Genomic DNA, 56,972 nt, shown 5'->3' on the forward strand with positions numbered 1-56,972 from the left:
ATGGGTTGACCCCTTACCGGTTACGACTATGGGCGCCCTCCCCGTCGGGGAGGGCGCCCTTCGTCGTACCGCACTACTGTGCGCCGGGGCGCACCAGCCCGCTCTCGTAGGCGTACACCGCCGCCTGCACCCGGTCGCGCAGCCCCAGCTTGGTCAGCACATGGCCGACGTGCGTCTTGACGGTGGTCTCGCTGACGAACAGGTCGGCGGCGATCTCCGCGTTGGACAGCCCGCGCGCCACCAGCTTCAGCACCTCGACCTCACGCTCGGTCAGTGTGTGCAGCGTGTCCGGCACCGGCTCGTCACCGGACGGCAGATGCGTGGCGTACTTGTCCAGCAGCCGGCGCGTGATGCTCGGCGCGAGCATCGCCTCCCCGGCGGCCACCACACGGATCGCCTGCACCAGCTCGTTGGCCGGGGCGTCCTTCAGCAGGAAGCCGCTGGCCCCCGCCTTCAGCGCCTCCACCACGTACTCGTCGAGATCGAACGTCGTCAGCACCAGCACCTTCGCCGGCCCGTCCCGCTCGGGCCCGGTGATCTGCCGGGTCGCCTCCACCCCGTCCATCCGCGGCATGCGGATGTCCATCAGCACCACATCGGGCTGCAGCGCCCGCACCTGGTCCAGGGCCTGGAGGCCGTCTCCGGCCTCGCCGACGACCGCGATGTCCTGCTCGGCCTCCAGAATCATCCGGAACCCGGTGCGCAACAGCGGCTGGTCGTCGACCAGTAGGACGCGGATGGCCACGTAAGTCTCCTTCGCTAGTCCGGCCCCATTCTGCCCTGTTGGGCCCCGCCGGACTCGGGCGCCCTCACCGGCAGGGGGTACGGCGGGGGAGTGCCGCCGAACTCCGGGCAGTGCGCCTGGTGGTCGCACCAGCCGCACAGCTTCGTGGGACGCGGGCGCCAGACACCCGTCTCGGTCGCCAGCCGGATCGCGTCCCACAGCGCGAGCAGCTTGCGCTCCACCCGCTCCAGATCCGCGAGCACGGGATCGTAGGTCACCACGTCACCACTGCCGAGGTACACCAGCTGGAGCCGGCGGGGGACCACCTTCTTCAGCCGCCACACCACCAGGGCGTAGAACTTCATCTGGAACAGCGCGCCCTCGGCGTACTCCGGCCGGGGCGCCTTGCCCGTCTTGTAGTCGACGATCCGCACCTCGCCGGTGGGCGCGACGTCCACCCGGTCGATGATGCCGCGCAGTCTCAGCCCGGAGTCCAGCTCCGCCTCGACGAACAGCTCCCGCTCGGCGGGCTCCAGCCGGCTCGGGTCCTCCAGCGAGAACCACCGCTCGACCAGTCTCTCCGCCTCCGCCAGCCAGCGCGCCAGCCGCTCGCCCTCCGGATCGTCGGCGAACAGCTCCATGACCTCCGGCCTGGTCTCGCGCAGCCGGTCCCACTGACCCGGGACCAGCGACTTCGCCCGGGGCGCTGTGCGGTCGGCGGCCGGGGCGTCGAAGAGGCGCTCCAGCACCGCGTGCACCAGCGTGCCCCTGGTCGCGGCCTCGCTCGGCTTCTCCGGCAGCCGGTCGATGACCCGGAACCGGTACAGCAGCGGGCACTGCATGAAGTCGCTCGCACGCGAGGGGGACAGCGACGCGGGCGGTATGGCGGCGGCCGTGTCCGCCCGTACGCCCACGGTGCCCGGGCCGCCGCCGTCGGCCCGCTCCTCGCCCTCGATGCTCGTCTCCATGCCCACAGACCTTACGGCCCGCCACTGACAGCGCGTACGCCGCCGACGGGGAGAAGGGGACGGGGCGGGGGCGGCCGGCGCGTCCGCGCCCCTCCAGCCGGCCCGATCGCGCAGGTCCGAGGACGGACACCCCCGACCCGGCCCCGCCCCACCCACCGCGGGCGCCGCGCGTGACGGCGGGGAGGGAAGGGGAAGGAGGGGAAGAGACAGGGTGCCGGGGCGGAACGCGCGGCGCAGGCCGCATACCATCGACACGAGACCCTCCCGTCCGGCAGGCACGGGAGACGCAGCGAACGAGGGGACACCGGTGGACGTAAGCGGCGGGCGCGGACAGCCGCGACCCGGCAACGACGAGTCGCCCGACCACACGGGCCCTCGCCCTCCGACCCCCGACCCCTCCGTCCACGGGCCCGAGCACCCCCGACACCCGGCCGCGGACCCCACGCCCGCGAACCGGCCCACCGACGAACACCCCGGGGGCACCGCATCCGGCGAACCCCCCGCGCCCGCGGACGGCCCCGCCGACGAACAGCCCGGCCGCCGCCCCGACACCCGTACCGGATCCCGGACACCGGCCGACGACCGCGCGGGGCCGAGGCCCCCGGGCGCCGGGACCGGCGAGTCCCCGGCGTCCGCGGGCGGGCCCGGTGACGAGCGCGGTGGAAAACGATCGCCGGCTCACTCCGGTGCGGGGCAGGCGTCGGCGCCGCAGCGGCCGCAGGAGAAGCAGCGGGGCGGGCTGCTGATGGGGCGCCCGTTCGGGGTGCCCGTGTACGTGGCACCCAGCTGGTTCCTCGTCGCCATCCTCATCACCTGGGTGTTCGGCGGACAGATCGACCGCGTGCTGCCCGAGCTCGGCGCCGCCAGCTACCTCGTCTCCCTGTTCTTCGCGGTCGCCTTCTACGCCTCCGTCCTGGTCCACGAGCTCGCCCACACCCTCGCCGCCCTCCGCTTCGAGCTCCCGGTGCGCCGCATCCAGCTCCAGTTCTTCGGCGGCGTCTCCGAGATCGAGAAGGAGGCCGAGACCCCCGGCCGCGAGTTCGTGCTGGCCTTCGTCGGCCCCCTGCTCTCCCTCGTCCTGTCCGGCCTCTTCTACCTCGGGCTGCTGGCCGTCGACCCCAGCAGCGTCCCCGGCGTCCTGCTGGCCGGCCTGATGGTCTCCAACCTCATCGTGGCCGTCTTCAACCTCCTGCCCGGCCTCCCCCTGGACGGCGGCCGCATGCTCCGCGCCGTCGTCTGGGCGATCAGCGGCAAACCCATGACCGGCACCATCGCCGCCGCCTGGGTCGGCCGCGCCCTCGCCGTCGCCGTCCTGATCGGCCTCCCGCTGCTCACCCAGTCCGGCGCCCTCGGCTCCGACGCCGTGGACAACGTGGGCATGGACACCGTCCTGGACGCCCTGCTCGCCGCCATCCTCGCCGCGATCATCTGGACCGGCGCCGGCAACAGCCTGCGCATGGCCCGGCTGCGCGAACACCTCCCCGAACTGCGCGCCCGCAACCTCACCCGCCGCGCGGTGCCCGTCGAGACCGACACACCCCTCTCCGAGGCCCTGCGCCGGGCCAACGCCGCCGGCGCCCGCGCCCTGGTCGTCGTCGACCCCGACGGCGTCCCCCTCTCCCTGGTCCGCGAGGCCGCCATCGTCGGCGTACCCGAACACCGCCGTCCCTGGGTACCGGTCGGCGGACTCGCCCAGGACCTCACCGACGGCATGCACGTCTCCGCCGAGCTCGCCGGAGAGGACCTCCTGGACGCCCTGCGCGCCACCCCGGCCACCGAGTACCTGGTGGTCGAGGACAGCGGAGAGATCTACGGCGTCCTGTCCGCGGCCGACGTCGAGCGGGCCTTCGTGAAGGCGATGGCGCGGCCCAGCTGAACCCCCTGCCCGCACCGGCGGTGGTCGGCGCCTCCTCCCGGGACGGGTAGGCTGTTCACATGTCCGAACCGACCGGTGCCGCCCGCAGGCGCGGGCCCTTCAAGGTCGGGGACCAGGTTCAGCTGACCGACCCCAAGGGCCGCCACTACACGTTCACGCTCGAGGCCGGGAAGAACTTCCACACCCACAAGGGTTCCTTCCCCCACGACGAACTGATCGGCGCTCCCGAGGGCAGCGTTGTCCGCACCACCGGGAACGTCGCCTACCTCGCGCTGCGCCCCCTGCTCCCCGACTACGTCCTGTCCATGCCCCGCGGGGCAGCCGTCGTCTACCCCAAGGACGCGGGGCAGATCCTCGCCTTCGCCGACATCTTCCCCGGCGCGCGCGTCGTCGAGGCCGGCGTCGGCTCCGGCTCGCTCAGCAGCTTCCTGCTGCGCGCCATCGGCGACCAGGGCATGCTGCACTCCTACGAGCGCCGCGAGGACTTCGCCGACATCGCCCGGCAGAACGTCGAGCGCTACTTCGGCGGCCCGCACCCCGCCTGGCAGCTCACCGTCGGAGACCTCCAGGACAACCTGTCCGACACCGACGTCGACCGCGTCATCCTCGACATGCTCGCCCCCTGGGAGTGCCTGGAGGCCGTCTCCAAGGCGCTCGTCCCCGGCGGCATCCTGTGCTGCTACGTCGCCACCACCACCCAGCTCGCCCGGACCGTCGAGTCCATCCGCGAGATCGGCTGCTTCAACGAGCCGACCTCCTGGGAGACGATGATCCGCAACTGGCACATCGAGGGCCTGGCCGTCCGCCCGGACCACCGGATGATCGGCCACACCGGCTTCCTGCTCACCGCCCGTCGCCTCGCCGACGGTGTCGAGCCGCCCATGCGCCGTCGCCGCCCCGCCAAGGGCGCCTACGGCGAGGACTACGCGGGCCCCAACGCCGACGGAGGCGCCGCCCGCTGACGCGGCCCGCCCCCTCCCCACAACGAACAGGCGCCGTGGCGCAGTTCCCGGCAACCACCGGGAACTGCGCCACGGCGTCCTCACGTTGACCCGACGACCCGGCCGACGGCGCGGAGAGCGAAACCCCTTCCGGTTCCCCCGCACCGGAACCGCACACCCCCGCCGTTCCCTCCGTACTGTGACGTGTGGCACGATGCTGGCCACCCCCCCACCGGCACAGCCCTCACAGGAGACACTCCTAGTGCAGCCATCCGCCGTCCCGGAGCTCGCCCACACGCACACCCGGCCCATCCACTGGGTCGCCACCGCCACGGCTCTCGCCGGTGTCGTGGCCCTCTCCCCGGTCCTGGGGCCCGACGCCGCCACCGCGGCCCCGACGCCCGGCCCGCACACGAAGAGCGCCCCGGCGCACATCGTCCCGCCCGACCCCGCGGCCGCCGAGTTCCCCCTCGACTGCGGCAGGGTGAAGGCCGTGGTGAAGAAGAAGGCGTCCGGCGACCTCGACGGCGACGGCCGCCCGGAGACGGTGGCCGTGGTCCACTGCGACTCCCCGATGGGCACCCCGCCCGACGGCGTGTACGTCCTCACCCGGAGCGCGGGCAGTACGGCACCGCGCGTGGTCGCCACCCTCGCCGACCCCGAGGACCGCACCAACATCGGCGACTTCGCCGTACGTGACGGCGAGGTCACCGCCGTGCTCTTCGGCTACTCCTCCGCCGACGTGCCCAGTTGCTGCCCCGATGTGCGCGAGAACGTGAAATGGCGGTGGGAGAACGGCGCGTTCGTGCGGTCCGCCCCGTCCGGCGCCAGGAGTGTGTGACCCGCGCGCGGGCGTACGGCTGGGCGCGCGCCCCGGCATGTGATAAATCAGACAATCGTGACGCGCTGTGCCAAATCGATCACCCGGCGTCCGGCCCGTACACCTCGACGCTGTCCGAAACCCGACGGACGTGAATGCACTCGCCCGGACACTCCTTCGCCGAGTCGACCACATCCGCGAGGAGCGGCAGCGGCACGGGCGTTGTCGCCCCCTTGTCCTGCAACAACTCGTCCTGCGGGCTCTTCACATAGGCCAGACCGTCGATGTCCAGCTCGAACACCTCGGGCGCGTACTGGGCGCAGATGCCGTCACCGGTACACAGGTCCTGGTCGATCCAGACCTCCAGGGCCTCGCCACCGACTCCGGTCTCCTGCCGCACGCTCATCTCTCCTGCCGTTTCCTGCGTCGAACCGAACGGGAATCCGGCCAGCTCTGACGGGTGTTGAACACTTCGACCCTACCTTCGCCTGGGTTCCAATCATCTTCGGTGGGTATTCCCCTGGCGTGAGGGAGAGCGCAAGGGTGAAGATCGGACACACCCCGACCGTCTTTGTGATCTAGGGGTTTCAATCGACACCCGCCCAGGTAGGGTCTGGAAGCGTCCAGCTCCCCTTGGAGGAGGTGAGGACCGTGGCAGCCCACGACGACGACATGAACCGCGGCATCCGCCCAGGACGCGGGTCCGACGACCCGGCCGGGCAGATTGCCTACCTTGAGCAGGAGATCGCCGTCCTGCGACGCAAGCTCGCCGACTCTCCGCGACACACGAGGATTCTCGAAGAGCGGATCGTCGAGCTGCAGACCAACCTGGCCGGCGTGTCCGCCCAGAACGAACGACTCGCCGGCACGCTCCGTGAGGCCCGCGACCAGATCGTGGCCCTCAAGGAGGAGGTCGACCGGCTCGCACAGCCCCCGGCCGGCTTCGGGGTCTTCCTCACGGCGAACGAGGACGGAACGGCCGACATCTTCACCGGCGGCCGCAAGCTCCGGGTGAACGTCAGCCCCGGCGTCGAGCTGGAAGACCTCCGGCGCGGCCAGGAGGTGATGCTCAACGAAGCGCTCAACGTGGTCGAGGCCATGCAGTTCGAGCGCGTCGGCGACATCGTCACCCTCAAGGAGATCCTCGAGGACGGCGAGCGGGCCCTTGTGCTCGGGCACACCGACGAGGAACGGGTGGTGCGGCTCGCCGAGCCGCTGCTGGACGTCACCATCCGCCCCGGCGACGCCCTGCTCATGGAGCCCCGCTCCGGATACGTCTACGAGGTCGTCCCCAAGAGCGAGGTCGAGGAACTCGTCCTCGAGGAAGTCCCCGACATCGGCTACGAGCAGATCGGCGGCCTCGGCGGCCAGATCGAGGCCATCCGCGACGCGGTCGAGCTGCCGTACCTCTACCCGGACCTGTTCAAGGAGCACGAACTGCGGCCGCCCAAGGGCGTGCTGCTCTACGGGCCCCCCGGATGCGGCAAGACGCTCATCGCCAAGGCCGTCGCCAACTCGCTGGCCAAGAAGGTCGCCGAGGTCACCGGCCAGGCCGCCGGCAAGAGCTTCTTCCTCAACATCAAGGGCCCCGAGCTGCTGAACAAGTACGTCGGCGAGACCGAGCGGCAGATCCGCCTGGTCTTCCAGCGGGCCCGGGAGAAGGCCAGCGAGGGCACCCCCGTCATCGTCTTCTTCGACGAGATGGAGTCCCTCTTCCGCACCCGCGGCTCCGGTGTCAGCTCGGACGTGGAGAACACCATCGTCCCGCAGCTGCTCGCCGAGATCGACGGCGTGGAAGGCCTGCAGAACGTGGTCGTGATCGGCGCCTCCAACCGTGAGGACATGATCGACCCCGCCATCCTGCGGCCCGGCCGGCTGGACGTGAAGATCAAGATCGAGCGTCCGGACGCCGAGGCGGCCCAGGACATCTTCGGCAAGTACCTCACCGAGCGCCTCCCGCTGCACGGCGACGACCTCACCGAGCACGGCGGCGACAAGGCCATGACGGTCCAGAGCATGATCCAGACCGCCGTGGAACAGATGTACGCCGAATCCGAGGAGAACCGCTTCCTGGAAGTCACCTACGCCAACGGCGACAAGGAAGTCCTCTACTTCAAGGACTTCAATTCCGGCGCCATGATCGAGAACATCGTGGGCCGCGCCAAGAAGATGGCGATCAAGGACTTCCTGGAGAAGAACCAGAAGGGCCTCCGGGTCTCCCACCTGCTCCAGGCCTGCGTGGACGAGTTCAAGGAGAACGAGGACCTGCCCAACACCACCAACCCGGACGACTGGGCCCGCATCTCCGGAAAGAAGGGCGAGCGGATCGTTTACATCCGTACCCTCATCACCGGAAAGCAGGGCGCGGACACCGGACGCTCCATCGACACGGTGGCGAACACCGGTCAGTACCTGTAAAAGCCAGGGCGGCTGCGGGTGCCCTCGACGGGTACCCGCAGCCGACTGCTTTTCGGGCCACGGCTGGAGCACAGCAATGACGCAAATGATCTCCCCACCAGCGCAAAGGCGTTCTAGGCTCTTCCGTACCGCCGAGTCGCGCAGTGCGGGGACGGGCACCGCACACGCACCGGAGCGCCGGCGGTACAGCAGCGCCCCCGACCGGGGACGCCGCCGGGCAAGGAGGGCCGCATGACCGTACGGCGAGTAATGGGCATCGAGACGGAGTACGGCATCTCCGTCCCCGGCCACCCCAACGCCAATGCCATGCTCACCTCGTCCCAGATCGTGAACGCCTACGCGGCGGCGATGCACCGGGCCCGCCGGGCCCGCTGGGACTTCGAGGAGGAGAACCCGCTGCGCGACGCACGAGGCTTCGACCTCGCCCGTGAGACCGCCGACGCCAGCCAGCTCACCGACGAGGACATCGGCCTGGCCAACGTCATCCTCACCAACGGCGCGCGGCTCTACGTCGACCACGCCCATCCGGAGTACAGCGCCCCCGAGGTCACCAACCCGCGCGACGCCGTGCTCTGGGACAAGGCCGGCGAGCGGATCATGGCCGAGGCGGCGGAACGCGCCGGACAGCTTCCCGGCGCCCAGCCGATCCACCTGTACAAGAACAACACCGACAACAAGGGCGCGTCCTACGGCACGCACGAGAACTACCTGATGAAGCGGGAGACCCCCTTCTCGGACATCGTGCGCCACCTGACGCCGTTCTTCGTCTCCCGCCAGGTCTTCACCGGCGCCGGCCGCGTCGGCATCGGCCAGGACGGCCACGAACACGGGTTCCAGCTCAGCCAGCGGGCGGACTACTTCGAGGTCGAGGTGGGCCTGGAGACGACCCTCAAACGGCCCATCATCAACACGCGCGACGAACCGCACGCCGACGCCGAGAAGTACCGGCGACTGCATGTGATCATCGGCGACGCGAATCTGTCCGAGATCTCGACGTATCTGAAGCTGGGTACGACGGCGCTGGTCCTGTCCATGATCGAGGACGGGTTCATCGCGGTGGACCTGGCGGTCGACCAGCCGGTACGGACGCTGCACCAGGTGTCGCACGATCCGTCCCTGAAGCGGCTGGTCACGCTGCGCAGCGGGCGGACGCTGACCGCCGTACAACTCCAGATGGAGTATTTCGAGCTGGCTCGCAAGTACGTGGAGGAGCGGTTCGGGGCGGACGCCGACGACCAGACCAAGGACGTGCTGGCCCGCTGGGAGGACACGCTCACGCGGCTGGAGAACGACCCGATGAGCCTGGCCGGCGAGCTGGACTGGGTCGCCAAGCGGGAGCTCATGGAGGGCTACCGGCGCAGGGACGGCCTGGACTGGGACGCCGCCCGGCTGCACCTGGTGGACCTGCAGTACGCCGACGTACGCCCCGAGAAGGGCCTCTACAACCGTCTGGTGGCCCGGGGACGGATGAAGCGGCTGCTGGACGAGGGAGAGGTCGAGCGGGCCCGTACGAAGCCTCCGGAGGACACCCGCGCGTACTTCCGCGGGCGCTGTCTGGAGCAGTACGCGGACGATGTCGCGGCGGCCTCCTGGGACTCGGTGATCTTCGATCTGCCGGGCCGGGACTCGCTCCAGCGGGTCCCAACCCTGGAACCGCTTCGCGGAACGCGTAATCACGTCAAGGAGCTCCTGGACCGCTGCCGTACGGCAGAAGACCTGGTCAGGGTGTTGTCGGGAAACTGAGCGGGTACCGGGGGTACCCGGGAAGGGCCGGCCGGACAGGGTGGAAAACGCCGGGTCCGGGAATCATCGGGATGGTCCCCGTACGTTGGAGCAACTGCGGGGGCATTGTCGGACCCGGCGAGTAGGGTCTGATCTTGACCGAGCAAGTGTGTCGGGCGAACCGAGCGGGGTGAGGGTGATGGCGACCAAGGACACCGGCGGCGGACAGCAGAAGGCCACCCGGTCCACGGAGGAGGTCGAGGAGCAGGCGTCGGAAGCGCAGGCTTCGGAGGACCTCAAGGAGCGTCAGGAAAAGCTGAGCGAGGACGTGGACGACGTTCTCGACGAGATCGACGACGTGCTCGAGGCCAACGCCGAGGACTTCGTTCGAAGCTTCGTGCAAAAGGGCGGCCAGTAGCCTTCGTATCGAAGGTTGCGGGGGTGTCCGGGGTGAGAGTCGAAGGTGGCGTGAGACGCTGTCCGTGGCGCGGGATGGACCGGCCGCGGGCAGCGTCCGCGCTGCGGGAGCTGCCCGAAAGCCTCCGCCGTACATGTGGATCATTGCCGCAGGACGGGTAGGGTCCGTGGCGTACTGTGCTTCAACTGCAATTCGGCCATCGGCAAGTTGGGAGATGATCCCGACGCTGTTCGTCGGGCAGCCGCCTACCTGGAAGGAACTTCGTGGAAGCGAACACTCGTAGCACCGGGCGTCTGCCGGCCGCCTTCCTGACGCCCGGGTCGTCCTCCTTCATGGACTTCCTCTCCGAGCACCAGCCGGAACTGCTGCCGGGCAAGAGGTCGTTGCCGCCCGTGAAGGGTGTGATCGAGGCGCCGCACGGGACGACGATCGTGGCGGTGACTTTCCCCGGCGGCGTCGTGCTCGCCGGTGACCGGCGGGCCACCATGGGGAACGTCATCGCGCAGCGGGACATCGAGAAGGTGTTCCCGGCCGACGAGTACTCGGCGGTGGGGATCGCCGGTACGGCCGGTCTCGCCGTGGAGATGGTGAAGCTGTTCCAGCTGGAGCTGGAGCACTTCGAGAAGGTCGAGGGCGCGCAGCTGTCGCTGGAGGGCAAGGCGAACCGGCTGTCGACGATGATCCGTTCGAATCTGGGCATGGCGATGCAGGGCCTCGCCGTGGTTCCGCTGTTCGCCGGGTACGACGTGGACCGGGAGAAGGGGCGGATCTTCTCCTACGACGTCACGGGCGGACGTTCCGAGGAGCAGGGGTACGCCGCGACCGGTTCCGGGTCGATCTTCGCGCGCGGTGCGATGAAGAAGCTGTTCCGGGACGACCTGAGTGAGGCCGAGGCCACCACGCTGGTGGTGCAGGCGCTGTATGACGCGGCAGACGACGACTCGGCGACCGGTGGTCCCGATGTCGCCCGCCGGATCTACCCGATCGTCACCGTGATCACCGATGACGGCTTCCGCCGGCTCACCGAGGACGAGGCGTCCGACATCGCCCGGTCGGTGCTGGAGCGGCGGCTGGAGCAGCCGGACGGGCCGCGGGCCTCGCTGCTGTAGGCCGCGCGGGAGGGTTGTTCGGTTGTTTGGTGGTCCAGTGACTTTGACAGAAAGGGACGGATAACCGGTGTCGACGCCGTTCTATGTCTCACCCCAGCAGGCGATGGCGGACCGGGCGGAGTACGCCCGTAAGGGCATCGCCCGTGGTCGCAGCCTTGTTGTGCTGCAGTATGCCGACGGGATCGTGTTCGTCGGTGAGAACCCGTCCCGTGCGCTGCACAAGTTCAGCGAGATCTACGACCGGATCGGGTTCGCCGCGGCCGGTAAGTACAACGAGTACGAGAATCTGCGGATCGGGGGCGTGCGGTACGCCGATCTGCGGGGTTACACCTACGACCGGGACGATGTGACGGCCCGGGGCCTGGCGAACGTGTACGCGCAGACGCTGGGGACGATCTTCTCGAGTGTGGGGGAGAAGCCGTACGAGGTGGAGCTGGTGGTGGCCGAGGTCGGGGAGACCCCGGAGTTCGACCAGATCTACCGGTTGCCGCACGACGGCTCCATCGTGGACGAGCACGGCTCGGTGGCGGTGGGGGGCAACGCGGAGCAGATCAGCGGGTACCTGGATCAGCGGCACCGGGACGGGATGACGCTGGCGGAGGCGCTGCGGCTGGCGGTGCAGGCGTTGTCGCGGGACACCAACGGCAGTGAGCGGGAGATTCCGGCGGAGCGGCTGGAGGTGGCGGTGCTGGACCGTACACGGCCGCAGAAGCGGAAGTTCAAGCGGATCGGGGGGCGTCAGCTGTCCCGTCTGCTGGAAGCGGGCGGTGCGGAGACGGCCTCCGAGGCGGAGGCCGAGACGGACTCCGGCGGAGACGTCGAGTAGTGGGCGCGCGCGTCTGACGCCTGCGGCGCCGCTTTCGCCCCGGCGGGGGCACGGGTCTTGTGCCTGCGGCGCCGCTGCGGTCCCGGCGGGGGCTTGGGTGGCGCCGGGCCGCGCGACCCACCCCGGCCCGCACCGACCGCCGGGGCACCCCGCACGGTGCCGGGCCGCGCGAACCCGTCCCGGCCGACGCCGGCGCGGAGCACCCCGTAAGCCGCCGGGCTGTGAGCCCACCCCCGCTCAGCACCGACACCGAGGGCTGCCGAAGCCCTCAGCGGGGCGCCGGGGCCGTGGACTCCCGGACCACCAGCTCGACCGGGATGTCGCCCGCATCGGGGGCGTGGCCCTCCAGGACCGCCAGCAGCGCCTCCATCCCCCGCTCACCGAAAAGCTCCGCGTCCAACCGCACCGTGGTCAGCTCCGGATCGATCGCGCTCGCGAGGGCCAGATCGTCCAGTCCGGTGACGGACAGGTCCTCGGGAACACGCAACCCCAGACGCCGCGCGGCCTTGTACGTGCCGGCCGCCAGATGGTCGTCGTCGCAGACCACGGCGGTGGGCCGGTCCGGCGCCGCCGCCCCGCGGAGCGCGGCCTCCGCCGACACCTCCGCCCCTTTGATCGAGATCGGCGCCCGCGCCGTACTCAGCGATGTCCCCGGCACGGCCTCGAGCCGCGCCGCCAGCTCCCGCGCACGCACCTCGAAGGTCCAGGACGGCACATCCGCCGCCAGGTGCAGGAAGCGGCGGTGGCCCAGTGCCAGGAGGTGGTCGGTGACCTGACGGACGCCGTCGGCGATGTCGAGGTTGACCGTGGCCGCGCCCACACTGCCCTCGGGGTCGCTGTCCAGCATCACCAGCGGCAGCGCCTCGCCGCGGATCGCGGTGAGGGCCTCCGCGGCCATGGAGGAGGCGATGACGCCGTCCAGGGCCGCCTGCGCGGACGCGAAGGGGTCGCGGGCGGGGCCGATGCCCTCGGGGGAGGGGTAGAGGACCACGCCGAAGCCGTGCCGGGAGGCCACCCGGGCGGCCCCGGTGTAGACACCGGCGAAGAACTCCGTGGTGAGGGCGGGGACGACCAGGAGGACCGTACGGGTGCGGCCCAGCCGGAGGTTGCGGGCGGCCAGGTTGGGGCGGTAGCCCAGGGTGCGCGCGGCCTCGCGGACGCGTTCCGCCGTGGCCTCGGAGACCCGGCCGCGCCACTTGTCGCCGAGGACCAGGGAGACCGCGGCCTGGGAGACGCCGGCGGCCCGGGCGACGTCCCGGCTCGTGGGGCGGGTGCCGGCTCGGGGCATCGTCGGGCCGCTCCTTCGTCTGGACTGGTGAACAGCGGACATGGTACGTATGGAGTGCTTAGTTATACGTAAAACTTCCAGTGAAGGGGCCCGCATGGCCACGGGATACCTGGAGATCCTCCGGGCACGGCACGCCACCCGGCTGCTCGTGGGCACGCTCGTGGGACGGCTGCCCAACGCGACCGCCGCCATCGCGATCGTGCTGTTCGTGCGCGCGGAGGGCGGTACGTACAGCCTGGCCGGCGCGCTGGCGGCGGTGTACGGCGTCGCCAATGCCGTGGGGCAGCCGGTGCTGGGGCGGCTGGTGGATCTGCGCGGACAGCCGCGGGTGCAGTTGCCGGCCGCGGTGCTGTCGGCGCTGGCGATGGCCGTGTTCGCCTTCGCGGGGACCGGGTCGTCGACGGTGGCGTACGGCGCGGTGGCCGCGGCGGGGCTCTTCACTCCGCCCCTGGAGGGCGGGCTGCGGGCCCTGTGGTCCTCCGTGCTGCCCGAGGAGGACCACGTCCACCGGGCGTACGCCATGGACGCCGTGGCGCAGGAGGTGATGTTCACCGTCGGACCGCTGCTGGTGACGGTGTGCGCCTCGTTGTGGTCGGCGCAGGCCGCGCTGCTCGTACTGAACGTCATCGGGGTGCTGGGCGCCCTCTCCGTGGTCGTCTCGCCGCCCTCGCGGGCCTGGCGGTCGGCGCCGCGCGAGGCGCACTGGCTGGGCGCGCTGCGCTCGCCGGGGCTGCTCGCGCTGCTGGGTGCCTTCCTGGCCGTGGGGATGGCGCTGGGGTCCATCACCGTGGCGGCGGTGTCGTACGCGGACGAGCACGGCGGCGACCAGGTGTACGGCTGGCTGATGGCCGGGATCGGGCTGGGTGCGCTCATCGGCGGCATGGCGTACGGGGCGCGGCAGTGGGCCGGTGAGCCCGCGCGGCGACTCCAGGGGCTGGTGGCCCTTCTGGCGGTGTGTTACCTGCCGCTGATGCTGATGCCGGGCGCGGTGGCCATGACGTTGCTCATGGTGGTCGCCGGGATCTTCCTGGCACCGGCCATCGCTTGTGCCTTTGTGCTCGTGGACCGGCACGCGCCGCGCGGGACCGTCACGGAGGCGTTCTCCTGGCTGGTGACCACCTTCACCGTCGGCGCGTCGGTCGGAACGGGCCTCACCGGTCCGGTCGTCGAGGCGGGCGGGGCGCTGTGGGGGTTCGCCGTGCCGGGGGTCGCGGGTGGCGTGTCGCTGCTGGTTTTGGTCGCCACGGGACGGGTACTGGCAGTTCCCGCCGGGAGAGCGGTGGTCGCGGCCCGTTCGGAAAATGATCCAAATCGTGCCGTCGAACCTCGTTTCAGGTCGGGGGATCGGGCGTAATGTTCCCTCATGGACCGCCGCATTTTCGGGCTGGAGAACGAGTACGGCGTCACGTGCACGTTCAGGGGACAGCGCCGCCTGTCGCCTGACGAGGTGGCGCGGTACCTCTTCCGCCGTGTCGTGTCATGGGGCCGAAGCAGCAATGTCTTTCTGCGGAACGGCGCCCGCCTCTATCTCGACGTGGGATCACATCCGGAATACGCAACGCCGGAATGTGACAACGTGACCGAACTGGTCACCCACGACAAGGCAGGCGAGCGCATTCTCGAGGGACTCCTGGTGGACGCCGAACGACGCCTGCACGAGGAGGGAATCGCGGGCGACGTCTACCTCTTCAAGAACAACACCGACTCCGCAGGCAACTCCTACGGCTGCCACGAGAATTACCTGGTGGCCCGGCACGGGGAGTTCTCGCGGCTCGCGGACATCCTCATTCCGTTCCTGGTGACCAGGCAGTTGCTGTGCGGCGCAGGCAAGGTGCTGCAGACGCCGCGCGGCGCCGTGTACTGCGTCAGCCAGCGGGCCGAGCACATCTGGGAGGGCGTCTCCTCGGCGACGACCCGCTCGCGGCCCATCATCAACACGCGCGACGAGCCGCACGCGGACGCCGAGCGCTACCGGCGCCTGCACGTCATCGTGGGCGACTCGAACATGTCCGAGACGACCATGCTGCTCAAGGTCGGAGCCACCGACCTGGTGCTGCGCATGATCGAGGCGGGCACCGTGATGCGCGACCTCACCCTGGAGAACCCGATCCGGGCGATCCGCGAGGTCAGTCACGACATCACGGGCCGGCGCAAGGTGCGCCTGGCCAGCGGCCGGGAGGCCTCCGCGCTGGAGGTGCAGCGCGAGTACTACGAGAAGGCGCTGGACTTCTGCGAGCGCCGGGGCATCCGCACCGGCACCGTGGAGCAGGTGCTGGAGCTGTGGGGCCGTACGCTGGACGCGATCGAGGCCGAGGACCTCGACCGTATCGGCACCGAGATCGACTGGGTCATGAAGTACAAGCTCCTGGAGCGGTACCGGGCCAAGCACAACATGACGATGTCGCACCCGAGGGTCGCGCAGATAGACCTCGCCTACCACGACATCCACCGTCGGCGGGGTCTGTACTACCTGCTGGAGAAAAAGGGACAAGCGGCCCGGATCTGCAACGATTTGAAGATCTTCGAGGGCAAGTCCGTTCCGCCGCAGACCACTCGGGCCCGGCTGCGGGGCGACTTCATCCGGCGGGCCCAGGAACAGCGCCGCGACTTCACCGTCGACTGGGTGCACCTCAAGCTCAACGACCAGGCCCAGCGCACGGTGTTGTGCAAGGACCCGTTCCGCTCGGTGGACGAACGGGTGGAGAAGCTGATCGCCGGAATGTGAGAGACGCGTTCCACCGGGGGATCCCGAAATTCCCGGAACGTCACACGGGCGCCGTACGTTACACCGTGCGGCGCCCTTCTCACGCCGTAGAGTTGCGCGGACGCCATCCACAAGATCGATGATTACGAGGCCCCCACCGTGCGCCGACGCTCACTACTCATTGCCGTTCCCGCTGGACTGGTGACCCTCGCCGCGTGCGGCGACGACAAGTCCGACTCGGGCAACGCCAGCGACAGCGCCTCGCCCTCGGCGCCCCAGACGTCCGCGGCGCCGTCGCCGAAGATCGTCGACGGGCCGCTGCCGGCGATCACCGCGGGTACGGAGTTCGGGGAGAAGCCGACGGTCGCCAAGGGCAGCGGCGACCCGTCCAAGGACCTCGCGGTCAAGACGGTCATCGCGGGCGGCGGCAAGACGGTCGCGGAGAACGACTTCGTCGTGGCCCACTACCTGGGCCAGGTGTGGAGCACCGCGAAGGTGTTCGACAACTCCTACGACCGCAAGACCCCGCTGGCCATCCAGCTCGCCCAGGGCACCATCATCGACGGCTGGCGGTACGCGCTGGCCGGCAAGAAGGCCGGCAGCCGCGTCCAGATGGCCGTCCCGCCCACCTGGGGCTACGGCGAGCAGGGCAATGAGCAGGCCGGCATCAAGGGCACCGACACGCTGGTGTTCGTGGTCGACATCCAGGACTCGTTCAACGCCAAGAGCTCCGCCAAGGGCACCGAGGTGGCGCAGGACGACAAGGACCTGCCCAAGGTCGGCACCAACACCGACGGCAAGGCCCCCTCCATCGAGGTGCCCGACGCGGACGCCCCGAAGAAGCTCGTGTCGAGCTATGTCATCGAGGGCGACGGCGAGGAGGTCGGCGCCGAGAACAGCGTCCTGGTGCAGTACAAGGGCGTGCTGTGGGACGGCGGCGAGGAGTTCGACTCCACGTACGGCCGCGGGCAGCTCACGTCGTTCTCGCTGCAGCAGGTCGTCAAGGGCTGGGCGCAGGGGCTGACCGGCAAGAAGGTCGGCAGCCGGGTCCTCATCGTCATCCCGCCGGAGCTGGGTTACGGCGACAATCCGCCGGAGGGCAGCGGCATCAAGAAGGACTCGACGCTGGTCTTCTCGGTGGACATCCTCGCGAAGCTGTGACGCCGTGGGGATGTAAGACTGTGCGTGTTCGCCTTTCCGCAGACAAGCAGGAGCGTTAGACGTGAGCATCGACAAGCCCGAGATCGACTTCCCGGGCGGCGAGCCCCCGGCGGACCTCGAGATCAAGGACATCTGGGAGGGCGACGGCGAGGTGGCGCAGGCGGGCCAGACCGTCACCGTGCACTACGTCGGCGTGGCCTTCAGCACGGGCGAGGAGTTCGACGCCAGCTGGAACCGCGGCACCCCCTTCCGCTTCCCGCTGGGCGGCGGCCGGGTCATCAAGGGCTGGGACCAGGGCGTGCAGGGCATGAAGGTCGGCGGCCGTCGTCAGCTGACCATCCCCGCCCACCTCGCCTACGGCAACCAGAGCCCCACCCCGGCGATCAAGCCCGGTGAGACCCTGATCTTCGTGGTCGACCTGCTCGGCGTCTGATCCGACCGAGGCCGATCATCCGGGGCCCATGCCTGTCCGGGCATGGGCCCTCGGCTTTTACCGCGCCACCTCGGGGCGGTACGGTCATCGGTCGTAAGCACCATAGGGAGGCGAAGCGGGTCGATGGCCATTGCCAAGGCCGAGCGGCTGATGAATCTGGCGCTGTGTCTGCTCGGGACGCGCCGGCCCCTCAGCAAGCGTGAGCTGCGCGAGTCGATCGAGGCCTATCTCGAAGCGGGCTCCGACGACTCCTTCAACCGCATGTTCGAGCGCGACAAGGACGACCTGCGCGAACTCGGACTGGTCATCGAGACCGTGGAGAACCTCGACGGCGAGGTCGGCTATCTGGCCCGCCGCGACAGCAACCGGCTGCCGCCCATCACCCTCGACGCCGAGGAGGCCGCCGCCCTCGGGCTCGCCGCCAAGGTGTGGCAGCAGGCCCGGCTCGCCGGAGCGGCCAGCGGCGCCCTGCAGAAGCTGCGTGCGGCCGGCCTCCCCGAGGACGTCGACCCGTACGGCGCCCATGGCGCGCTGGAGCCGCGCATCCCGGTGCACGAGGCCGCGTTCGAGCCGCTGATGCTGGCCTGCCGCGACCGCCGGCCGGTCGTCTTCGACTACCGCAAGGCCAACGCCGCCCAGCCCGGACAGCGGCACGTCGAACCATGGGCGCTGGAGTGCTGGCGCGGCCACTGGTACCTGGCCGGCTGGGACCGCGACCGGGGCGCCGAGCGGGTCTTCCGGCTCTCCCGGATCACCGGGAAGGTGCGCTCGCGCAGCGGCCGGTTCACCGTCCCGGTGCCGGACGTCGTCACCGTGCGGGAGACCGTGGCGAGCTGGGCCGGGGAGACCGCCGACCGCTCGGCGCGGATCCGGCTGCGCTCCGACGCCGGTTACCCCCTTCGGGCGAAGGCCACCGTGGTGCGGGAACTCGGCGACGGCTGGGACGAGTTGGAGATTCCGTACGGGCACGGCCTGGACGCCTGGCTGGTGGAGTTCGGACCGGACGTGGTGGTCCTGGAGCCCGCCGAGCTGCGGGCCGACGTGATGGACCGGCTGCGTGCCGTGGCCAAGGGCTGAGGGGGAGCGGACAAGAACGTGGCAGGCAAACCGGTCAGGCCCGTGAACGCCATCGACCAGACCCGGCGGATGCTCTCCCTGGTGACGTATCTGCGGGAGCGTCCCGGCGCGCGGATCGAGGACGTGGCGCGCGCCTTCGGGATCACCGAGGACGAGCTGGTCTCCGACCTCGATGTGCTGCCCATGTGCGGCACCAGCTTCCGCGGCGGCGATCTGCTGGACATCGACACCGACGGCGAGCGCATCTGGTGGCACAACCCGGCCGCCCTCGGCGCGGAGGCGGCCGAGCCGCTGCGGCTCGCCGCCGACGAGGCCACCGCGCTGCTGGTCGCCGCCCGTGCCGTGGCCACGCTGCCGGGGCTGCGCGAGGGTGACCGGCAGGCGCTGCTGCGGGCCACCGCGAAGGTGGAGACCGCGGCCGGCGAGGCGGCCGGCGCCAGCGCCCGGCTGTCGGTGACCTTCGAGTCCGAGGGCGGCGTCTTCGCGGACGTCGACCGGGCCATCGCCGAGCGCCGCAGACTGTGGATCCGCTACTACTCGCCCGCGCGCGACGAGGTCACCGAGCGGGAGATCGACCCCATCCGCCTGGTCAGCGTCGGGCACACGTATGTCGAGGCCTGGTGCCGGCGCTCCGAGGCGCGCCGCACCTTCCGGCTCGACCGGGTCGCCGAGATCCGCATCCTCGACGAGCCGTCCGCACCGCCCGAGGTCGAGCTGCGGGACCTGTCGGAGGCGCTGGTGCAGCCGGCGGCCGAGGACCCCGAGGTCGTGGTCGAGGTCGGGCCGGGCGGTCGCTGGGTCGCCGAGTACTACCCGCACGACAGCGCGGACGAGCTTCCCGACGGCGGGCTGCGTATCACTCTGCGCACGCCCGACCCGGCCTCGCTCAGACGGCTGGCCCTGCGGCTCGGCCGCGACGGCCGCATCGTCGAGCCGCACGCGCTGGCCGACAGCGCCCGGCAGGCTGCCCGTGAGGCGCTCGCGGCGTACGACGGGGTCGAGGCGGCCGGACGACCGGGGCCGCACGGACAGGACGACAGGCAGGAGCGAGGGCTTTGAGCGAGTCGGCGACGTCCGGTGCGCGGACCATGACGGCGGCGTCCGCGTTCGCGGGGATGAGAAGCGTGGCCCCGGTGAGGTTCCGGGCGGGCTGCCCGGACTGCCGGGAGCGCTTCGAGCTGGCCGCGAGCGCGCTGCGCCTGGCCATCGGCGCCAGCAGCCGTACCACGTTCTACTCCTTCACCTGCCCCGAGTGCGGGGCGGCCGTCCGCAAGCCGGCGGGGGAGCGGATCGTGGAGCTGCTCACCGGTGGCGGGGTCCGGACGCTGCGGCTCCACTCGACCGTCTAGGCTCGCCCTCATGTTCTGGCCGATGTTCGCGATTGCCGTGGGGTTCCTGGGTCTACTGGTGCTCGGGGTGCTCGCCGTCAAGGTCTTCGTCGAGGCGGAACGGCTCGGCAGGCAGGTCACGGACTCGGCCCGCCGCATCAGCCGCGCCGCGGAGGACCTGGAACACGCGGCGACCAGCACGGCCCGCTCCGCCGAGGCCCTCTGACGCCACTGGGTGTGCCGACACGGCCGGCACGGTCGTCCCCCGGGCACCCCGAAGCCCGGCCTCCCGTCGCGTCTCCGTCGGCAGGAGACCCGCGGTGCCTGGCGCCTGGCCGCCGGGGAGGGCTGCGGTCCGTGGCGTGCCCGGCTGTCGGGGCTTGACGGTCCTTCGTGTCTCCGTCGGCAGGAGGCTCGCGGAACCTGGCGCCCGGCTGCTGGGGCGTTGTGGTCCGTGGCGTATCCGTCGGCAGGAGGCCCGCGGTGCCTCGCCGTGGGCTTCGGGTCCTCGGGTGACCGTCGGCCGGAGGGCTGCGAGCCGTCGTGCGCCTGTTCGCCGGAGTGTTGTGTTCCGGCGGGTGGAGGGATGTGAATCGTCGCGTGCCCGACTGTCGGCGGGCTGTGGTTCCTTCGTGGGACCGGTCGGCCCCAGGGGTGTGGCCCCGTGCCGCCGGGCCCGCCGGAGGGGCTTCGGCTGCGGCGTCTCCGGGTTTCAGGTGAATCGTTTCGGTGGTTGGCGGCGGGCAGGCCCTGGCCGGGCAGGTCCTGGATGTGCGGGTCCGGGGTGTGGCACGGCGGCGGTCGCGTCCGGTTCGCCCTGTCACCGTGCGGGTCCCGGCAGGTACGCTGCTGATCGCGGCCCGGAGAACGAGGCCCGGACCGCGGACGGGAGTACGCACGGGGATTGCCGGACGTTTACCCCTGAGCGTTACGATCGCTGTCAGCACCGTCGTTCGGACGCATGTCCGACCGGTCGGACAGCCACCCACCCACCCGCCTCGGTGAGAAGGTAAAGACTTATGGGACGGCTCGGACCCACCGAGATCATTCTGATCCTCGTCGTCATCATCCTGCTGTTCGGCGCGAAGAAGCTCCCGGACATGGCGCGGTCGCTCGGCAAGTCCGCCCGCATCCTCAAGAGCGAGGCCAAGGCGATGAAGGACGACAACAAGTCCGCCGCCCCCGCCGACCCGCCGGCCACCGACGAGCAGCCCCCGGCGCAGCGCACCATCCAGGCCGCTCCCGGCGACGTGACCAGCTCCCGCCCGGTCACGGAGCCGACGGACACGACCAAGCGCTGACGCAGGGCCGGTGAAACCCGGCCCGCCGCACGAGATGGGAACGTGGGTTGCTCAAGTCTGCCCGCAAGCAGGAGAGGGATCCCGAGGGGCGGATGCCCCTCGTGGAACACCTGCGTGAGTTGCGCAACCGGCTCGCCAAGGCCGTCGTCGCGATCGTCGTGGTGATGATCGTGGCCGCGTTCTACAGCGAGCAGCTCATGCAGTTCCTCGCGGAGCCGGTGCCCAAATGCGAGGACCTGGCGAACAGCGACGGTGGTAACTGCGCCATCGTCTCCTTCAACACGCTGACGTCGCCGTTCACTACGACGATCAAGGTGAGCCTCATGGCCGGCCTGATCGTCTCCAGCCCTGTGTGGCTCTACCAGCTCTGGGCCTTCATCGCTCCCGGGCTGCACAAGCACGAGAAGAAGTACACCTACTACTTCGTCTCGGCCGCGGTTCCGTTGTTCGTCGGCGGCGCCTACCTGTCGTACGTCATCCTCCCCGTCAGCATCAAGGTGCTGCTCAGCCTCACCCCCGGGGGATCGGCCAACATCCTCTCGCTCGACGAGGTCCTCGACTTCACCATCAGGATGGTGCTGGTCTTCGGCCTGGCCTTCGAGCTCCCCCTGCTGCTCATCATGCTGAACCTGGTCGGCATCGTCTCCGGCCGTCGCATGGCCGGCTGGTGGCGCGGTGTCGTCATGGGCGTCTTCGTCTTCGGCGCGGTCGCGACGCCCACCACCGACCCGGTGGGGATGATCGCGCTCTCCGGACCCATCGTCGTCCTCTACTTCGTCGCTGTGGCGCTCTCGCTGCTCAACGACAAACGGCGGGCCCGCAAGGAGTCCGACGGCCCCGCCGACGACGAGGCCTCCGAGCTGGACCTCACCCCGGAGTCCATCGATCCGGTGGAGCCCGTGGCCGCCCTGCCCGAGCAGGCGTCCAAGGACCGGGTCAACGGTTATGACGACGTGACCTGAGGAGCGCCTCGCAGCTCATAGGGTCATCCCCGTGACCAGCGAGATCACCCTCTTCGTCAACCCCACCGCGGGCCGCGGCCGGGGCGCCCGCGCGGCGCGGCCGGCCGCTTCCGCGTTCCGGGACGCCGGTTTCTCGGTGCGGACCGTGCTCGGCGACGACCCGCGGGACGCCCTGGACCGGGCGCGCGCCGCCGTCGAGGAGGGCACCGGCGCCCTGATCGCCGTCGGCGGCGACGGCATGGCGAACCTCGCCCTGCAGGCCGTCGTCGGCACCGGCACCCCCTTCGGCCTGGTCGCCGCGGGAACCGGCAACGACTTCGCCCGCGCCCTCGGCATGCCCCTGCGGGAACCGGCCGCGGCCGGCCGGATGATCGCCGACGCCCTCAAGTGCGGCCGGGTCCGCGACATCGACCTCGGCCGGATCGGCGACCGCTGGTTCGGCGCCGTACTCGCCTCCGGCTTCGACTCCCGGGTCAACGACCGCGGCAACCGGATGCGGCTGCCCCTGGGACGCCTGAAGTACGACGTCGCGATGGTCGCCGAGCTGGCCGCCTTCCGCCCGCTGCCCTACCGGATCACCCTCGACGGCGGCGAGGTCCGCGAGGTCGAGGCGACACTGGTGGCCGTCGGCAACGGGCCGTCGTACGGCGGCGGCATGCGGATCTGCCCCGGAGCGGACCTCACCGACGGGCTGTTCGACATCACGGTGGTCGGCGAGTGCAGCCGGGCCACGCTGCTGCGTGTGTTCCCGAGGGTGTACCGGGGGACGCACGTCGGCCATCCCGCGATCACCGTGCTGCGGGCGGCGAGCGTGGAGCTGGCCGCCGAGGAGGTCACCGGGTACGCGGACGGGGAGCCGGTGGGGCCGCTGCCGCTCACCGCGCGCTGTGTGCCGGGCGCGTTGCGGGTCGTGGGCCCCTGAACGGATAATGATCGTCCTGTTGTCGGTGCGGCCCGGTACGCTCGAAAGCACGATGACAGAGGACCTCTCACCGGCCGAGCGGTACGCGGCGGCACGCAGGCGCGTCGCCGAGCAGGCCACCTCGCTCGCCTCCTTCCGCGAGATGTACGACTTCGGCCTCGACCCCTTCCAGATCGAGGCCTGCCAGGCGCTCGAAGCGGGGAAGGGCGTGCTGGTCGCCGCGCCCACCGGCTCCGGCAAGACGATCGTCGGCGAGTTCGCCGTCCACCTCGCCCTCCAGCAGGGCAAGAAGTGCTTCTACACGACACCCATCAAGGCCCTGTCGAACCAGAAGTACGCCGACCTGTGCCGCCGCTACGGCACGGAGAAGGTGGGCCTGCTCACCGGCGACAACAGCGTCAACTCCGACGCCCCGGTGGTCGTGATGACCACCGAGGTGCTGCGGAACATGCTGTACGCCGGGTCGCAGACCCTCCTCGGCCTCGGCTACGTGGTGATGGACGAGGTGCACTACCTCTCCGACCGCTTCCGCGGCGCCGTCTGGGAGGAAGTGATCATCCACCTCCCCGAGTCGGTGACCCTGGTGTCACTCTCGGCGACGGTGTCGAACGCGGAGGAGTTCGGCGACTGGCTGGACACCGTCCGCGGCGACACCCAGGTGATCGTCTCCGAGCACCGGCCCGTGCCGCTGTTCCAGCACGTGCTGGCGGGCCGTCGGATATACGACCTGTTCGAGGAGGGGGAGGGCCGCAAGAAGGCCGTCAACCCGGACCTCACGCGCATGGCCCGCCTGGAGGCGAGCCGCCCGTCCTGGGGCGACCGCAAGCGCGGGCGGGGCAACATGCGCGAGGCCGACCGGGAGCGGGAACGCAGACAGCGCTCGCGCGTGTGGACGCCGAGCCGGCCGGAGGTCATAGAGCGGCTCGACGCCGAGGGCCTGCTGCCCGCCATCACCTTCATCTTCAGCCGCGCCGCCTGCGAGGCCGCCGTCCAGCAGTGCCTGTACGCGGGCCTCAGGCTCAACGACGAGGAGGCGCGGGCCGCGGTCCGCTCCCTGGTCGAGGAGCGCACGGCCTCCATCCCGGCCGAGGACCTGCACGTCCTGGGCTACTACGAGTGGCTGGAGGGCCTGGAGCGCGGCATCGCGGCCCATCACGCGGGCATGCTGCCGACGTTCAAGGAGGTCGTCGAGGAGCTGTTCGTGCGCGGTCTGGTGAAGGCCGTGTTCGCGACCGAGACCCTCGCGCTGGGCATCAACATGCCCGCCCGCTCGGTGGTCCTGGAGAAGCTCGTCAAGTGGAACGGCGAGCAGCACGCCGACATCACCCCCGGTGAGTACACCCAGCTGACCGGCCGGGCCGGCCGGCGCGGCATCGACGTCGAGGGCCACGCGGTCGTGCTGTGGCAGCGCGCCATGAACCCCGACCACCTGGCGGGACTGGCCGGCACGCGCACGTATCCGCTGCGGTCCAGCTTCAGGCCGTCGTACAACATGGCGGTCAACCTGGTCGAGCAGTTCGGCCGGCACCGCTCGCGCGAGCTGCTCGAGACGTCCTTCGCGCAGTTCCAGGCGGACAAGTCGGTCGTGGGCATCTCCCGGCAGGTGCAGCGCAACGAGGAGGGTCTCGAGGGCTACAAGGAGTCCATGACCTGCCACCTCGGCGACTTCGACGAGTACGCGCGGCTGCGCCGGGAGCTGAAGGACCGCGAGAACGAGCTGGCCCGGCAGGGCGCCTCCCAGCGCCGTGCGGAGGCCGCCGTCGCGCTGGAGAAGCTCAAGCCCGGTGACATCATCCACGTACCCACCGGAAAGTACGCGGGGCTGGCGCTGGTCCTCGACCCGGGACTGCCGGCGGGCCGTTCCAACGGCCACCGCGGTCACGAGTACGCCGACGGCCCGCGCCCGCTGGTGCTGACCGCGGAGCGGCAGGTGAAGCGGCTGGCGTCGATCGACTTCCCGGTGCCGGTGGAGGCGCTGGAGCGGATGCGGATCCCCAAGTCCTTCAACGCCCGTTCCCCGCAGTCCCGCCGGGACCTCGCCTCCGCGCTGCGTACCAAGGCCGGGCACATCACCCCGGACCGGCACCGCAAGAAGCGCTCCCAGGCGGCCGACGACCGGGAGATCGCGCGGCTGCGCAAGGCGCTGCGGGCGCACCCGTGCCACGGCTGCCAGGACCGTGAGGACCACGCCCGCTGGGCCGAGCGCTACCACCGGCTGCTGCGCGACACCTCGCAGCTGGAGCGCCGCATCGAGGGCCGGACGAACACCATCGCCCGCACCTTCGACCGGATCGTCGCGCTGCTGACCGAGATGGACTACCTGCGCGGCGACGAGGTCACCGAGCACGGCAAGCGGCTGGCCCGGCTGTACGGCGAACTGGACCTGCTGGCCAGCGAATGCCTGCGCGAGGGCGTCTGGGAGGGGCTCGCCCCCGCCGAACTCGCCGCGTGCGTGTCGGCGTTGGTGTACGAGGCCCGGGTCGCCGACGACGCGATGGCGCCCAAACTGCCGTCGGGCAGGGCGAAGGCGGCGCTCGGCGAGATGGTCCGCATCTGGGGCCGGCTGGACGCCCTGGAGGAGGACTTCCGGATCAGCCAGACGGAGGGCGTGGGCCAGCGCGAGCCCGACCTCGGCTTCGCCTGGGCCGCCTACATGTGGGCGTCCGGCAAGGGCCTGGACGAGGTGCTGCGCGAGGCGGAGATGCCGGCCGGTGACTTCGTGCGCTGGTGCAAGCAGGTCATCGACGTGCTCGGCCAGATCTCGGCCGCCGCGCCGGCCGCCGAGGGTTCGACGGTCGCCAGGAACGCCCGCAAGGCGGTCGACGGACTGCTGCGCGGCGTGGTCGCCTACTCGTCCGTGGGCTGAACCGCCCGGCCCAGGGCATCGCGGAAGCCCGGTGCGCCCCGTGCGCGCCGGGCTTCCGCCTTCCGTGCGCCTTCATCGGGGTGCGTCACCGCCAGGTTCCGTGGACAGGATCAAGGAGCCCGGGGCGCTCCCTCACTCGTGACGGTGAGTGGTTTTCGTACGCCTGAGCACGGTGACGTACTGTGTTCGAACAGCCGCGCAGCGTGTAAACGACCCGAGCGTACTCCTGTCCCAGGGGTCATTTCCGGCACTCGCCGAATATGACATGGCGATGATCCTGTCGGGCTAAGCTCGCCCGCAGCGCACCGGGTTGAGATGAATTCGTGCGCTTGTTCCCTTATGTGTACGTTCCCCGACCGTCAGTCGATTCGTTTCAGAGGGCTCACATGGCGAGTGTCCAACTTCCCTACACGCGTGTGCTGTTGTTGCCGGCCATAGTGATGGCCGCGGCGACCGGAGCCGCCGTCGCCCTGGTGACGGAGCCCGCCCGGATCGCCGTCGGCGTGTGCGGCGCCGTCGCGACCCTGCTGGTGACCGCCGCCGCGGCCGAGGCGGTGCGCCGCGGCCGGATCCTGCGCGAGGCGCGGGCCGAGCACGACCGTCACCGTGCGTACCTGGAGTCCCGGATCGCCGCCCACGACACGGAGACGGACCACTTCATCCGCCAGGTCGTCCCCGCGGCCCTGAACCACCTGCACAGCGGGAACGACCCCCATGAGGTGCTGCGCGACCTGCCCCGGCTCAACCCGGCCTGGCGCGACCTGCCGGAGTACCAGCTCCAGATGCTGCGGACGATGCTCAAGATCATCGACGACGAGGAGAAGCTGCGCGACTCCGCCCAGCGCTCCTTCGTCAGCATCGCCCGCCGCGTCCAGGCGATCGTCCACCAGCAGGCCAAGGAACTCCGCGAGATGGAGGAGGACCACGGCCGCAACCCCGAGGTCTTCGACGACCTGCTGCGCATCGACCACGGCACCGCGCTGATCGGCCGCCTCGCCGACTCCATCTCCGTCCTCGGCGGCGGCCGTCCCGGACGCCAGTGGCCCAAGCCCGTCGCGCTCTACAGCGTGCTGCGCGGCGCCATGTCCCGCATCCTCGAGTACCGCCGCATCGACCTGAAGTCGATCGCCAAGATCAACATCAAGGGCATCCACGTCGAGCCGGTCATCCACGCCGCCGCCGAGATCCTCGACAACGCCACCCGCTACTCGCCGCCGACCTCCAAGGTGAGCGTCACCGCCACCGAGGTGCAGACCGGCGTCGCCATCGAGATCGAGGACGCCGGCGTCAGCCTCGACGAGCAGGCCCGCGCCCGCATCGAGGGCATCCTCGAACAGGCCCAGAAGGGCACCGACCTCCAGGAGATCGGCGGCAACCCGCGCCTCGGCCTCGCCGTCGTCGGCCGCCTCTGCACCGCGTTCAACATGCAGGTCTCGCTGCGCGCCTCCGCCTACGGCGGCGTCCGCGCCGTCCTCGTCGTACCCAGCGAGATGATCACCGACGAGCCCGGCGTGGGCCTCGCCCACGGCATCGGGGCGACCTCCGTGCCCCGCCCGGTCGACGCCCTGCCCGGCCCCGAGCGCACCCCCAAGAAGCGCCGCCCCACCAGCCCCCGCATCCCCGCCACCGTCTCCATGGAGGACGACGTCCCGGAGGTCACCGAGTGGACCGCGGGCGGACTGCCGCAGCGCCGCAGCCGGGTGAAGACCCCGATCACCCAGCGGTACGCCGAGCAGGCGGCCGCCGAACGGGCCGAGCGGGAGGCCAAGGAGCGGGGCGAGGAGTACCACGACATCTGGGCCAGGCCCGAGCCCGAGAAGAAGCAGGACGGCCGCGAACCCGGGCTGTGGGTCGACGCCTTCTGGGAGGGCATGCGCAAGGGCCTCGACCCAGGTGTCCCCACCACCGACTTCACCCGGAACCCGACCGCCTACCTGCATCTCATCAACGAACCGGCCCGCACCGAGGCCGATGACGAGGGGGACCTCAAGTGATCCAGCAACGAGCCAACTTCGACTGGATGCTCAAGGAGCTCGCCGACGGCGTACCCGGCGTCGAGATGATCGTGGTGCTCTCCGCCGACGGCCTGCGCATCGCCCGCTACGGCGGCGAGCCGGACGCCGCCGACCGGGTCGCCGCGGCCTGTGCGGGCGTACAGAGCCTCGCCGGGGCCGTCGCCCAGGAACTCCCTTACGGCAACGGTGAGATGAAGATGGTGCTCATCGAGATCGACGAGGGCTACTTCTATCTGATGGCGGCCGGCGCCAACGCCTATCTCGCGGTGCTCTCCGACATGACCTGCGAGCCGGGCCGCATGGGCGGCATGATGCGCGACCTCGTCGTCCGCATCGGCGCCCATCTGACCAGTCCGCCCCGACGGAACGGGCAGACCGTATGACTCCTCCGCAACGCCAGAGGCGCTTCCCCCAGGACAGCCCTCCTCCGCAGCCGGCCGGACCGGCCGGGAAGGAGGGCGAGGGCGGCAACCCGGAGCGGCTGTACGTCGTCACCGGACCGGACGGTGAACGTGCCGACATCGATCTCGTCACGCTGATCGTGGCCGGCTCCCCGGACCCCCCGCCCTCCGCCACCCCCGAGCAGGCGGCGCTGCTCCGGCTCTGTGCCGCCCCCCTGTCCGTGGCCGAACTGTCGGCCTATCTCAACCTGCCGTTCAGCGTGGTGACCAGGCTGCTCACCGAGATGCTGGCGGCGGAACTGGTCCAGGCGCGCTTCCCGATCGTCCGCAAGGCGCTGCCCGACCGTTCCCTTCTCGAAGCGGTGATGCATGGACTTCAAAGGCTCTGAGACCATCCCGGGCCCCCGCGCCGAGGACCAGTTGCCGCACACGGCACAGGCCGCGGTGAAGATCGTGATCGTGGGCGGATTCGGGGTCGGCAAGACGACCATGGTCGGCTCGGTCAGTGAGATCAAACCGCTGACCACCGAGGAGACCATGACGCAGGCCGGCATCGGGGTCGACGACAACTTCGGTTCCGCGTCCAAGACGGCCACCACGGTCGCCATGGACTTCGGCCGCATCAAGATCACGGACCAGCTGGTGCTGTACCTGTTCGGCACCCCCGGCCAGGAGCGCTTCTGGTTCCTGTGGAACGGGCTGTTCGAGGGGGCGCTCGGCGCGGTCGTACTGGTCGACACCCGCCGCCTCGAAGTCAGCTTCGACGTCATGGGACGGCTGGAGGAGCGCGGTGTGCCGTTCGTCGTCGCGGTCAACTCCTTCCCGGACGCACCGCGTTACCCCGTCGCGGACCTGCGGTCCGCCCTCGACCTGTCCGAGCAGATCCCGATCATGGAGTGCGATGTACGACGCCGCGCCTCCAGCCGCGACGTGCTGATGACCCTGATGCGGTTCCTGCACTCGCTCGCCATGACGGGCTCGCTCACCTGACCCCCGGGATCCCTCCCGCACCGGAACCCGTTTCCCCCTTCGGAGCGACCACTGTGACGCCTGAACCCACCTCCCTGACGGGAGACTCCCCGACCGGAACGGACGCCCCCCGGCCCGGCCCGCCCCCCGGCTGCCCCGCGCACGGCAAGGGCCCCGGCGGACTGAGCCGGCTGCACGAGTCGGAGGACCTGAAGAAGCTGTACGAGGAAATGCGGGCCGAACACGGTCCGGTGGCGCCCGCGCTGATCCACGACGACGTACCGGTGTGGGTGGTCCTCGGCCACGCCGAGAGCCAGCAACTGGTGCGCACCCCCGCGCAGTACTGCAAGGACAGCCGTATCTGGTCCGCGCTCGCGGAAGGACTGGTCAAGCCCGACCATCCGCTGATGCCGCACATCGCCTGGCAGCCGATGTGCGCCCACGCCGAGGGCGACGAACACCGGCGGCTGCGCGGAGCCATCGACGCCGCCGTGGCGGCCACCGACTTCCGCGGTCTGCGTCGGCACGTCAACCGCAGCGTCCAGCGCGTCGTCAACCGGTTCTGCGAGGCGGGCGAGGCCGAGCTGGTCGGCCAGTACGCCGAACACCTGCCGATGGCCGTGATGTGCCAGGTCCTCGGCATGCCCGACGAGTACGACGACCGGATGGTCGAGGCCGCCCGCGACATGATCAGGGGCACCGAGACCGCGATCGCCAGCAACGCCTACGTCATGGAGGCCCTGGAACGCCTCACGGCCCGCAGCCGGGCCCAGCCGCTGGACGACTTCACCGGCCACCTCGTCAAACACCCGGCCGGACTGACCGACGAGGAGGTCGCCCAGCACCTCCGGGTGGTGCTCATCGCCGCCTACGAGGCCATCGCCAACCTCCTCGCCAACGTGCTGCGCCAGGTGCTGATCGACCCGCGCTTCCGCTCCCAGCTCAACGGCGGCCAGATGACCGTGCCCCAGGCGGTGGAGCAACTGCTCTGGGACGAACCGCCGTTCAGCACCATCTTCGCCTACTTCGCCAAGCAGGACACGGAGCTCGGCGGGCAACGCATCCGCAAGGGTGACGGACTGATCTTCGCGCCCGCGCCGGCCAACGTCGACCCCCGCGTGCGCCCCGACCCGACCGCCGACATGCAGGGCAACCGCTCGCACCTCGCCTTCGGCGGCGGCACACACGAGTGCCCCGGCCAGGACATCGGCCGCGTGGTCGCCGAAGTCGGCGTCGACGCGCTGCTCATGCGGCTGCCCGACGTCGAACTGAGCATCCCTGAGGAGCAGTTGGCCTTCACCGAGTCCATCGCCTCGCGGCATCTCGTGGAGCTGCCCGTCCACTTCACGCCCCGGCCGCAGCAGGACGTGCTGCTGCGGCCCAGCCATGAGAACGACGTACCCCCGCAGCAGGACTGGCACATCGGCGTGAACCGGCCGGCGGCCCCCGTGTCCTCTGTGTCTCCGCTGGCGCCCGAGCCGAGCGTCGAGCCGCCCGTGCCGCATCCCGTGCCGGTGCCGCCGCCGGTGACCGAAACCGCCCCGCCGCGGGGCGCCTGGCAGCGCTTCCTGCGCTGGTGGCGCGGTTACTGACCGGCCGCCCAGTCCTCGTACGAGGACCATGCCGCGAGCGTCCGGCCGCTGGTGAACCGGTGCTCCACGCCCGTCATCGGATCGGTGAACTCCAGCTTCCGTGCCAGCAGTTGCAGCGGACGCCGGAAGTCACCGGCCGGGACGGGGGCGGCCACCTCGGGATACAGCGGATCGCCGAGGATCGGCACGCCCAGGGCGTTCATGTGCACCCGCAGCTGATGGGTCTGTCCGGTGCCGGGCACCAGCCGGTACCGGCCGAGGCCGTCGGCCCGGTGGGCGGCGAGTTCGACGCGGGTGACCGCGTTCGGCTCGCCCTCGACCTCTTCGGCGGTCAGTACCCCGCGCTCCTTCACGATCCGGCTGCGTACGGTCCGGGGCAGGTCCAGTGCCGGGTCGTACGGGGCGACGGCCTCGTACTCCTTGTGCACCAGCCGGTCGCGGAACAGCGTCTGGTAGGCCCCGCGCTCCTCGGGCCGTACCGTGAACAGCACCAGGCCCGCGGTGAGCCGGTCCAGGCGGTGCGCGGCGCCCAGCTCCGGGACGCCCAGCTCACGGCGGAGCCGGGCGAGCGCGGTCTGGGCGACGTGGCTGCCGCGCGGGGTGGTGGCCAGGAAGTGGGGCTTGTCGACGACGACGATGTGCTCGTCCCGGTGGACGACCTCCAGTGGGAACGGCACCGGTACCTCGGCGGGCAGCTCACGGTGGAACCACACGAACATGCCGGGTGCGTACGGGGTGTCCGCCGGTACGGACCGTCCGTCCGCCCCGACGATCAGGCCCGCGGCGAACATCCCGTCCACGACTCCGGGGCCGGCGGCCGAGAGCCGCTGCGCCAGGTGCTCCCGTACCGTGGCCCACTGTTCCCCGGCGGGCAGCCGGATCCGTACCGGGTCCACACCGTCGCGCTGCGGCAGGGGGGAGGGCGGGATCGGCCGTCTGCGTCTCACACCGGGCAAGCGTACGGGGCCGCTCAGTCGTGGTTTCCGGTCGCCCGTTTCAGCTCCGCCTCGATCTCGTGCAGCGGTCGGCCCTCGGTCCGGGCGTACTCGGTCACCGCGAGGCGGACGTCACGGGCGAGGTCGCGCCAGGCCCGCCAGGCGGTCTCCCAGGTGGCGGTCTGGCGCCCGCTCCACTTGGTCCGGGTGGGTGGGCCGTAGGCGTCCCGCAGTTGCCGGACCCGGGAGTGTGCCTCGTCTGCCGCGCGCTGCTTGGCCACGAGCTCGTCGAAGGTGTGTGCCACGCGGCCGGATCCTGGGGCAGTGCCGCGCCTTCGGCCGGCTCGCCACGCCGCCGGTCCCGGTCCGACGGGCCACGGTTCACCTGATCAGCCCGCCTGGGCGGGGGCGTCCCGGTGCTTTGTGGGGTGCCCCGCGTCGGTGGGGTTGCGCGGCCCGGTGCGCTTTCCGGGGGCCCCGGCGTGGGTGTGGGCAGGGGTGCTTCACAGCCTGGCACTTCATGGGGTGCCCGGCGTTGGTGTGGGCCGGGGGTGGGGTTGCGCGACCCGGCGCTTGCGGGGTGCCTCCCCCACTCTCGGCTTCGCTCGAGCGGGAGGTACCCCCACCGCCCACCCGTGCCGCCCTGGGGGTACCTCCCAGGCCCTTAAGGCACTGGGGGAGGCACGACTGCCCGCGGAGGGCGGGGTGTGCGGCATGACTGCCCGCGGAGGGCGGGGCGTGCGGCACGGCTGTCCGCGGAAGACGGCGGAAGCGGCGGTGGGCAGCCGCGTACGGCGGGGAGGGGACGGGGCGGGGGTGGCCGCCCGCGGTGGCCGGCGCGTCCGCGCCCCGTGCCCCTCCGAGAAACGTGATCCGCGCCGGTCCGAGGACGGACACCCCCGGCGCGGCCCCGACCCACCCACCGGCCGTAGGCGCTGCACACGCCCCCACAGGGCCGGCACTGCGGGCGCGGAGAGGTCAGGCGGAGGTCTCCGTGCCTTCCTGCTCGGCCTCGACGCGGGCGTTCCAGTCGCGCTTGGAGGCCTGCCAGCCGTCCTCGTTGTGGCCGAGGCGCCAGTAACCGGAGATCGACAGGTCCTCACGCGGAATGCCGCGCTCGACCCGCAGCAGACGGCGCAGCTCCTTCACGAAGTGGGCCTCGCCGTGGACGAAGGCGTGCACCCGGCCCTCCGGGAAGTCGAGGCCCCGGACCGCCTCCACCAGGGCCTCGCCGACGGGCCGGCCGCCGCGGTGCAGCCAGCGGACCTCCACATCGGAGTCGATCTTCTGCTCCTCGTCGGGGTCGGAGATCTCCACGAAGGCGAACGCCCTGGCGCCGTGCGGCAGCGCCTCGAGCGAGCGGGCGATCGCGGGCAGCGCGCTCTCGTCACCGACGAGCAGATGCCAGTCGGCGGCCGGGTCGGGCGCGTAGGCGCCGCCGGGACCCATGAACCGGACGACCTCGCCCGGCCGGACGTTCGCCGCCCAGGGGCCGGCCAGGCCCTCGTCGCCGTGGACCACGAAGTCCAGGGTCAGCTCACGGTGCTCGGCGTCCCACTGGCGCACCGTGTACGTCCGGGTCACCGGCCACTGCTCGCGCGGGAACTCCTCACGGATGCGCTGGAGGTCGAAGGGCTCCGGGTACGCCGCCCCCGCGGCCGGGAACAGCAGCTTGACGTAGTGATCGGTGCAGGTGTCCGCCGAGAAATCGGAGAGCCCCTCACCACCGAGCACCACACGCTGCATGTGCGGGGTCAGCCGCTCGGTGCGGACGACCTCGGCGGTGTGCGGCGCGCGTGGTGCGCGTACCGGTCGCTCTGCCATGAGGAGCCTCCCAGCTGTCACAGTTAGGGTTACCTAAGTTAGCACCTCGATCCCGGCCGACGCCTCGTCGGCGGACACCCCGTCCGGTTCAGCGATGTGTGCGGCTCACGCCGAGAGGGTCGTCAGCAGGCGCTGCAGCGAGCCGCCCAGACCCCAGCGGGCGGCCAGGGACTCCACCCCGGCCGGGTCGCGCGGCCCGTGCGGCAGCGCCGTGTCGACGTCCGGGAGCGGAACGTCGTCCGCGACCCGGACGACCTTGGGGGCGACCGCGAGATACGGCCGCGCCTCGTCCAGACGCTTGCGCTGCGACGGCGTGAGCTTGGCCCGCGGGTCGTCCACGGCCGCCAGGATGCCGGCCAGGTCGCCGAACCCGTCCAGCAGCTTGGCCGCCGTCTTCTCCCCGATGCCCGGCACGCCCGGCAGACCGTCGCTCGGATCGCCGCGCAGCAGCGCCAGATCCGCGTACCCCCTGCCGTCCACCCCATACTTCTCGCGCAGCACGGCCTCGTCGGTGACCTGGAGCGTGCCGACGCCCTTCAGCGGATACAGCACACGCACCCCGCGCGCGTCGTCCACCAGCTGGTAGAGATCGCGGTCACCGGTGACGATGTCGACCGGTCCGCCGGCCCGGCCGGTGAACGTGCCGATCACGTCGTCCGCCTCGTACCCGGCGACCCCCACCCGCGCGATGCCCACCGCGTCGAGCACGCTCTCGATGACCGGCACCTGCGGGGACAGCGTGTCGGGCACCTCCTCCTCGTCCGGGCCCGCCGCGCGCTCCTCGGCGACGCGGTGCGCCTTGTAGGAGGGGATCAGCTCCACCCGCCACTTCGGGCGCCAGTCGGCGTCCATGCAGGCGACCAGGTGGTCGGGGCGGTGGTCCTTGACCAGGCGGTCGATGAAGTCGAGCAGTCCGCGCACGGCGTTCACCGGGGTGCCGTCCGGGGCCCTGACGGAGTCCGGGACGCCGAAGTAGGCGCGGAAGTACAGGGAAGCGGTGTCTAGGAGCATGAGTCGTCCGGTCACGGACCGCATCATGCCGTACGTCGCTGACAGTACGGGTGCGTCGGTGTGGGCCGGGGGTGTCCTCGCAGCCCGGCGTTTGCGGGGCGCCTCCCCCGCTCCCGGCTTCTCCCCCGCTCCCGGCTTCGCTCGAGCGGGAGGGACCCCCCTGAGCGGGAGGTGCCCCACCGCCCACCCTCCCTCACTCTCGGCCTCGCTCGAACGGGGGGACCCCCATCGCCCTGGGGGCACCTCCCAGGCCCTTGAGGCGCTGGGGGAGGCACGACTGCCCGCGGAGGGCGGGGCATGCGGCACGATTGCCCGCGGTTTGCGCGCAGTATGCAACGAGTTGCGCTCTGCGCTACATGTGTGAGGCATCACACGAAAACGTTTGCCCTGTGCAAAACCGGGGAGGCGCGGCCACGGAGCGATGCCGGTTACAGATTCAACTGTTTTGGGGCCGCGTGAGCCGTCCGCCGGGCATCGCTTCTGCCATTTGCCGTCGAGACAAGAGGTACGCGTGTCATCCAGGCTTGAGGCCGAGCATCTGTTCAAGGTGTTCGGCAGACGACCGGACCAGGCGGTCGAACGACTGCGCCAGAAGAAAGCCGACCGGGAGGAGCTGCGCTCCGACGGCACCACCGCCGCCGTCATCGACGCCTCGTTCACGGTGGAGCCGGGCGAGATCTTCGTCGTCATGGGCCTGTCGGGCTCCGGAAAGTCCACTCTGCTGCGCATGCTGAACGGCCTGCTGGAGCCCACCGCCGGACACGTGCGCTTCGACGGCCAGGACCTGACCGCGCTGCCCGACCGGGAACTGCGCCGGGTCCGCTCCAAGAAGATCAGCATGGTCTTCCAGCACTTCGCGCTGTTCCCGCACCGCAGCGTCCGCGACAACGCCGCCTACGGTCTCGAAGTGCAGGGCGTGCCCCGCGCCGAGCGCGAACGCCGCGCCGACGAGGCGCTCGCCCTGTGCGGCCTGGCCGGCTGGGAGAAGTCGTGGCCGGACGAGCTGTCGGGCGGCATGCAGCAGCGCGTGGGTCTCGCCCGCGCGCTCGCCACCGACGCCGACCTGCTGCTGATGGACGAGTCCTTCAGCGCCCTCGACCCGCTGATCCGCCGCGACATGCAGGACCAGCTCCTCGAACTGCAGAAGACCCTGAAGAAGACGATCGTCTTCATCACCCACGACCTCAACGAGGCCATGCGCCTGGGCGACCGGATCGCGGTGATGCGCGACGGCCGCATCGTGCAGATCGGCACCGCGCAGGACATCCTGATCCGCCCCGCCAACGACTACGTCGCCTCCTTCACCCAGGACGTCGACCGTTCCCGCGTGCTCACCGCCGGCGCCGTGATGGACCGCGGGGTCCGCGGCGACGAGGCCGACTGCGGCTGCGAGACCGCGACGCCCGACACGCCGTTCACCGACCTGTGCGCGATCAGTGCCCGCGTACCGCACCCCGTGGCGGTGCTCGACGAGGAGGGCGCACTCGTCGGGGTCGTGCCCCGGCAGCGCCTCGTCGGCTTCCTCGGCGACGAGGAGTCCGACCCCGGGGTCTGCGACACCCCGCGCGACAAGGGCGGCGAGAAGGTGATGGCCCGTGCCTAGGATTCCGCTCGGCGACTGGGTCAACAGCGCCGTCGACTGGCTGCTCGCCAACGTCAGCTGGCTGTTCGACTTCTTCAAGGCCGTCTTCACCGGCGCCTACGACGGTGTCAACGCCGTCCTCCAGGCCCCCGAACCGCTGATCCTCTGCGGCATCTTCGCGGTCATCGCCTTCTGGCTGCGCGGCACCTTCGCCGGTGTCCTCACCTTCCTCGGTTTCGCCTTCCTCGACTCCATGGAGTTGTGGGAGGACTCGATGGTGACGCTGGCGCTGGTCATCGTCGCCACGGTGATCGCGCTGGTCATATCGGTGCCGGTGGGCATCTGGGCGGCCCGCTCGGACCGGGTCAGCGCCGTGGTCCGGCCGGTCCTGGACTTCATGCAGACGCTGCCCGCGATGATCTACCTCATCCCGGCGATCCTGTTCTTCGGGACCGGCTCCGCCCCGGGCATCGTCGCCACCCTGATCTTCGCGCTCGCCCCGGGCGTGCGCATGACCGAGCTGGGCATCCGCCAGGTCGACAAGGAACTGGTCGAGGCGGCCGAGGCGTTCGGCACCACACCCCGCAACACCCTGCTGCGGGTGCAGCTTCCGCTGGCGCTGCCCACGGTGATGGCGGGCGTCAACCAGGTCATCATGCTCGGCCTGTCCATGGCCGCGATCGCCGGCATGGTCGGCACCGGCGGACTCGGCGGCGCGGTCATCGAGGCCATCGGGCAGCTCAACATCGGTCTCGGCGCCGAGTCCGGCATCGCCATCGTCGTCCTGGCGATCTACCTGGACCGCATGACCAGTGCCCTCGGCACCCAGGTCTCCCCGCTCGGCCGGCGCGCCGCCGCCAAGGCACGCTCCGCGCAGGGGCTGAAGATCTGGTCCTACCGGCCCCGGCCGCAGGTCGCCGTGATCGGTGTCGTCGTCCTCGCCCTGGTCGCGGGCGGCATGGGGATCTTCGGCGGCAGCGGCTCCAAGACCACCACCGCCGGCGGCGAGAAGGTCGGCGACGGCAAGAAGGTCACCATCGGCTACATCCCCTGGGACGAGGGCGTCGCCTCCACCTTCCTGTGGAAGGAGATCCTGGAGCAGCGCGGTTTCGAGGTCGAGGCCGAGCAGTTCGAGGCCGGCCCGCTCTACACCGCCCTCGCGCAGGGCAACGTCGACTTCCAGACGGACGCCTGGCTGCCCACCACCCACGAGGCGTACTGGAAGAAGTACGGCGAGCAGCTCGACGACCTCGGCTCCTGGTACGGCGAGACGTCACTGGAGCTGACCGTCCCGTCGTACATGAAGGACGTCGACAGCCTGGAGGACCTCAAGGGCAGGGCCGGCCTCTTCGACGGGGAGATCACCGGCATCGAGTCCAGCGCCGGCATGACGGGCCTGCTCAAGAGCAAGGTCCTCAAGGAGTACGGCCTGGACAAGGAGTACAAGGTCGTCGACAGCTCCACCCCGGCGATGCTGGCCGAGCTCAAGCGGGCCTACAGCAAGAAGGAACCGGTCGTCGTCACGCTCTGGTCGCCGCACTGGGCGTACAGCGACTACGACCTGAAGAAGCTGAAGGACCCCAAGGGAAGCTGGGGCAAGGGCGACGGCGTGCACACGGTGTCGCGCAAGGGCTTCGCCGGTGACAACCCGCTCGTCGGGAAGTGGCTGAAGGACTTCTCGATGACCGAGAAGGAACTCACCGGCCTGGAAGCCGAGATCAACAAGGCCGGCAAGGGCAAGCAGCAGGACGCCGTCCGCACCTGGCTGAAGGCCAACCCCGGCGTGGTCGACAAGCTGGCCCCGGTCGAGTCCGGCTCCGGCGACACCCCCGCCGAGGCGAAGCGGCCGCTGGACGTGGCCTGGTTCCCCTGGGACGAGGACATCGCCGTCACCTACCTGTGGAAGAACGTCCTGGAGCGGCGCGGCTACGAGCTGAACCTCAAGCAGATGGAGGTCGGCCCGGTCTACACCGGCCTCGCCTCCGGTGACCTCGACCTCAACTTCGACGCCTGGCTGCCGTACGCGCAGAAGAACTACTGGGACAAGAGCAAGGACGACCTCACCGACCTGGGCACCTGGTACGAGCCCACCTCGCTGGAGATCGCCGTCCCCTCGTACGTCAAGGACGTCGAGTCCCTGGCGGACCTCAAGGGCAAGGCCGACCTGTTCGACGGGCGGATCATCGGCATCGAACCCGGCACCGGCGAGATGCAGCTGCTCAAGAACGAGGTCATGCCGGGCTACGGCCTGGAGGACGAGTACAAGGTCGTCGACGGCTCCACGCCGGCGATGCTGGCCGAGCTCAAGCGGGCCCTCGCCAAGAAGGAACCGATCGCGGTCACCCTGTGGTCGCCGCACTGGGCCTACAGCGAGTACGAGCTGACCAAGCTGAAGGACCCCGAGAAGGCCTTCGGCGAGGGCAACACGATCCGCACCATCGCGAGCAGGAAGTTCCCCGAGCAGTACCCCGAGCTCACGAAGTGGATCAAGGGCTTCCATATGAGCGAGGACGAGCTGGGCAGCCTGGAGGCCGAGATCAAGAACCGCGGCCAGGGCCACGAGGAGGAGGCCGTCGCCGCCTGGCTGAAGGAGCACCCGGACATGGTGGAGCGGATGACCCCGCGGTAGACGATCCTGCGGCAACCGCCGTACCGGCCGCCCGGGGGGCGGGCCCGGCCACGCACCCGACGGCGCGGCCGGGCCCGCCCCTCGGGCATGTCCGGAACCGGGCGGGAACACGGTAGGAATCCGGACAACCACGCAGCGCTATGTCCTCCCCGGACCTCCTGGTGACCTTTCGCCGGGGGAGAGGAACAATGGCGGGAACACCCCTTATCGCGCACGGGGGGAACCGAGGGGCCCGCGGGGCGGCTGGCGTGAACTGGCGGGTCGGCGCCGGTCACGTGTGACGGCGACGTGACAGGCGCCTGAAACGGTTTGCCGAACATGCGTAGGGTGCAGACAACTCACGAGAAGGAGTGCGCCGGGTCCGCGGCGCACGGGGTGCGGGACGATCGGCGGAGGAGGGAGCCGGAGCGATGGGCGACCACAAGGAACAGCCCTTGCGGGTGGGCGCGGCCGTGCGGCGGCGACGCCGCGCGCTGGACCTCACCCTCGCCGTCGTGGCCGAGCGCAGCGGCCTGTCGGTCCCGTTCCTCAGCCAGATCGAGAACGAGCGGGCGCGCCCCAGCCAGACCTCCCTGGAGAAGGTCGCCGACGCCCTGCGCACCACCGCCGTGGAGCTCCTCGCCGCCGCCGACCCGGCGTGCAGCGTGGACGTCGTCCGCGCCGAGGGCGCCGAGCCGTGGGCCGAACCGCGGGTGCGCTCCCTGGTGCGCGGTCACCACCAGATGCATGCCTCCGAGTTCACCGGCGACCATGACGCCGGCCGTGAACTCCAGTTCCGCAACGACCAGTTGATGTACGTGGCGGACGGCGCGGTGGAGATCGAGGCGGAGGGCCGCGCGTACCGTCTCGGCCGCGGCGACACCCTGTACCTCACCGGAGGCGTACGGCACCGCTGGCGGGCCACGGTCCCGGAGACACGGCTGCTGGTCGTCGCCGTCGCCGAGCACATCGAGGCGCTGCGGGACAAGCCCCGCCGATGAGCCCCGCCAGGGTCGTCTCCCTCGTCCCGTCGCTGACGGAGGCCGTGGCGCTCTCCGCCCCCGGCTCCCTGGCCGGCGCCACCGACTGGTGCACGCACCCGGCCGGGCTGGACGTCGTACGCGTCGGCGGCACGAAGAACCCGAAGACCGACCGGATCGTCGCCCTCGGCCCCGATCTGGTGATCGCCAACGAGGAGGAGAACCGCGAGAGCGACCTGGCGGCCCTGCGCGCGGCGGGCCTCGACGTGCTGGTGACCGAGGTACGGACGCTGCCTCAGGCCTTCCGTGAACTGGACCGGGTGCTCACGGCGTGCGGGGTGCCGACCCGCCCCCGCTGGCTGGACGAGGCCGAGGCGGCCTGGGCGGCGCTGCCGGCGCCCGCGGAGCGCCGGACGGCGGTCGTGCCCGTCTGGCGGCGGCCCTGGACGGTGCTGGGCCGGGACACCTTCGCGGGCGACCTGCTCTCCCGCCTCGGCGTCGACCACCTCCACGCGAGCCACCCGGAGCGCTATCCGCGCGTCCCGCTCGAGGCGCTGCGCGCGGCGGGTCCCGACGTGGTGGTCCTCCCCGACGAGCCCTACCGCTTCACCGCCGACGACGGCCCGGAGGCCTTCCCCGGCCTGACCTGCGCCCTCGTCGACGGCCGGCACCTCACCTGGTACGGGCCGTCGCTGACCGGGGCGCCGGCGGTGCTGGGGCGGGCCCTGCGGGCAGCGCGCCGCTGAACAGCCCGCGCGCCGTGCACCAGGCGGCGGTGGTCCAGGCGCCGGCCAGCAGGGCGTACAGGGCGAGCGCCAGTACGTCGTAGACGAGCAGCCCGGTGTACGAGGCGAGGGCCCCGGCACCGGTGACACAGGTGCCGACCGGGAACGTGAACGACCACCACGTCATCGTGAAGCGCATGCCCCGCCGCCACGCCCGTACGACGTGCGCGGCGGCGAGGCAGAGCCACAGCAGCGCGAACCCCGTGACGGGCACCCCGTACAGGACGGCGAGCACCTCGAATCCCTCGTCGTACGGCGCCGGTACGACCCCCGGGGCGATGTCCGCGAAGGCGCCGACGGCGGTCGTGGACTGGCCGAGCGGTCCGAGCACCAGGAACAGCGACGGGGTGAGGACGAGGGGCAGCGGACCGTGGGTGATCAGGCGGCCGAAGACCAGCGGCAGCGTCATCAGGGTGGCGAGGAGGCCGATCCCGAACATCGCGACGCAGGCGAACAGCAGGGTCGCGCGGGGCTGGCCCTCCGGGAGGTACGGCACCAGACGGGGCCCGAGCGCGGCGGACACCATGGGCGCGACCAGCGGCAGCAGCCAGACGGGCGTCGCCTCCCGCGCCGTCACCCGGTGGCGTACGGCCATGAGGTACGGGACGGCCACGGCGGCGGCCAGCCCGACGGCCGTACCGGCGGTGAACAGCACGGCGTCGAGGACGACGGCCGCGCGCAGCCCGATCCAGTCCCGCCCGAGGGACAGGGCGCCGCCGCCGACGGCCAGCAGGGCCATGGAGAGACAGCCGTAGAAGGGCGCCATGGCGGGGTCGAGGAGGTGGGCGCGGGCCCGGTCGCGGTGGTGGGCCCAGTGCAGGGCGCGGGCGGCGAGCAGGACCGTCAGGAGGGCGAGGGACAACGCCCAGACGGCGGTGAGCGCGGGGCGCAGGCCGGGCGCGTGCGCGGGCAGCACGGGGAGCGCGGCGCCCGCTCCGGCGACGATGGCGGTGCCCATCACGCAGGCGTACCAGTTGGGTCCGAGGTGACGGACGGCGGCGGCACGCGGGGGCCGTGCGGTGGCACGGGGGAGGGGTGGCAGGGGCCGGATTGCGGTGACCATGGTCATACGGTCGGGCCGGCGGTCCACCGCCACCAGGGAGCACCCCTCTATGGCGGCATAAGCTGGGCTTATGAGCACAACGGATGACCACGACCATCCAGGGCACCGCTCCGCGAGCCCGGGGTCCCTGGCTCACCGGGTGCCGGACCTCGGCGCGCTGGAGCTGCTGCTGGCGGTGGCGCGGCTGGGCAGCCTGGGTGGGGCGGCGCGGGAGCTGGGCATCACCCAGCCCGCCGCCAGCAGCCGGATCCGGTCGATGGAACGGCAGCTCGGGGTGGCGCTCGTCGACCGCTCGCCGCGCGGGTCGCGGCTGACCGACGCGGGGGCGCTGGTCACCGACTGGGCGCGGCGGATCGTGGAGGCGGCGGAGGCCTTCGACGCGGGCGCGCAGGCGCTGCGGGACCGCAGGGACTCACGGCTGCGGGTGGCGGCGAGCATGACGATCGCCGAGTACCTGCTGCCGGGATGGCTGCTCGCGCTGCGCGCGGACCGGCCGGACACGGCGGTGTCGCTGCTGGCCGGGAACTCGGCGGCGGTGGCGGAGCGGCTGCTGTCGGGGGAGGCGGACGTGGGGTTCGTGGAGGGGCTCACGGTGCCGGCGGGGCTGGATTCCGCGGTGATCGCCCATGACCGGCTGATCGTGGTCGCGGCGCCGTCGCACGCGTGGGCGCGGCGGCGGCGGCCGATCGCGGCGGAGGAGTTGGCGAGTACGCCGTTGATCCTGCGGGAGAAGGGGTCGGGGACGCGGCAGGTTCTGGACGCGGCGCTGGGTGGGTTGGCCCGGCCGCTGATCGAGTTGTCCTCGACCACTGCGGTGAAGGCGGCGGCGGTCGGCGGCGCCGGGCCGGCGGTGTTGAGTGAGCTCGCGGTGGGGGAGGAGCTGGCGATGCGGCGGCTGGTGCGGGTTCCTGTGAACGGGATTGCTCTCGCCCGGGACCTGCGTGCGGTGTGGCCCACGGGGCACCGGCCGACCGGACCGGCGCGGGATCTGTTGTCGCTGACGCGGGGGTGAGCCCGGTGCGGGGGCTGGGCGGGGGCGGATCGCGCAGCCCGGCGCTTACGGGGTGCCTCCCCCACTCTCGGCTCCGCTCGAGCGGGAGGTACCCCCACCGCCCACCCTCCCCCACTCTCGGCTCCGCTCGAGCGGGGGGACCCCCATCGCCCTGGGGGCACCTCCCAGGCCCTTAAGGCACTGGGGGAGGCACGATTGCCCGCGGAGTGCGGAGGCGGCGGTGGTCAGTGCGCGCATGACGCGTACGTCCTCACCCATCTCCGGGTGCCACTGGACGCCCAGAACCCACTCCCGGGTGGGCAGCTCGATCGCCTCCACCGTGCCGTCCTCCGCGTAGGCCGACGGGATCAGGCCGGTGCCCAGGCGGTCCACCGACTGGTGGTGGTAGGCGGGGACGGAGGTCTGTTCCGGGGCGATGCCGGCGTAGAGCGTGCCGGGGACCGGCTTGACCGGGTGGTGGCCGAAGGTGCCCGGCACCTCGGCGTGGCCGTCGATGTGCTGGACCAGGGTGCCGCCCAGGGCGACGTTCAGGAGCTGCATGCCCCGGCAGATGCCCAGCAGCGGGATCCGGCGGTCCAGGGCCGCCTCGATCAGGGCGAGTTCCCAGGCGTCCCGCGTCCGGGCGGGCGGTCCCGTGCGCGGGTCGGGCTCGGCGCCGTAGCGGACGGGTTCCACGTCCGGGCCGCCCGCGACGACCAGGCCGTCGAGCCGGGCCACGGTCGCCGCCGCGTGCTCCGGCGCGTCTGGCGGGAGCATTACGGCCAGTCCGCCCGCCCGCCGCACCAGCCGCGGATAGCCGGCCGGCAGCAGCGCGGCGTCCAGCCGCCACACTCCCCAGCGCACACCGGACTCCGCGTACGTGCTGATGCCGATGAGTGGCCTGGCTGTCATGCCGATCACCTTTCCCGCACCTCAGTCCCGTGACAACTCCGCCTCGGCCGCCGCCAGCGCCGCGAATTCCTCCTCCGGCGCCTTCGCCACCAGGTGCTTGCGGCTGTAGAGACCGAAGTACGCCACGGCCACGATGTAGACCGCCAGCGCGATGAACGCCGCCGTCACGTCCACCAGGAACGTCGCCACCAGCGCCGCGCAGGCCAGCACCAGCGCCACCGACGAGGTGAGCACCCCGCCCGGCGTGCGGTACGGCCGTGGCAGGTCCGGCTCCCGGCGGCGCAGCACGATGTGGGAGAGGGACATCAGCGCGTACGAGATCGTCGCGCCGAAGACGGCGATGTTCAGCATGCGCGCGCCGTTGCCCGTCCCGGCGGCCAGCGCGAAGCCGATCGCGCCCGGCACCAGCAGACCGAGGTAGGGCGCCCTGCGGCTGCTGGTGAGGGAGAGGAACTTCGGCAGGTAGCCCGCGCGGGACAGCGCGAACAGCTGGCGCGAACCGGCGTAGATCAGCGAGAAGAACGACGCGACCAGTCCCGCGAGGCCCGCGTAGTTCACGATCCGGCTCAGCGTCGTCGCCTCGCCGTCCGGCTGGAGCGCCTCCACCAGCGGGTTGCCCGCGTCCTGGACCGCCGCCGAGCCGCGCGCCCCGGCCGCCGCGAAGAAGGTCACCACGGCCAGCACCACCAGGATGCCCATGGACCAGCGGATCGCCCTCGGCAGCGTACGGGCCGGTTCCCTGGTCTCCTCGGCGGCCAGCGGTACGCCCTCCACACCCAGGAAGAACCACATGCCGAACGGGAACGCCGCCCAGATGCCCAGCAGCCCCATCGGCAGCCAGGAGTTCGCGCCGAACGCCGAGGAGTCCACCGGGATGTCGTCCAGCGAGGAGGCGTCGAACCCGGGCAGCGCCCCCAGCGCGAACACCACCAGCGCCGCCACCGCGATGCCCGTGACGACGAAGCTGAAGCGCAGCGCCTCGCCCACACCCCACAGGTGGATGCCGATGAAGACGATGAAGCAGGCCAGGTACACCGGCCAGCCGGACTCCAGGCCGAACAGGCCCAGCGACTCGACGTAGTCGCCGATGAAGATGGAGATCGCGGCGGGCGCGAGGACGTACTCGATGAGGATCGCGGTGCCGGTGAGGAAGCCGCCCCACGGTCCGAGCGCCCGGCGGGCGAAGCCGTAGCCGCCGCCGGCCGTGGGCAGGATCGACGACAGCTCGGCCAGGGCGAAGACCATGCAGGTGTACATGGCGCCCATCAGCACCATGGCGATGGCCAGGCCGCCGAAGCCGCCCTCGGCCAGGCCGAAGTTCCAGCCCGAGTAGTCGCCGGACACGACGTAGGCGACGCCGAGGCCGGTCAGCAGCAGCCAGCCGGCGCTGCCGCGGCGCAGTTTCCTGCGTTCGAGGTAGTCGTCCGGCTCACCGGCGGGTTCACGGGACGCGGATGGAAGGCTCACGGGGCGACTCCGCAGGGGGGCGGTGGCGAGCAACGGGTAATGGAGCGGATCCGGACCTTTGTCGGCCCATACCTTCCTGGCGTGAACGGCGTGAGCGCAAGACCCGTGCGTTAAGCCGCGGTAAACCATCCGGATCGCCTCACGCCAGGAACCCCCGCAGCAGCGCCGCCGTCCCCGCGCAGTGCTCGCGCGTCATCTCCCTCGCCCCGTCCGCGTCCCCCTCCAGCACCGCCTCGACCAGTGCCGCGTGCTGCCGCTGCGAGTGCTCCAGGTTGCGCACCAGCAGCGGGATGCAGTCCAGCAGGTCGTTCACCGTCGCCCGTACCGCCGCGTACTGCGCGGTCAGCGTCGGTGAGCCGCACAGCTCCGCCAGGGTGAGGTGGAACAGCGTGTCGAGGCGCCGGTAGTCACCCAGTGGCGCCTCCTGCGTGCCGGACAGCGCCTCGCGCAGCCGTGCCGCCTGCTCCTCCGTCAGGCCGTGCGCCGCGCACAGCCCCGCCGCGCCCACCTCCAGCACCTCCCGGAAGCGCAGCACGTCCTCGATGTCGACCTCGGCGATCCGCCGCCGCAGCTCCTCCTCGCCGGTGTCCGTCGGGCGGGGCAGCACGAACGTCCCGCCGTACCGGCCGCGCCGTGACTCCACGAGCCCTTGGTCCTGGAGCACCTTCAGCACCTCGCGCAGCGTCACCCGGCTGATCCCCAGCCGCTCCGCCAGCTCCCGCTCGGCCGGCAGCCGCTCCCCGCCCGCCACCAGACCCAGCCGCACCACCTGGAGGATCTGCTCCAGCGCCTCCTCGAAGCCGTTGCCCGCGCGGACCTGCCGCAGCACCGGCGCCAGGCGGTCCCCGACCGCGCCGACCGCATCTTCCGGCATCCGGCCGTGCCCCCTTCCCAAGCAATGGTTCCCGCCAATACCTTAAGGCTCCCGGCTCGACCGAAGAAGGTCGGAAGAAGCCCGAAGAAGCCGAGGAGGCTCTCCCGTGGCAGACCGCACACCCCCGCTCACCGTCGAGGAACTGCACACCCTCGTCGCCGGCGGTGAGATCGACACCGTCGTCCTGGCCTTCCCCGACATGCAGGGGCGGCTCCAGGGCAAGCGGTTCGCCGCGCGCTTCTTCCTCGACGAGGTGCTCGGACACGGCACCGAGGGCTGCAACTACCTGCTCGCCGTCGACGCCGACATGAACACCGTCGACGGCTACGCCATGTCCTCCTGGGAGACCGGCTACGGCGACTTCGCCATGTACCCCGACCTCGACACCCTGCGCCGGGTGCCCTGGAACGAGGGCACCGCCCTGGTCGTCGCCGACCTCGCCTGGGCCGACGGCTCCCCGGTCGTCGCCGCCCCCCGGCAGATACTGCGCCGCCAGCTGGACCGCCTCGCCGCCCTCGGCCACACCGCCCAGGTCGGCACCGAGCTGGAGTTCATCGTCTTCAAGGACACCTACGAACAGGCCTGGGACGCCGGCTACCGCGGGCTCACCCCCGCCAACCGGTACAACGTCGACTACTCGGTGCTCGGCACCGGCCGCATCGAGCCCCTGCTGCGCCGCATCCGCAACGAGATGGCCGGCGCCGGACTCACCGTCGAGTCCGCCAAGGGCGAGTGCAACCCCGGCCAGCACGAGATCGCCTTCCGCTACGACGAGGCCCTGGTCACCTGCGACCAGCACGCGGTCTACAAGACCGGCGCCAAGGAGATCGCCGCCCAGGAGGGCGTCTCGATCACCTTCATGGCCAAGTACAACGAGCGCGAGGGCAACTCCTGCCACATCCACCTCTCCCTCGCGGACGCGGCCGGCGACAGCGCCATGCCGGACTCCGCCGAGGAACCGGACGCCATGTCCGAGGTCATGCGCCACTTCCTCGCCGGGCAGCTCGCCGCGCTCCGCGAGTTCTCCCTGCTCTACGCCCCGCACATCAACTCCTACAAGCGGTTCCAGCCGGGCTCCTTCGCCCCGACCGCCGTCGCCTGGGGCCGCGACAACCGCACCTGCGCCCTGCGCGTGGTCGGCCACGGCCGCTCCCTGCGCTTCGAGAACCGGCTGCCCGGCGGCGACGTCAACCCGCACCTCGCCGTGGCCGGCATGGTCGCGGCCGGGCTGTACGGCATCGAGCAGAAGCTTCAGCTGCCCGAGCCCTGCTCCGGCAACGCCTACACCGCCGACTTCGAGCACGTCCCCACCACCCTGCGCGAGGCCGCCGAGCTGTGGGAGAACAGCGCGATCGCCAAGGCGGCCTTCGGCGACGAGGTCGTCGCGCACTACCGCAACATGGCGCGCGTCGAGACCGACGCCTTCGACGCCGCGGTCACCGACTGGGAGCTGCGCCGCTCCTTCGAACGCATGTGAGGCCCGCCTTGTCCGACCAGCCCCCCGAACTCCAGGTCCGCAACCCCGCGACCGAGGAGGTGATCGCCACCGTCCCGGCCGCGACTCCCGCCGACGTCGACGCCGCCGTCGTACGCGCCGCACGCGCGCAGACCGCATGGGCCGCCCTCGCGCCCGGTGACCGGGCCCGGCTGCTGCGCCGGTTCGCCGCCACGGTCGACGAGCACATCGGGGAACTGGCCCGCCTGGAGGTCCGCGAGGCCGGCCACACCCTCGGCAACGCCCGCTGGGAGGCCGGCAACGTCCGCGACCTGCTCGACTACGCCGCCGGGGGAGTGGAACGCCTCACCGGCCGCCAGATCCCGGTCCCCGGCGGCGTGAACGTCACCTTCCTCGAACCGCTCGGTGTCGTCGGCGTCATCGCCCCCTGGAACTTCCCCATGCCCATCGCGGCCTGGGGCACCGCACCCGCCCTCGCCGCCGGCAACGCGGTGCTCCTCAAACCCGCCGAGACCACCCCCCTCACCGCCCTGCGCCTCGCCGGGCTGGCCCTGGAGGCGGGCCTGCCCGAGGGCCTGTTCCAGGTGCTCCCCGGACACGGCCCCGTCGCCGGGAACGCCCTCGTCGAACACCCCGGCGTCGCCAAGATCGTGTTCACCGGGTCGACCGCCGTGGGCAAGCGGGTGTGGGCCAAGGGCGCGGACCGCCTCAAGCGCGTCACCCTCGAACTCGGCGGCAAGAGCCCCAACATCGTCTTCGCCGACGCCGACCTGGAGGCCGCCGCGACCGCCGCCCCCATGTCCTTCCTCGACAACGCGGGACAGGACTGCTGCGCCCGCACCCGCATCCTGGTCGAGCGCTCCGCGTACGACCGGTTCCTGGAGCTGCTCGGCCCGGCGATCGAGGCGGTCCGGGTGGGCGACCCGGCGGACGAGAACGTGGACATGGGCCCGTTGATCTCCGCCACCCAGCTCGCCCGCGTCCGCTCCTACGTCACCGACGACCTCGACGGCATCCGCGGCAAGGCCCCCGAGGGCCCCGGCTACTGGTTCCCGCCCACCGTCCTCACCGGCGTCGACCCGCGGTCCCGCGTGGCCGTCGAGGAGGTGTTCGGCCCCGTCGCCGTCGTCCTCCCCTTCGACGACGAGGCCGACGCCGTACGCCTGGCCAACGCCACCGACTACGGCCTCTCGGGCTCCCTCTGGACGCGGGACGTCGGCCGCGCCCTGCGCGTCTCCCAGGCGGTGCGCGCGGGCAACCTGTCCGTCAACTCCCACTCCAGCGTCCGCTACTGGACCCCCTTCGGCGGGTTCAAGCAGTCCGGCGTCGGCCGCGAGCTCGGCCCGGACGCGCTGGCCGCCTTCACCGAAACCAAGAACGTCTTCATCAGCACGGAGGCCTGAGGGCACATGAGCGAAGAGAACATCTGCCGCCGACTGGTCGGCCGCACCGCCGTCGTCACCGGAGCCGGCAGCGGCATCGGCCTCGCCACCGCCCGCCGGCTCGCCTCCGAGGGCGCGCACGTCGTCTGCGGGGACGTGGACGAGACACGCGGCAAGGCCGCCGCCGAGGAGACCGGAGGCATCTTCGTCGACGTCGACGTCACCGACCCCGAGCAGGTCGAGGCGCTGTTCAGGACCGCGTACGACACCTACGGCAGCGTCGACATCGCGTTCAACAACGCCGGTATCTCCCCGCCCGACGACGACTCCATCCTGGAGACGGGGCTGGAAGCCTGGAAGCGCGTCCAGGAGGTCAACCTCACCTCCGTCTACCTGTGCTGCAAGGCGGCCATCCCCTACATGCGGCGCCAGGGCAAGGGCTCCATCATCAACACCGCCTCCTTCGTGGCCCGGATGGGCGCCGCGACCTCGCAGATCTCGTACACCGCCTCCAAGGGCGGCGTCCTCGCCATGTCCCGGGAACTCGGCGTGCAGTTCGCCCGCGAGGGCATCCGCGTCAACGCCCTGTGCCCCGGCCCGGTCAACACCCCGCTCCTCCGGGAACTGTTCGCCAAGGACCCCGAGCGCGCCGCCCGCCGCCTGGTGCACATCCCGCTCGGCCGGTTCGCCGAGGCCGACGAGATCGCCGCCGCCGTCGCCTTCCTGGCCAGCGACGACTCCTCCTTCGTCAACGCCACCGACTTCCTGGTGGACGGCGGGATCTCGGGCGCATACGTCACACCGCTGTAGCGCTCCTCGTTACAGTGCCCGGATGAGCATGACGCCCCCGCCCGGCTGGTACCGCGACCCGCACGCGCCGCACCTGGAACGCTGGTGGGACGGCACGGCCTGGACCGAGCACCGGCGCACGCCCGGCGCTCCCGCCGTGCCGCCGGCCCCGTCCGCCGGCGGCACCGGCCGCACGAAGGCGGTCGCGCTCACCACCGCCGGGGCCGTGCTGGCCGCGGCGGTCGTCACCGGCGCGGTGCTCCTCGGCGGGGACGACGGCGACCCGGAGACGCGCACCGGTCCGACGTCCACCACGTCCGTCCCCGGGCCCCCGTCGCCGTCCGAGTCCGAGTCGTCCGCCGGGGACCCGGACGTCGTCGAGGACCAGCTCAACGGGATCACCTTCCCGCTCCTCGACGGCTGGGTCCGGCCCGAGAACGTGACCCAGGACGACGTCGTCATGACCACCGACGGCACCCACGACTGCCCCGGCGACGGCAGCCTCTGCCGGCACGGCCTCGTCATCTCCCGCACCGTCACCGAGAACGACGAGACCTCGCCCCGGGCGCTCGCCGAGGAGGACATCCCCGACGCGGCCGACGCGGCCTTCGACAAGGACACCCTCGGCCAACGCCCCTACGGCGGCCTGGAGGCCCACGAGGTCGTGAAGTCCGGCCCGGTCGCGGTGGCGGGCCGGGCCGGCTACCTCGTGCGGTGGCGCGTCACCACCGCCGAGGGGCCCGGCGGCTATGTGCAGTCACTGGTGTTCCCCTCCAGCGTCGGCACCGGCTCGCCGGTCCTCGTCCGGTACGTCTTCGAGGCGGGGGAGGACGGCCCGCCCCCGGCCGACATGGACCGCATCACCGAGGGCATCCGCTCGGTCACCGACACGGCCTCCGGCGGCGGCGTCGGCAGCAGCATCGGCCCGGCCGACTGAGCCGCTACAGGAACGTGTGGCCCTCACCGCGGTACGTCGGCACGGTCGCCGTCACCGCGTCGCCCTCCACCAGGTGCAGCGCGTCGAACCGTTCGCACAGCTCGCCCGCCTTGGCGTGCCGGAACCACACCTTGTCGCCGATCAGCAGATCGTCGGCGGGCGAGCCCAGCAGCGGCGTCTGCACCTCGCCCGGCCCCTCCTGCGGGTCGTACCGCAGCCCCTCCGGCAGACACGGCACCGGCAGCCGGTCCGCGCCGGCCGCGCCCGACGCCGGATAACCCCCGCCCAGCACCGTCACCACGCCGACACCGGGCCGCCGTACGACGGGCAGGGCGAACAGGGCCGACGGACGTCCGCTGAACGACGTGTAGTTGTCGAACAGCCGAGGCACGTACAGCCCCGAACCGGCCGCGATCTCGGTGACCGCGTCCTCCACGGCGGTGTGCTGCACACTGCCCGTGCCGCCGCCGTTGACGAACTCCAGATCCGGTACGACCTCCCGCACCGCCCGCACCACCGCGGCCCGCCGCTCGGCGAGTTCACGGCGCGCGGCGGCCTGCATCAGCCGTACCGCCCGCGACCGCAGCGGCCGCCCGGCCACCGCGTCGCCGACACCGGCCACATGACCCTCGTACGCCATGATCCCGACGACCTCGAAGCCGGGGCGCCGGGCCACCGCGCGCGCGAACTCGGCGACCTGGGCGGGGGAGTGCAGGGGGGAACGCCGGGCGCCGATCCGTACCCGCCCGCCGAACAGCTTCAGGGACGTGTCCAACTCCAGGCACACGCGCACCACTTCGCCGCCGCCCCCGCGCGAGGCGTCGATCAGGTCGAGCTGCGCCGGATCGTCGACCATGACCGTGACGGCGGCGGCGAGCTTGGGATCGGCGGCGAGCTCGGCGTAGCGGGCGCGGTCGGCGGAGGGGTAGGCCAGCAGGACGTCGTCGAAACCGGAACGGGCCAGCCACAGGGACTCGGCGAGCGTGAACGACATGACGCCCGCGAAACCGTCCCGGGCCAGGACCCGTTCGAGCAGCGCACGGCAGCGTACGGACTTGCTCGCGACCCGGACCGGCTTCCCGCCCGCCCTGCGGACCAGATCGTCCGCGTTGGCGTCGAAGGCATCCAGGTCCACGATCGCGAAGGGGGCGTCGAGAAGGGCGGTGGCCCGGTCGTAACGGGCCCGGTCGGCGGCGCGCGCAGTCATGAGCGCAGCCTGCCAGACGGGATTACCGCACGGTAGGGGATGTTCCGGGCAGATGCCGCGGCCCTGCGGACTGGTTCCCGCTCGACGCGGACCACGCCGTAGAGTGACGCGCACGCACGACGGCGGAGCGGCGCCGGCCAGAGGTCCGGACCGGGATGACGCGTCGTCCGTGCGGGTATCTCTACCCGGGACGAGTCCGTGCCGGGCGGGCACGACGAAACGGGGGGGTGCATGAGCACGGAAGCGCGCCGCGCCTCCCACCCACCACGCCCCACCGTCCCCCCACGTCCCGCACACCCCCCGAGGACGACGGAGCAACCGGAGAACCCCGCCACCCCCCGAGGCGGCACCTCGGGCGGCTCCGGCCCCTTCGACCCCCGCGAGCCCGCGCGCCCGTCGGCGGGGGGTCCCGTTCGTGCGGAGGCCGATGGCATGGCTGGGCCTCGTGGGCGTACCTCGGGTGGTTCCGGTGCGTTCGAGGCCCGTGAACCGGCGTGTCCGTCGGCGGGGGGTCCCGTTCGTGCGGAGGCCGATGGCATGGCTGGGCCTCGTGGGCGTACCTCGGGTGGCTCCGGCCCCTTCGACCCCCGCGAGCCCGCGCGTCCGTCGGCGGAGGGCTCCGCTCGTGCGGAGGCCGATGGCATGGCTGGGCCTCGTGGGCGTACCTCCGGCGGATCCGGTGCGTTCGGGCCCCGTGAAACCGCGCGTCCGTCGGCCGGGGGCGTCGGTCCGCCGCGTTCTCCGGGCTTCGGTGACGGTGCGTCCGCCGGTACGGGCCCCGTCGCGCCCCCGCCTCCGCGTGCCTCCGCCCGTTTCCCCGACACGCCGCCGACCGCAGGCCGGGGGGCGCGGTCCCCGGGCGGCTCACCCTCCGTACCGCCGCAGCCCACCGCACGCGGCACGGCGACCCCTCCCGAAACCCCGTCGGAGACCACCACCCGCCTGCGCGCCGTGCAGCCCGCACGACCGGGCACGGCCCCGGCGTCCGACACGCGCCCGGGTACCGGCGGTCCGGCCCCGGATGCGCGGCCGGGCGCCGGTCAAGAGCGTCGCCCCGGAGTGAACCCCGCGTCCGGCGCCGGCGGTGCGGGCCGTTCCGGGGCGGACCCGGCGTACGGGGCGACCGGTGCGGGACCGGCGGGCGGGCCCGATCCCGCGCTCTCCTGGAGTGCCCCCATGGCACCGGGCGGTACGCCCGGAGCGGGGCGGCCCGTCGTGTCGTTCGGGGAGCCCGAGGGGTACGACGAGGGCGCGCGGCCCCGGCCGCTCGGGCGGCGGGGGCGGTCGCAGGCCGTCGCGGCCGCCGCCTGTCTCGTCCTCGGGACGGGACTCATCGGCGGTGCCGTCACCGGAAGCTGGCTCGCCGGGGACTCCGACGGGCCGGGCGCCCGGAACGGCTTCGCCGCCGCCCAGGACATGTGGCACAGCGTCCCGGTCGACCAGTTGTTCCCGCCCACCCTCCAGGGCGAGGGCGCGGGCCCCGGCGGCGCCGACCGGACCTGGACCCGTATCGCCGTGGCCCCCGACAGCGGCTGCAAGGACGCCTTCGACGCCCTGCTCCGCAAGGTCCTCGCCCCCGTCGGCTGCGAGCGCCTGCTGCGCGCCACCTACACCGACGCCACCCAGAGCCATGTCACCACCGTCGGCCTGCTGTTCACCGAGGCCGACGCCGCCGCCATGACCTCCCTCGCCCGCCGCTTCGACAGAGAACGCCTGGACCGCCGTACCGACCTCATGCCCCTGCCGTACGCCGCGAAGGGCACCGCCGCCGCAGGCTTCGGCGCCGGACAGCGCGCCACCTGGACGGTCTCCGTCCTCACGGACGCCCCCGTCGTCGTCTACGCCGTCTCCGGCTGGGCCGACGGCCGCACCGTCGACACCCCCCAACCCGCCGAGGACGCCATGCAGTCCGGAGCCACCACCGCCCCCGCCCAGGCAGGCCTCGGCCACGAGGCCCAGGGCCTCGCCGACCGCGTCGAACGCGGCCTGCGCAAGAAGGCCGGCACCGTCACGGAGCAGCCGTCATGAGCCCCGTCACCGGCCGGCGCCCCGCCGCGGCGGCACTCGGCGGCCTCCTCGCCACCGCCCTCGTGCTCGTCCCCGCCACCACCGCGCACGCCGACGGCATCCGCGCCCGGCAGTGGTCCCTGGAGGCCATGCACACCGAGGAGGTGTGGCGGACCACGAAGGGCGCGGGCGTCACCGTCGCCGTCCTGGACACCGGCGTCGAGGCCGACCACCCCGACCTCGACGGCAACGTCCTCACCGGCAAGGACCTCGTCGGCTTCGGCGCGGGAGAGGGCGACCGCGCCTGGGCCCGCCACGGCACCGCCATGGCCGGCATCATCGCCGGCCACGGACACGGCCCCGGCAACGCCGACGGCGTCATGGGCATCGCCCCCGAGGCGAAGATCCTCCCCGTCCGCGTGATCCTGGAGGACGGCGACGACTCCCGCGCCAAGGCCCGCAAGACCCGCGGCAACGCCCTCGCCGAGGGCATCCGCTGGGCCGCCGACAACGGCGCCGACGTCATCAACCTCTCCCTCGGCGACGACTCCGCCTCCGCGCACCCCGAACCCGGCGAGGACCAGGCCATCCAGTACGCCCTGCGCAAGGGCGTGACCGTCGTCGCCTCCGCCGGGAACGGCGGCGAGAAGGGCGACCACGTCTCCTACCCGGCCGCCTACCCGGGCGTCATCGCCGCCACCGCCGTCGACCGCTACGGCACCCGCGCCCCGTTCTCCACCCGCCGCTGGTACGCCACGGTCAGCGCCCCCGGCGTCGACGTGATCATCGCCGACCCCGACCACAAGTACTACGAGGGCTGGGGCACCAGCGCCGCCGCCGCGTTCGTCTCCGGCGCCGTCGCCCTGGTCAGGGCGGCCCACCCGGACCTGGCCCCGGCCCAGATCAAGCGCCTCCTGGAGGACACCGCCCGCAACGCCCCCGCCGACGGCCGCGACGACTCCCGCGGCTTCGGCTTCATCGACCCGGCCGCCGCGATCGAGGCCGCGTCCCGGACGGAGCCGGAGGGCCTGAAGTCGGCGGCGTACGGCGACAAGTACTTCGGCCCCGGCCCGGACACCGCCGGCTCCGACGACGGCACCGCCGACCGGGCGGCCCCCCTGGCGGGCGGCGCGGGCGGTGTGCTGCTGGTCGCCGCGGTGGTCCTGTGGCGCGGCCGCCGCATCCGCTACGACGAAGGCTGATCCTCCGCCGCCGCACCCGAGGTGTCCCCGGCGAACACGGACACCGCGGCCCGCGCCGCCGCCTCGGTCAGCGCGATCCCCTCCTCCTGGGTGGCGCTGCCCCGCGACAGCACCGCCACCAGACAGCCGTGACCGCCCGCCGTCACCCGCCCGATGCTGTTGATCACCCACAGCCCGGTGGTGCTCCGCCGCAGCCAGCCGTTCTTCAACGCCCATTCCGCACCGTCGGCCGCCGCCGACACCCCCCACCGCTGCCCCACGGCGATCCGCTCCATCAGCTCCCGCACATACGCCCGCGAGGCCTCGCCCAGCTCCGAGCCCTCCGCGTCGAACACCTGCCGCAGCAGCGCGAGCTGGTCGGCGGCCGTGGTCTGCGTCAGCCCCCACAGCGGGCCGTCCCCGCCCGCCGTCCCCGTCAGCCCGAACCGCTCGTTCGCGGCGTCGAGCCCGTCCGCCGTCCCGATCGCCCGCCACAGCGCCGACGTGGAGTCGTTGTCACTGTTCTCGATCATGGCGGCGGCGTACGTCTTCTCCTCGGCGGTCAGCGTCCGCCCCGCGTCCTGCGCCTGGAGCAGCAGCGCCGCCAGGATGTCGACCTTGACGATGCTCGCCGTGTCGAAGGCGCCCCCTCCGTACGAGGCGCTCTCCCCGGAGTCCGGGTCGAGCACCGCCACCGACACCTCGGCGCCCTCCGCCACGTCCACCGACCCCATGGCCGCCGCCAGCAGCGCGTCCCGGTCCACCGCCGCCGCCTCCGTCACGCTCTCCACCGCCGCTTCCTCCCCTTCGGTCGCCCGCGAGGCCGACGAGGATACGGTTTCCGCCGTCCGCGGGTGCGCCCAGGAGGTCATGTACATCGCCCCCGCCGCCGTACCGCCCCCGACGGCGGCCAGGGAGAGGGCGAGGGAGAGCAGGGCACGGCGCCGGGACCGGCGGGCACGACGGCGCCGCCGCGGTCTGCTGGAGGAGTCCATGGCCGCGATGGTCGGGGCGGTGGCTGTGCGGACCGTTGGACGGAGCTGAGAGCCGGCTCAGATCTCGGTGAGAGGCCGGTGAGGAACACCGTCCACCCCCCGATAGGGTCGGTGACCGTGGCGAACAAGAACATTCCCGACTCCCCGTTCCGCGACGACGACGGCACCGCCGACCCCCGGCTGAGCGCCGCGCTCGCCGCCTGGGCCGAGGACGGCAACGCCGTCGGCCCCGTCCTGGAGGCCCTCAAGGGTGCCCGGCTGCTCGTCCCCGTCGTGGCCGTCCTCGGTGAGGTCGAGGAGGACGAGAACGGGCTGCGCCGCGAGAAGACCAGCGACATGGCCGTACCGACCCTGAAGGCCGGCGGGCGCACCGCCCTGCCCGCCTTCACGTCCACCGAGTCGCTCGCCCGCTGGGACCCGGCGGCCCGCCCCGTCGCCGTACCGCTGCACCAGGCCCTGCAGGCCGCCGCGCACGAGAAGGCGGACACGGTCGTCCTGGACCTGGCCGGGCCCGTGCCCTTCGAGCTGACCGGCCCCACGCTGCTCGCCCTCGCCGAGGGCCGCACCAGCACCGCCCCGCTCGCCGACCCGGCCGTCCTCGAGGCCGTACGGGCCGCCGTCGCCGCGGAGCCCGCCGTGCTGCGCGCCCACCTCGGGCCGGGACAGGCCGACGGCACCCTCGCCCTCGTCCTCGATCCCGCCGCGCCCGCCGCCGAGGCGGCCCGCGCCGTGGCCCAGCGGCTGGCCGCCGACGAGACACTGAGGGCCCGCCTGGTGCGCGGCCTCGACCTGGCAGTCCTGCCGGCCGGAACCACGCCCCCGGGCGAGCCCCTGTACGTACGTCCCTGACGACCTAGCCGTAGAGCGGCCCGGTGTACTTCTCACCCGGGCCCTGGCCGGTCTCGTCCGGGACCAGGGAGGCCTCGCGGAACGCCAGCTGGAGCGACTTCAGACCGTCGCGCAGCGGCGCCGCGTGGAACGAGCTGATCTCCGTCGCGGAGGCGTCCAGCAGACCGGCCAGCGCGTGCACCAGTTTGCGGGCCTCGTCCAGGTCCTTGAACTTGTCGCCCTCCTCGGTCAGACCGAGCTTCACGGCGGCGGCGCTCATCAGGTTGACGGCGACCGTCACGATCACCTCGACCGCC

The 56,972-nt window shown here is 71.9% G+C and carries 51 protein-coding genes and 2 pseudogenes (1 of these 53 cut by a window edge); 38 read left to right on the forward strand and 15 right to left on the reverse strand.

Annotation, left to right across the window (positions count from 1 at the left end; translation table 11 throughout):
• Nucleotides 1-73 precede the first annotated feature (73 nt).
• Nucleotides 74-745, reverse strand: coding sequence for a response regulator transcription factor (locus ACFV5H_RS06880; RefSeq protein WP_187823384.1), 672 nt, complete (start codon nt 743-745; stop codon nt 74-76).
• A gap of 14 nt (nt 746-759) precedes the next feature.
• Nucleotides 760-1,692: a RecB family exonuclease gene (locus ACFV5H_RS06885; protein WP_385053561.1), complete on the reverse strand. Its 933-nt coding sequence runs from the start codon at nt 1,690-1,692 to the stop codon at nt 760-762.
• 307 nt (nt 1,693-1,999) lie between these two features.
• Here ACFV5H_RS06885 and ACFV5H_RS06890 point away from each other — a divergent pair, with 307 nt between their 5' ends.
• The 3 genes from ACFV5H_RS06890 to ACFV5H_RS06900 all read left to right on the forward strand — a co-directional run bounded on the left by ACFV5H_RS06890 (nt 2,000) and on the right by ACFV5H_RS06900 (nt 5,350).
• Entirely contained in the window at nt 2,000-3,568 is a 1,569-nt protein-coding gene (locus ACFV5H_RS06890) for a site-2 protease family protein (RefSeq protein ID WP_385193228.1), read from the forward strand.
• Nucleotides 3,569-3,627: 59 nt separating this feature from the next.
• Nucleotides 3,628-4,530 (forward strand): tRNA (adenine-N1)-methyltransferase, encoded by a 903-nt coding sequence (locus ACFV5H_RS06895; RefSeq protein ID WP_073933638.1) that lies wholly within the window; start codon nt 3,628-3,630, stop codon nt 4,528-4,530.
• Between the two features lie 241 nt (nt 4,531-4,771).
• Complete coding sequence (locus ACFV5H_RS06900; RefSeq protein WP_385053567.1) at nt 4,772-5,350, forward strand: hypothetical protein; 579 nt, start codon at nt 4,772-4,774, stop codon at nt 5,348-5,350.
• A gap of 79 nt (nt 5,351-5,429) precedes the next feature.
• On the opposite strand, the gene ACFV5H_RS06905 is transcribed toward ACFV5H_RS06900, so the two are convergent.
• Nucleotides 5,430-5,735: a ferredoxin gene (locus ACFV5H_RS06905; RefSeq protein ID WP_385053570.1), complete on the reverse strand. Its 306-nt coding sequence runs from the start codon at nt 5,733-5,735 to the stop codon at nt 5,430-5,432.
• 245 nt (nt 5,736-5,980) lie between these two features.
• On the opposite strand from ACFV5H_RS06905, the gene arc reads away from it, so the two are divergent.
• The 6 genes and pseudogenes from arc (at nt 5,981) to prcA (ending at nt 11,822) form a co-directional block, all read left to right on the forward strand.
• The gene (gene arc / locus ACFV5H_RS06910; protein WP_385053573.1) at nt 5,981-7,747 is read left to right on the forward strand and encodes a proteasome ATPase; all 1,767 of its coding nucleotides are present in this window, start codon (nt 5,981-5,983) and stop codon (nt 7,745-7,747) included.
• 231 nt (nt 7,748-7,978) lie between these two features.
• Nucleotides 7,979-9,490, forward strand: coding sequence for a depupylase/deamidase Dop (gene dop, locus ACFV5H_RS06915; protein WP_385053575.1), 1,512 nt, complete (start codon nt 7,979-7,981; stop codon nt 9,488-9,490).
• A 178-nt stretch (nt 9,491-9,668) separates the two neighbouring features.
• Nucleotides 9,669-9,887, forward strand: a complete 219-nt coding sequence (locus ACFV5H_RS06920; RefSeq protein ID WP_073933868.1) for a ubiquitin-like protein Pup — start codon at nt 9,669-9,671, stop codon at nt 9,885-9,887.
• Between the two features lie 102 nt (nt 9,888-9,989).
• A pseudogene (locus tag ACFV5H_RS06925) lies at nt 9,990-10,199 on the forward strand (endonuclease domain-containing protein); the annotation flags it as partial.
• Complete coding sequence (gene prcB, locus ACFV5H_RS06930; protein WP_385193230.1) at nt 10,151-10,996, forward strand: proteasome subunit beta; 846 nt, start codon at nt 10,151-10,153, stop codon at nt 10,994-10,996. The pseudogene ACFV5H_RS06925 and the gene prcB, both read left to right, overlap by 49 nt.
• 67 nt (nt 10,997-11,063) lie before the next feature.
• Nucleotides 11,064-11,822, forward strand: a complete 759-nt coding sequence (gene prcA, locus ACFV5H_RS06935) for a proteasome subunit alpha (RefSeq protein WP_030867325.1) — start codon at nt 11,064-11,066, stop codon at nt 11,820-11,822.
• Between the two features lie 268 nt (nt 11,823-12,090).
• Here the strand turns inward: prcA and ACFV5H_RS06940 are convergent, their stop codons facing one another.
• A complete protein-coding gene (locus ACFV5H_RS06940; protein WP_385193232.1) occupies nt 12,091-13,110 on the reverse strand; it encodes a LacI family DNA-binding transcriptional regulator in 1,020 nt (339 codons plus the stop codon).
• Nucleotides 13,111-13,204: 94 nt separating this feature from the next.
• Here ACFV5H_RS06940 and ACFV5H_RS06945 point away from each other — a divergent pair, with 94 nt between their 5' ends.
• The 17 genes from ACFV5H_RS06945 (at nt 13,205) to ACFV5H_RS07025 (ending at nt 30,841) form a co-directional block, all read left to right on the forward strand.
• Nucleotides 13,205-14,464, forward strand: a complete 1,260-nt coding sequence (locus ACFV5H_RS06945) for an MFS transporter (RefSeq protein WP_385053586.1) — start codon at nt 13,205-13,207, stop codon at nt 14,462-14,464.
• A gap of 9 nt (nt 14,465-14,473) precedes the next feature.
• A complete protein-coding gene (pafA, locus tag ACFV5H_RS06950) occupies nt 14,474-15,835 on the forward strand; it encodes a Pup--protein ligase (RefSeq protein ID WP_004933460.1) in 1,362 nt (453 codons plus the stop codon).
• Nucleotides 15,836-15,973: 138 nt separating this feature from the next.
• The gene (locus tag ACFV5H_RS06955; RefSeq protein ID WP_385053589.1) at nt 15,974-16,975 is read left to right on the forward strand and encodes an FKBP-type peptidyl-prolyl cis-trans isomerase; all 1,002 of its coding nucleotides are present in this window, start codon (nt 15,974-15,976) and stop codon (nt 16,973-16,975) included.
• A 61-nt stretch (nt 16,976-17,036) separates the two neighbouring features.
• Nucleotides 17,037-17,408, forward strand: a complete 372-nt coding sequence (locus tag ACFV5H_RS06960) for an FKBP-type peptidyl-prolyl cis-trans isomerase (RefSeq protein WP_030835713.1) — start codon at nt 17,037-17,039, stop codon at nt 17,406-17,408.
• Nucleotides 17,409-17,531: 123 nt separating this feature from the next.
• On the forward strand, nt 17,532-18,485 hold the full coding sequence (locus ACFV5H_RS06965; protein WP_073933651.1) for a YafY family protein: 954 nt from the start codon (nt 17,532-17,534) through the stop codon (nt 18,483-18,485).
• An 18-nt stretch (nt 18,486-18,503) separates the two neighbouring features.
• Nucleotides 18,504-19,544 (forward strand): helix-turn-helix transcriptional regulator, encoded by a 1,041-nt coding sequence (locus tag ACFV5H_RS06970; RefSeq protein ID WP_385053593.1) that lies wholly within the window; start codon nt 18,504-18,506, stop codon nt 19,542-19,544.
• Nucleotides 19,541-19,834 (forward strand): hypothetical protein, encoded by a 294-nt coding sequence (locus ACFV5H_RS06975; protein ID WP_385053596.1) that lies wholly within the window; start codon nt 19,541-19,543, stop codon nt 19,832-19,834. The genes ACFV5H_RS06970 and ACFV5H_RS06975 overlap by 4 nt, the downstream gene beginning before the upstream one ends.
• Nucleotides 19,835-19,844: 10 nt before the next feature.
• Nucleotides 19,845-20,039 (forward strand): hypothetical protein, encoded by a 195-nt coding sequence (locus ACFV5H_RS06980; protein ID WP_385193235.1) that lies wholly within the window; start codon nt 19,845-19,847, stop codon nt 20,037-20,039.
• A gap of 793 nt (nt 20,040-20,832) precedes the next feature.
• Nucleotides 20,833-21,114, forward strand: coding sequence for a Sec-independent protein translocase subunit TatA (tatA, locus tag ACFV5H_RS06985; RefSeq protein ID WP_385053602.1), 282 nt, complete (start codon nt 20,833-20,835; stop codon nt 21,112-21,114).
• A gap of 92 nt (nt 21,115-21,206) precedes the next feature.
• Nucleotides 21,207-22,076, forward strand: coding sequence for a twin-arginine translocase subunit TatC (gene tatC / locus ACFV5H_RS06990; RefSeq protein WP_385053669.1), 870 nt, complete (start codon nt 21,207-21,209; stop codon nt 22,074-22,076).
• A 31-nt stretch (nt 22,077-22,107) separates the two neighbouring features.
• Complete coding sequence (locus ACFV5H_RS06995) at nt 22,108-22,998, forward strand: diacylglycerol kinase (RefSeq protein WP_385053605.1); 891 nt, start codon at nt 22,108-22,110, stop codon at nt 22,996-22,998.
• Nucleotides 22,999-23,005: 7 nt separating this feature from the next.
• Complete coding sequence (locus ACFV5H_RS07000) at nt 23,006-25,864, forward strand: DEAD/DEAH box helicase (protein WP_385053608.1); 2,859 nt, start codon at nt 23,006-23,008, stop codon at nt 25,862-25,864.
• Between the two features lie 386 nt (nt 25,865-26,250).
• Nucleotides 26,251-27,858, forward strand: coding sequence for a sensor histidine kinase (locus ACFV5H_RS07005; RefSeq protein WP_385193237.1), 1,608 nt, complete (start codon nt 26,251-26,253; stop codon nt 27,856-27,858).
• The gene (locus ACFV5H_RS07010; protein WP_385053612.1) at nt 27,855-28,262 is read left to right on the forward strand and encodes a roadblock/LC7 domain-containing protein; all 408 of its coding nucleotides are present in this window, start codon (nt 27,855-27,857) and stop codon (nt 28,260-28,262) included. Before ACFV5H_RS07005 ends, ACFV5H_RS07010 begins: the two co-directional genes overlap by 4 nt.
• On the forward strand, nt 28,259-28,669 hold the full coding sequence (locus ACFV5H_RS07015) for a DUF742 domain-containing protein (RefSeq protein ID WP_385053614.1): 411 nt from the start codon (nt 28,259-28,261) through the stop codon (nt 28,667-28,669). The genes ACFV5H_RS07010 and ACFV5H_RS07015 overlap by 4 nt, the downstream gene beginning before the upstream one ends.
• Nucleotides 28,650-29,270: an ATP/GTP-binding protein gene (locus ACFV5H_RS07020; RefSeq protein WP_385053617.1), complete on the forward strand. Its 621-nt coding sequence runs from the start codon at nt 28,650-28,652 to the stop codon at nt 29,268-29,270. The genes ACFV5H_RS07015 and ACFV5H_RS07020 overlap by 20 nt, the downstream gene beginning before the upstream one ends.
• A gap of 53 nt (nt 29,271-29,323) precedes the next feature.
• Entirely contained in the window at nt 29,324-30,841 is a 1,518-nt protein-coding gene (locus ACFV5H_RS07025) for a cytochrome P450 (RefSeq protein WP_385193239.1), read from the forward strand.
• On the opposite strand, the gene ACFV5H_RS07030 is transcribed toward ACFV5H_RS07025, so the two are convergent.
• The 4 genes from ACFV5H_RS07030 to ACFV5H_RS07045 all read right to left on the reverse strand — a co-directional run bounded on the left by ACFV5H_RS07030 (nt 30,835) and on the right by ACFV5H_RS07045 (nt 34,635).
• Entirely contained in the window at nt 30,835-31,788 is a 954-nt protein-coding gene (locus tag ACFV5H_RS07030) for an RluA family pseudouridine synthase (RefSeq protein ID WP_385053623.1), read from the reverse strand. The genes ACFV5H_RS07025 and ACFV5H_RS07030 overlap by 7 nt on opposite strands.
• 23 nt (nt 31,789-31,811) lie before the next feature.
• The gene (locus tag ACFV5H_RS07035) at nt 31,812-32,081 is read right to left on the reverse strand and encodes a hypothetical protein (RefSeq protein ID WP_385053625.1); all 270 of its coding nucleotides are present in this window, start codon (nt 32,079-32,081) and stop codon (nt 31,812-31,814) included.
• Nucleotides 32,082-32,754: 673 nt separating this feature from the next.
• The gene (locus ACFV5H_RS07040) at nt 32,755-33,600 is read right to left on the reverse strand and encodes a siderophore-interacting protein (RefSeq protein ID WP_385053628.1); all 846 of its coding nucleotides are present in this window, start codon (nt 33,598-33,600) and stop codon (nt 32,755-32,757) included.
• A 105-nt stretch (nt 33,601-33,705) separates the two neighbouring features.
• Nucleotides 33,706-34,635, reverse strand: a complete 930-nt coding sequence (locus tag ACFV5H_RS07045; protein ID WP_344560719.1) for a 5'-3' exonuclease — start codon at nt 34,633-34,635, stop codon at nt 33,706-33,708.
• A gap of 487 nt (nt 34,636-35,122) precedes the next feature.
• Here ACFV5H_RS07045 and ACFV5H_RS07050 point away from each other — a divergent pair, with 487 nt between their 5' ends.
• From ACFV5H_RS07050 to ACFV5H_RS07065, 4 genes are all read left to right on the forward strand, one after another.
• A complete protein-coding gene (locus ACFV5H_RS07050; protein ID WP_385053631.1) occupies nt 35,123-36,214 on the forward strand; it encodes a glycine betaine/L-proline ABC transporter ATP-binding protein in 1,092 nt (363 codons plus the stop codon).
• Nucleotides 36,207-38,822 carry an ABC transporter permease/substrate binding protein gene (locus tag ACFV5H_RS07055; RefSeq protein WP_385193241.1) on the forward strand — a complete coding sequence of 872 codons (2,616 nt, stop codon included), beginning with the start codon at nt 36,207-36,209 and terminating at the stop codon, nt 38,820-38,822. The genes ACFV5H_RS07050 and ACFV5H_RS07055 overlap by 8 nt, the downstream gene beginning before the upstream one ends.
• A gap of 410 nt (nt 38,823-39,232) precedes the next feature.
• Nucleotides 39,233-39,802 (forward strand): helix-turn-helix domain-containing protein, encoded by a 570-nt coding sequence (locus tag ACFV5H_RS07060; RefSeq protein WP_385053636.1) that lies wholly within the window; start codon nt 39,233-39,235, stop codon nt 39,800-39,802.
• Complete coding sequence (locus ACFV5H_RS07065) at nt 39,799-40,527, forward strand: helical backbone metal receptor (protein ID WP_385053639.1); 729 nt, start codon at nt 39,799-39,801, stop codon at nt 40,525-40,527. Before ACFV5H_RS07060 ends, ACFV5H_RS07065 begins: the two co-directional genes overlap by 4 nt.
• Here the strand turns inward: ACFV5H_RS07065 and ACFV5H_RS07070 are convergent.
• Nucleotides 40,454-41,629 carry a TDT family transporter gene (locus ACFV5H_RS07070; RefSeq protein ID WP_385053641.1) on the reverse strand — a complete coding sequence of 392 codons (1,176 nt, stop codon included), beginning with the start codon at nt 41,627-41,629 and terminating at the stop codon, nt 40,454-40,456. The genes ACFV5H_RS07065 and ACFV5H_RS07070 overlap by 74 nt on opposite strands.
• Before the next feature lie 70 nt (nt 41,630-41,699).
• Here ACFV5H_RS07070 and ACFV5H_RS07075 point away from each other — a divergent pair, with 70 nt between their 5' ends.
• Entirely contained in the window at nt 41,700-42,641 is a 942-nt protein-coding gene (locus ACFV5H_RS07075; RefSeq protein WP_385053644.1) for a LysR family transcriptional regulator, read from the forward strand.
• 213 nt (nt 42,642-42,854) lie between these two features.
• Here the strand turns inward: ACFV5H_RS07075 and ACFV5H_RS07080 are convergent.
• From ACFV5H_RS07080 to ACFV5H_RS07090, 3 genes and pseudogenes are all read right to left on the reverse strand, one after another.
• Nucleotides 42,855-43,532: pseudogene (locus ACFV5H_RS07080) on the reverse strand (gamma-glutamyl-gamma-aminobutyrate hydrolase family protein); the annotation flags it as partial.
• A gap of 21 nt (nt 43,533-43,553) precedes the next feature.
• Nucleotides 43,554-44,999, reverse strand: a complete 1,446-nt coding sequence (gene eat, locus ACFV5H_RS07085) for an ethanolamine permease (protein ID WP_385193243.1) — start codon at nt 44,997-44,999, stop codon at nt 43,554-43,556.
• A 139-nt stretch (nt 45,000-45,138) separates the two neighbouring features.
• Nucleotides 45,139-45,873, reverse strand: a complete 735-nt coding sequence (locus ACFV5H_RS07090; protein ID WP_385053653.1) for a FadR/GntR family transcriptional regulator — start codon at nt 45,871-45,873, stop codon at nt 45,139-45,141.
• A 106-nt stretch (nt 45,874-45,979) separates the two neighbouring features.
• Between ACFV5H_RS07090 and ACFV5H_RS07095 the strand changes: the two genes are divergently transcribed.
• The 4 genes from ACFV5H_RS07095 to ACFV5H_RS07110 are packed head-to-tail and all read left to right on the forward strand — an operon-like array spanning nt 45,980 to nt 50,437.
• Nucleotides 45,980-47,350: a glutamine synthetase family protein gene (locus tag ACFV5H_RS07095; RefSeq protein WP_385053656.1), complete on the forward strand. Its 1,371-nt coding sequence runs from the start codon at nt 45,980-45,982 to the stop codon at nt 47,348-47,350.
• Between the two features lie 8 nt (nt 47,351-47,358).
• On the forward strand, nt 47,359-48,732 hold the full coding sequence (locus ACFV5H_RS07100) for an aldehyde dehydrogenase family protein (RefSeq protein WP_385193245.1): 1,374 nt from the start codon (nt 47,359-47,361) through the stop codon (nt 48,730-48,732).
• 6 nt (nt 48,733-48,738) lie between these two features.
• Nucleotides 48,739-49,521: a 3-oxoacyl-ACP reductase gene (locus tag ACFV5H_RS07105; protein ID WP_385053663.1), complete on the forward strand. Its 783-nt coding sequence runs from the start codon at nt 48,739-48,741 to the stop codon at nt 49,519-49,521.
• 28 nt (nt 49,522-49,549) lie between these two features.
• On the forward strand, nt 49,550-50,437 hold the full coding sequence (locus ACFV5H_RS07110) for a DUF2510 domain-containing protein (RefSeq protein WP_385193302.1): 888 nt from the start codon (nt 49,550-49,552) through the stop codon (nt 50,435-50,437).
• A gap of 4 nt (nt 50,438-50,441) precedes the next feature.
• On the opposite strand, the gene ACFV5H_RS07115 is transcribed toward ACFV5H_RS07110, so the two are convergent.
• Nucleotides 50,442-51,644: an amino acid deaminase/aldolase gene (locus ACFV5H_RS07115; protein WP_385053666.1), complete on the reverse strand. Its 1,203-nt coding sequence runs from the start codon at nt 51,642-51,644 to the stop codon at nt 50,442-50,444.
• 1,215 nt (nt 51,645-52,859) lie between these two features.
• Here ACFV5H_RS07115 and ACFV5H_RS07120 point away from each other — a divergent pair.
• Together ACFV5H_RS07120 and mycP are read left to right on the forward strand one after the other, a co-directional pair.
• On the forward strand, nt 52,860-53,672 hold the full coding sequence (locus tag ACFV5H_RS07120; protein WP_385193305.1) for a hypothetical protein: 813 nt from the start codon (nt 52,860-52,862) through the stop codon (nt 53,670-53,672).
• A complete protein-coding gene (gene mycP, locus ACFV5H_RS07125) occupies nt 53,669-54,853 on the forward strand; it encodes a type VII secretion-associated serine protease mycosin (RefSeq protein WP_385058681.1) in 1,185 nt (394 codons plus the stop codon). The genes ACFV5H_RS07120 and mycP overlap by 4 nt, the downstream gene beginning before the upstream one ends.
• Here the strand turns inward: mycP and ACFV5H_RS07130 are convergent.
• Nucleotides 54,838-55,827, reverse strand: a complete 990-nt coding sequence (locus ACFV5H_RS07130; protein ID WP_385193247.1) for a serine hydrolase — start codon at nt 55,825-55,827, stop codon at nt 54,838-54,840. The two genes, mycP and ACFV5H_RS07130, sit on opposite strands and share 16 nt — an antisense overlap.
• A gap of 117 nt (nt 55,828-55,944) precedes the next feature.
• Between ACFV5H_RS07130 and ACFV5H_RS07135 the strand changes: the two genes are divergently transcribed.
• A complete protein-coding gene (locus ACFV5H_RS07135) occupies nt 55,945-56,676 on the forward strand; it encodes an SseB family protein (protein ID WP_385058677.1) in 732 nt (243 codons plus the stop codon).
• A gap of 4 nt (nt 56,677-56,680) precedes the next feature.
• Here ACFV5H_RS07135 and ACFV5H_RS07140 read toward each other — a convergent pair whose 3' ends face one another.
• Nucleotides 56,681-56,972 carry the 3' portion of a DUF1844 domain-containing protein gene (locus tag ACFV5H_RS07140; protein WP_385058675.1) on the reverse strand. Its footprint extends 86 nt past the window's final position, so the window shows 292 of its 378 coding nt (coding positions 87-378); its start codon lies off the right edge, out of view — the gene reads right to left on this strand; its stop codon occupies nt 56,681-56,683.

Source organism: Streptomyces sp. NPDC059787 (assembly GCF_042732315.1).
GTDB lineage: Bacteria > Actinomycetota > Actinomycetes > Streptomycetales > Streptomycetaceae > Streptomyces > Streptomyces atrovirens.

What these genes read in the sequence shown, in the direction of transcription:
- ACFV5H_RS06965 (WP_073933651.1), top strand. Translation starts at nt 17,532, where the DNA reads ATGGCCATTGCCAAGGCCGAGCGGCTGATGAATCTGGCGCTGTGTCTG.
- ACFV5H_RS07005 (WP_385193237.1), top strand. Translation starts at nt 26,251, where the DNA reads ATGGCGAGTGTCCAACTTCCCTACACGCGTGTGCTGTTGTTGCCGGCC.
- ACFV5H_RS07060 (WP_385053636.1), top strand. Translation starts at nt 39,233, where the DNA reads ATGGGCGACCACAAGGAACAGCCCTTGCGGGTGGGCGCGGCCGTGCGG.
- ACFV5H_RS06940 (WP_385193232.1), bottom strand. Translation starts at nt 13,110, where the DNA reads ATGCCCCGAGCCGGCACCCGCCCCACGAGCCGGGACGTCGCCCGGGCC.
- ACFV5H_RS06895 (WP_073933638.1), top strand. Translation starts at nt 3,628, where the DNA reads ATGTCCGAACCGACCGGTGCCGCCCGCAGGCGCGGGCCCTTCAAGGTC.
- tatC (WP_385053669.1), top strand. Translation starts at nt 21,207, where the DNA reads ATGCCCCTCGTGGAACACCTGCGTGAGTTGCGCAACCGGCTCGCCAAG.
- ACFV5H_RS06945 (WP_385053586.1), top strand. Translation starts at nt 13,205, where the DNA reads ATGGCCACGGGATACCTGGAGATCCTCCGGGCACGGCACGCCACCCGG.
- ACFV5H_RS07015 (WP_385053614.1), top strand. Translation starts at nt 28,259, where the DNA reads ATGACTCCTCCGCAACGCCAGAGGCGCTTCCCCCAGGACAGCCCTCCT.
- pafA (WP_004933460.1), top strand. Translation starts at nt 14,474, where the DNA reads ATGGACCGCCGCATTTTCGGGCTGGAGAACGAGTACGGCGTCACGTGC.
- ACFV5H_RS06920 (WP_073933868.1), top strand. Translation starts at nt 9,669, where the DNA reads ATGGCGACCAAGGACACCGGCGGCGGACAGCAGAAGGCCACCCGGTCC.
- ACFV5H_RS07110 (WP_385193302.1), top strand. Translation starts at nt 49,550, where the DNA reads ATGACGCCCCCGCCCGGCTGGTACCGCGACCCGCACGCGCCGCACCTG.
- ACFV5H_RS07105 (WP_385053663.1), top strand. Translation starts at nt 48,739, where the DNA reads ATGAGCGAAGAGAACATCTGCCGCCGACTGGTCGGCCGCACCGCCGTC.
- ACFV5H_RS07115 (WP_385053666.1), bottom strand. Translation starts at nt 51,644, where the DNA reads ATGACTGCGCGCGCCGCCGACCGGGCCCGTTACGACCGGGCCACCGCC.
- ACFV5H_RS07130 (WP_385193247.1), bottom strand. Translation starts at nt 55,827, where the DNA reads ATGGACTCCTCCAGCAGACCGCGGCGGCGCCGTCGTGCCCGCCGGTCC.
- tatA (WP_385053602.1), top strand. Translation starts at nt 20,833, where the DNA reads ATGGGACGGCTCGGACCCACCGAGATCATTCTGATCCTCGTCGTCATC.
- ACFV5H_RS07090 (WP_385053653.1), bottom strand. Translation starts at nt 45,873, where the DNA reads ATGCCGGAAGATGCGGTCGGCGCGGTCGGGGACCGCCTGGCGCCGGTG.
- ACFV5H_RS07040 (WP_385053628.1), bottom strand. Translation starts at nt 33,600, where the DNA reads ATGGCAGAGCGACCGGTACGCGCACCACGCGCGCCGCACACCGCCGAG.
- ACFV5H_RS06905 (WP_385053570.1), bottom strand. Translation starts at nt 5,735, where the DNA reads ATGAGCGTGCGGCAGGAGACCGGAGTCGGTGGCGAGGCCCTGGAGGTC.
- ACFV5H_RS07065 (WP_385053639.1), top strand. Translation starts at nt 39,799, where the DNA reads ATGAGCCCCGCCAGGGTCGTCTCCCTCGTCCCGTCGCTGACGGAGGCC.
- mycP (WP_385058681.1), top strand. Translation starts at nt 53,669, where the DNA reads ATGAGCCCCGTCACCGGCCGGCGCCCCGCCGCGGCGGCACTCGGCGGC.
- ACFV5H_RS07020 (WP_385053617.1), top strand. Translation starts at nt 28,650, where the DNA reads ATGGACTTCAAAGGCTCTGAGACCATCCCGGGCCCCCGCGCCGAGGAC.
- ACFV5H_RS07070 (WP_385053641.1), bottom strand. Translation starts at nt 41,629, where the DNA reads ATGGTCACCGCAATCCGGCCCCTGCCACCCCTCCCCCGTGCCACCGCA.
- ACFV5H_RS07045 (WP_344560719.1), bottom strand. Translation starts at nt 34,635, where the DNA reads ATGCGGTCCGTGACCGGACGACTCATGCTCCTAGACACCGCTTCCCTG.
- ACFV5H_RS06885 (WP_385053561.1), bottom strand. Translation starts at nt 1,692, where the DNA reads ATGGAGACGAGCATCGAGGGCGAGGAGCGGGCCGACGGCGGCGGCCCG.
- ACFV5H_RS07075 (WP_385053644.1), top strand. Translation starts at nt 41,700, where the DNA reads ATGAGCACAACGGATGACCACGACCATCCAGGGCACCGCTCCGCGAGC.
- dop (WP_385053575.1), top strand. Translation starts at nt 7,979, where the DNA reads ATGACCGTACGGCGAGTAATGGGCATCGAGACGGAGTACGGCATCTCC.
- ACFV5H_RS07000 (WP_385053608.1), top strand. Translation starts at nt 23,006, where the DNA reads ATGATCGTCCTGTTGTCGGTGCGGCCCGGTACGCTCGAAAGCACGATG.
- ACFV5H_RS06980 (WP_385193235.1), top strand. Translation starts at nt 19,845, where the DNA reads ATGTTCTGGCCGATGTTCGCGATTGCCGTGGGGTTCCTGGGTCTACTG.